Source organism: Rhizobium sp. P28RR-XV, from assembly GCF_012641385.1.
Classification (GTDB): Bacteria; Pseudomonadota; Alphaproteobacteria; order Rhizobiales; family Rhizobiaceae; genus Rhizobium.
On sequence record NZ_JABAIG010000013.1, the window covers coordinates 1 to 57,671 of the forward strand.

Here is a 57,671-nt window from a genome sequence, read left to right on the forward strand (position 1 = left end):
ATCGGCGACCTGTTACCGTTCAACTTCTCCGGCACCTCCGCGGCCTAATAGAGCTGCATACCGCTCCCGATACGAGGGCGATTTAGCCGTGACGAAGCCGCCAATGCGCATGGAAAATAGCGCTTACTTCTAAAGTTATAAGCCGAAGCATTAACTTATTGATCTTTTAAGAGTTTAGCAACATCCTGAGAAAAAATCCCCTCGTCCGTAGGCGGAATTTTAGCGATCATCGCTTCCACATCGAAAGACCGTCCCAAGGTATCCAATACCATACCGCAGGAATTATGACCGCATGTTGGTGCTTGGCCCTGGTCGAGCAGCATGCGGTTGCCATTCCGGTCAATTGCATCTGCCCTGAGCGGATTGTTAGGCGCTCCTACGCCTCCCGCTACAAACTCCCCTGTTTGCGGATTCAGTTCAAGATTATTGACGGCGGAACGCACGCTGCTATCAGCAGCGTCACTGACCCGGAAGCGGATGGCAACTGCCTCGCCACCAGCGGTAACCAGGCTCGCTGCAACGAGACCGAGATCGATCGCGGCCTGGATCTTTTGCGCTTCTTCGTCGGAATAGTTCTGCTTCTTAAAGGCCGAGACCAGAAGTGAATCGGCTTCCTTGCCCGTTATTAGCGTCTCCGTATAGCCATGCAAATGGTTGGCGCTATTCATTGCGGTGGCGATCGCGGCAATGCAGGCTGAGGTGCCAACATTGCATAGAGAGGCAACGCCTACGGTTCCCGCGATTTCTAGGATTGCAGCCGTTCCTGCATTGGTTCGGGCGATCTGTGCAAGAGCGCCGTCGATCGCGGCGGGTATCGAGCCGCCCTTGTCGACTGCGTCGGCTATATATCTGGCTAGGATCACATCGAGATAAACGGCCCCTTTACCTGGTTGGGTTCGCGGTTTTATCCGAAGAATCGTCATCAGGCAGAGGGCCGTATGCTCCCTTTAGACCCTTGTGGGCCTTGATGTTGGCTAGGATGACTTATAACCCGCGAAACAGTCATACTTCTCCAGGTCCAATTTAAACCCATATCGTTGAAAAAGCTTTTCGTTAGCTTCTGCGTTAATTTGATACTCTCCATATAGGAACGGATCCTCATCAGGTACGTTTAACGTTTCCCGAAGAAATTGAAGATCACTGTGTTCGAGCTGTAACATGTTCATGAGTTTAGCGCCCTCTCTTTGGAACATGTTAATGACGAAATAAATTCCCATCGCGCACCTCACGTTTTTGTACTTCGACCAGGTTTCGGGGGCTTTGTTTGCTTTCCAGTTTTAGGATCGTATTCACCTAAATGTTTCTTCCCAGTTTTATCATATTTCTCTAACGCTCCATGCGTATGCGCCGTCCACGACCCATTGATTTATCAGTTGCAGCAGCTTGATAGTCTTGCGGGAGGGCCGGATGTGAGCTCACCCGATAGTATCTGACGAGCTCATTGTGAGGCCTTGATGCGTGCGGCATAGGCCCAGGGCATGAGGGCATCGATGTCTTTTGCCAGGTGGCCGTTTGCGAGGCGGGTGAAGAGGTCGCACAGATAGGCGTAAGGCTCAACGCCGTTCATTTTACAAGTGCCGATCAGGCTGGCAAACCGGGCCCAATTGCGGCCCCCTTCATCGTGGCCCGCAAAGAGCGCATTGCGGCGATTCATGGCGGGTCGGCGGATCGCGTTTTCCACCAGGTTGGAGTCGATATCGACGTGGCCGTCGTCCAGGAACAGCCGGAAGCCGTCCTGCCGCGTTAGCATATAGGCCAGGGCTTTTCCGAGATCGGACTTGCGTGAGACGCGCTTGGCTTGCGCTGCCAGCCAGGTGAAGAACTCGTCCACCAGCGGGAGGGATAGGTCCTGTCGAACTGCCCGGCGATGTTCGGGATCTGAGCCCCGGATACTGGCTTCGATCTTGTAGAGCGCGGCGATCCGCACCAGCGCCGCGTCGACGATGGGCGATCCACTCTTTGGCGTGGCCTTGATCAGCTTTCTGCGCCCGTGCGCCCAACAGAAAGCCAGCTTCAAGGGGTCGCCACCCATCCGGTCCGACGAGGCCAGATGAGAATAGCCTCCGTATGCATCGACCTGGATCGTGCCGTTGAACCCGTCGAGGATTTCAGCGGCATATTCGCCTTTACGCCCAGGTCGATAATGGAACACCACGCCCGGCGGTGCAGAACCGTTCCAGCCGCGGTCGTCACGCAACACGGCCCAGAGATAACCGGTCTTCGTCTTGCCTCGCCCCGGATCAAGAACCGGAGCTGTTGTCTCGTCGACATAGAGCCGCGTGCTTTCAAACAGCAGCCGTTCAGCCATGTGGTCTACCACCGGTGCGATTTCGCTGCCCGTGCGCCCCATCCAATCGGAAAGGACCGTGCGGTCTATCGGCACCCCATGTCGCGCCATGACTTCGGCCTGCCGGTTGAGCGGCATGTGTTCGGAATGCTTGGAGACGGCAATCTGAGCCAGAAGGGCTTCCGTCGGCCAGCTCCCTTCCAAGAGATGCGCCGGCGCTCTGGCCTGGACGACGCCCGTTCGACCCTTGGGGCATGCGTATTTCGGGCGGATCGTGACGATCACCTCGTAGCGCGCCGGAACCCGGTCGAGCCGTTCCGTCCGATCCTCGCCGATCCGGACCATGTTGCCGCAACCGCAGGGACAAACGATGCTCTCGGGCTCGATCACCTTCTCGACCCGCGGCAGGTGTTCGGGCAGCGCACGGGCCTTACGCTCCTTGCGAGGAACGACCTTTTCCGGATCGGATGCGCTGGCTTCGATCTTTTTCTCGACGGCGGCGATCCGCGCCTGTGTTTCGGCAATCGCCGTTTCAAGGTCTTCCAGCGCCAGTTCCATCTGCGCCGGATCGAGCTTTTCCGATTTCGGCCCGAACTTCGTGCGCCGATAGTCGTGAACCTGCCCCTCAAGCTTCTCGATCAGTTCCTTCAACTCGGCGATGAACGCGTCCTTTTCGGCCACCACAGCCTGCTCATGCTGACGTGCAGCACGCTCGACCGACAGTTCGAACTGCATCGCCGCAAAGGCTTTGACCACCTCGGGTGGAAGGTCCGGGAACTGGCTAGGATCGATCGGCTGCGACATGCAGCTTCATAGCAAATCGAAGCAGAAAAACCCAATAAAACAATACAAAAACAGGACGGCTGAGTCATCCTGCCGCAGTCGGCGCTGTTACCCGTTGCGCCATAACCCGTCGCCAATCCAGCCCTTCGAACAAGGCTTCGTATTGAGCCCTGGAAAGACGCATCGTTCCATCCTGAACCTTGGGCCAGGCAAAGTTTCCATGTTCAAGAATCTTGTAGGTTAGCACCATTCCGGTGCCATCCCACACCAGGATCTTCAGGCGATCCCCGCGCTTCGACCGGAAGATCACCGTCACCCCCGAATGCGGATCAAGCTTCAACTCGGTCTGCACCATCAGAGCCAGCGCCTGATGCCCACAGCGGAAGTCCACCGGCCGCGTTGCAATCAGGATAGGCAGGCGTTGGCCCGCGACGATCATACCGTCCCTCGCATGGCTCGCACCAGAGCCGCCACACGTTCAACCGGCACATCGCCGGGAACCCGCATCACAAGGTCTGAGCCGATTTCCAACGTAATGATCCCCGACGGGGCTGCCGCCGGCTCCTGGATTGGCAAAGCATCGCCAGCCTCCTGCGGCTCCCTCTTGATCGCGAGTGGCACAAAAGCTGGCCCGAGTAAGCGGCTATCATCGGGCCGGCATCAGTTCCGCAGGCAGCGCCAGAAGACCCTGACGCGCCTGCCGTCGCCAATCGGAAAGCTGGTTTGCGATAACGCCGTGACGACGCGCGACATCCACCACGCGCACACCAGGCTCAAGGCTCTCCGCTACAATGCGAGACTTCACATCATCCGGCCAACGCCGGTTACCGCGGCGCGGCTCCACAACTTCGTAGCGGCCAATAAATCCATCTTCCATCATTCAGCTTCCAGATACGACTGGAAGACTTCTCGCATGCGCAGCTATGCTCAAAAAGCAGCAGACCCAATGGGACAGAGACGGCGCTTACGGATGTTCTGCAGGTCCGGCAGGCTAGGCAGCGAAGTATTGGTGTTCTCGGTATCGCGACGGATCGTGCCGATGTCCTGCATCTGATGCGCCGGATCGGTAATCGTGATGCCGATATTCTCGCCGATGGCGGAATACGCTTTGCCTGTATCGTTTTGGCCAGCCTTGACGGGCGGAGCGATCGTGAGCCCGCCAGTGCCGATCCCACCCCCATAGGTTTCGGCCTTCCAGGTCGAATGCGTGTCGATATCGGCTACCGTTAAGGTTTCCAGCCTGAGTATTAATGTGCGCGCTCTTTATGGCACACCAATCGATCGAATTTTAAAATCCTGTAAGGAATGAGAAGTACTTCGCTGTGAAAGTATATAAAAAATAATCGAAGAGATAATTAACCGAACCTACTCAATATTTCTCAGTATTTTCAAAAGCTCATTAGGAGTGAAACTGAAGTTATTTTTCCAATCCTTGTCACTCATGTGAAGATATCCAAGTATATTGTTAAGACAGCCGATAACAGCCATCTCAACATCCTGGCTCTCTGAATCTACAGCAGGCCACTCCTTTGAAACTGCGCTGAATCGCTCTCGTGAAATTCCAAATAGCGTTTCAAATTCCCACCCGGGAAATACGCGTTCATCTTCCGAAAAGATCAAGCAATCCTTGATAATTTCAAGATCGTTCTTGGATAGGTTATTTAATTTCATCGCGCACCCACTATTTCAGCCCGCTTATGTAGTCTGCGCGTTGTCTTCTGTGGGAATCGATATTCGCTGATGTGACCCAAGTCAGGCCCACTCCTCAAAGCCATCATCTCCTATCCGCACCACTCCAGCAGCGCGCTCTGCGCGAAAAACCCTAAGCTTTCTTCAGCAATTTTTGCCTCCTCTGCCATTTGATTGAAAACTTCGATCTGCGCCGGCAGAGATGAGTTAGCCGACGCACGCCCGAACACCATTTCGCGGCGATCAACAGGTAAAACATTCTCCAAAAGCGAAATTTGCTCAATCACCGAACTTTCAAAGTAACACTCCGTTCTTGGAAAGCTTTATCCTACCATGCCCTGCCGCGCCATTGTCCGCCAGGTGGAAAGGTGGTTCGGCTTCAAACCGTGTCGCTCCGCGACCTCATTCACCATCGCGCCTGGCCGCAGGCTTTCCGAAACGATCTGTGATTTGATGTCGTCTGGCCAATGCCGATGAACCTCACGCCCAGTCTTCCTGGTCGTGAGAAGCTCCAATGTACTCTCCATGGCGAAACTCCCGTTGCTCGGCCATGGAAAGCCGATCACAGATTAGTCCAGACAGGGCAACGTGGGAGCGGAACACCGGTTACGCTGCGGCTTGCGGCAAGCGGAACCAGCTCGCGTGAGATTGCCGTCGTGTTAGGAATTGCGCGTAGCACAGTGCAGGATAATCTGCAGCGCGCAGCGGCGGTCAAAAGGCGGTCAGTCAGGCGTTGGCACGGTTCTCGTGCACTGGAGCAGATCATTATTGAACAGTTCAGATCAAATCCCATTACATTGCACAACGACCGTTTGAACCAAGTGACAGACCGATCTTGTGCAGCCGTGAGTCGAGATCTGCTCCAGCGAAAGGCAATTTACTGGCAGAAATCAGCTCAGCGCAGGCCTCGCGCAACAGCGCAAATTTTTGATCGCCAATTTCGCGGTCGGCCATTGTCTCAAGCAAGAGAGCCAGATTAGCGTGAAGGGAGGAGTCCTCCGGCACATTCTTGATCGCCGTCTTGTAGTTCTCAACAGCATCATTCAACCTGCCCAACTGCAGCAACAAATCAGATAGTTCGACGTAAGGTCTCGGCGACATTGGTGCGAGAAGGATGACCTCGCGCAATTCCTTGATCGCTTCGTCCACATTACCATGGTCGCGCAGGGCAATTGCGAGATCTTCGTGATAACTAGAGAAGGTTGGCTGTAGCCTCACGGTTTCTCGAAACGCAGCGATAGCATCTTCAAGCTTACCCTGCTGCAAATAAGCTTTGGCAAGCGTGTCATGGTTGTCAGCACTGTCGGGGCTGCGAGCAATGTCGGCTTTGATACGAACGATATCCTCAGCGTTTGCGGCATCTGCCTCGGCAATGCGCCCTGTCGCGCGCAATGCCTTCTGTAATCCGTCTTTGGCCGACGTATCGGCGGGATCCTGCGCAACCGCGAGCCGATATTCATCAATAGCTTCGCTGGATCTGCCCTGAGCCTGGTAGATATCGGCCACGCTTCGGTGATAGGCATGATGCTTCGGATGCAGCCTCGTCGCGGCCTCGTATTGAACTAGCGCCTCATTCCATTTTTTCTCACCCTCATAGAGACTGGCGAGGAAAAAGTGCGGCTCATAGGCGTTCGGAAACGCTGATATCGCGTCAAAGTAAGCTCGTGCAGCGTCCTCATATTTTCTGGCGGATTTGAGTTTAACACCCAGCCGAATTCGGGCATCCAGATCTCCAGGAGCGAGGCGAATTGCTTCGCGGTAATGTGCGATGGCCTCAGCGTCCGCGCTGGGTGATCCCCTCGAGTTATCGGCGATGCCGAGATGGGCGATGACGTTGTTGCCATCAAGGCGAAGTGCTTCGCGATATTCTGCCAGCGTTTCCTTTGTGGCATCGGAAACGCTCAGCGACAAATGGCGGGCCAGTGTGAGATGTGCCGCCACATTCTCCGGATCAACGCGAACCCATTCACGATAGGCGATATCCTCATAATCGATATGACCTGGGAGCCCAAGGCGAGCGTTCCGGAGCGCTGGATTTTGCACGATCGCGTGCGTCGGATCGGTATCGATGGCGGTCTTCAATTCGGAGACGGCGTCCTCCGTCTTGCCTAGGGTCGCCAGTATTAACCAAAGATACCAATGGGCCTGCGAGGCCTTCGGATCGAGTTGGACCGCTTGATTCATCTCGGCCTCGGCCTTTTTGAAATCGACCTGAAGCATGTAAACGGACCCTAGCCAAATATGCGGCTGGGCCGATTTAGGCATCAGCAACATCGCTTGTTGAGCCTGGGCGATGGCGTCTTCATATTTTTTCTGAATGAGCAGGACGGAGAATATCTTTTCCCGCAGAGCGACCGATGACGGATCTTCCCGCAGCGCAGCCCGGTAAGTGGCGAGCGCGTCGTCCCATTTGTGTTGATGCGCCTGCTGATCGCCTAAGGTGAGGAGCTGCGTGTTCTTGTTCGAGGGTGCAAGGGGCAATGGCTCCGCACCTCGCTTGGCCTCACCTCCAGTCGTCTCGCTGAATTGCACTTCCATGAAAAGCGAAGCGGCCGCGATATTCAAATTGGCAGAGGGAGCTGCAATGGACGCCGAAGCGACGCCAACGAAAAACAATGACAACGAGATTTTCTGGAGAGGGTGCATAATTGTAGCCATGACGAAACGCTTAACGTCCTGAAAGTGCTGACAGGCCTGGGATCACACTACACCAAACCTCGAATGGCTTTGGATCGTGTGAGTGCCGCGACGTCCTTGTTTCGGGTGAGGGTACGCGTTCTTCAAGCTCGTCATAAGGTCCCAGAATAAGTGATGGCGGGATCAACGCGTGATATCGAGGCGCTCGATGTCGGCGGCGGCGATTCCATATTTGGATTCGCCGTCTGTGCGCAAATAATAGCGAAGCTCCTCAATGTATGATTTTGCCCCGACGAGCCCCTCCAATCTGAAGGCAGTATGTCGTTGAGTGCTCGGGACCACACGAACCAAAAATAGCCGATTCAGGCTTGGTAGTCCTCGAACTCCCAAAACATGTAGCGGGCTAATTTCTTCGCAATCTCTTCCCATGAATTACCGGTCGTGTTTTCGACCAATTTCCTAACTGTGGATTTCAACACATCTTCATCATATTCATCCATCAAAATTGTATGACGAATAAAGCATGGCTTCCCCCCTGCACTGTGTGCAAGCCAACGAGGAGTGCAGACCTGAAAGCTGAAGATGTCCCCCCCGGGGACACCTTCTGGGCCAACCGTTACATCAGCTCCTATACAAAAGTCCGTTACATCATCTGGCCAGTAGCTGGAGAACTCACCTCCAACCATCGAGTACTGCTTTACCTCAGCCTTCATGGGATAACATCCACATGACCGTTAGCCCCCCATTTCGTCTGCCCAGGAAGTCGTTGTTCAAAATTCGCTTGCGTTTTACCAAGCTGAGGTTTGAAGCTCGGCGGTCTAAATTGCCTGAGGCCGTCGGCACTCTCATAGTACCCGCTGGAAGTAGTGCGATATCCCGGCCCCACCCAAGCCTCACCCATAACCATCGTCTGCTCGCTATTAAACGAACCAATTCCATAATTGATCTTGCCTTTTCCAGCCAAAGCAGCACTAGCAGCATTAGAGGCCTCACGCAAACTACCACTAAGTTCAGGCCAGTCTGTCCTAATTATGGTCACGGCCGCCAGCTGGGCGGCGGCAATATCGCGATAGATTTCGCCATTTGGACCAACGATGACGACGTTGCCCGCATTATCGATGACACGAACATATTTTTCAGGCAGGCCAGCGACGCTGTCCGGCAACGGGCCCGCAACGTCTCCAATAGTGGTCTTGGCATTGCCCCAGCCACCCCATGCAATGGCGCCGAGCATGATTGGGTCGCGGATGATGCTGGCAATTTGAGTTTTCGAACCTGTCAGCAGGGCTTTGGCTGCATCGCTCTTCAGAGTGGATTCTATATCACCGAAGTCCTGACCGTTTTGCGCATCATTGCTGTCTGCGTATTTCCAGGCGTCCAGGAACACCATGTGTCGATCGAGAAGCGACATCTCATCGGACTCGCCATTTCCTGCGAGGGCGGCGTCGAGATACTCGGCCGCAGCTATCCGCAGATTGGTACGGGCCTCGACGCAGGCTGCCGAAGAATTTCCGACGCAATCCGACAGCTTCTTATCACGATTAAGCGACAGAGTCTGAAGCTCTTCCTTGTGCTTACAGGCTGGGGAGTCAGAGTCACCAGAGGCTTCACAAGCGGCCAGCGTTCGAGCGAACTCCTCACGCTCTTTATGCGTGAGATAATTATACTGGTACTGCGCGGCGCCGTAGGAGGCACCTTCGCCACCACCGACAGCGCCGGCAGCCAGAGCAGACAGGCTCTCGCCAAGCAGGGCGGCGAGCGTCTGTTTGTCCTGATCGGACAGGGTGCTGTCCTTCAGCATGCCATCGACGAGATCGGCAATGGCTGGTGTCACCAGTGCAGAGGTCGCAGCACCGGCAGCACCTTTGAGCGCACCCTCCCAACCATTGACACCGCCGAGAATACCGGCGCCGATCGTGTGCAGAAGAACGCGGCCGACCCCACCCTCTTTCCAATAGTCCATTCCCGTCTGGTCTTGGTTCAGAGCGGCCTGCTTGTAGAACTCACTGGCAATATCGCCAACAAGCCCAGCCATAGTCGCCTGCGCCGCCTGCAGATCAGCCTGGGTCTTGTACTGCTCGCGCAGGATGTTCTGCAGGTCCGGCAAGCCGGGCAGCGAGGTATTGGTGTTGTTCGTATCGCGGCGGATCGTGCCGATGTCCTGCACCTGATGCGCGGGATCGGTGATCGTGATGCCGATATTACCGCCGATGGCAGAATAGGCCTTGCCGGTCTCGTTTTCGCCGGCCTTGACGGGCGGAGCGATGGTCAGTCCGCCAGTCCCGATTCCGCCGCCATAGGTTTCGGCCTTCCAGGTCGAATGCGTGTCGATATCCGCAACCGTCAGGGTGCCGGTGGAGAAGGAGTTTTTGTCCGCCGTCGCCTGGCTGGTAATCAGCCCGCCGACAAGCGACGTCTGGCTGCTGACATCAATGTTGAGGCCGCCGGTGCCGGCATGAATGCCCGATTGTTCGGAAACGAGCACCGCATCGCCTCTGGCCTTCTGCACGGTGCCGGAAACGCCGGTGTTTCCGAAGCCGATCTGGCCGGAGACATTGAACTGATCAGCCTTGGCCTTCTGCGTATCCAGTTGGCTTTCGATCGTCAGGTTCTTGACATCGACCGCAACCGAATTGCCGCCGACCGTCGCCCCCCTAAGCGCGAGATCGTTGGTGACGATGGTGACATCGCCGGTGCCGCTCACATGCGTGTTCGTATGGCTGGTGCCGGAGGTTTCGGAACCGCCCTTGCCATAGGAGGCGTTGACCCCGACGCCGGTCTCTTGACAGCCGCCCTTGCTGGTGCAACCAAAGTTGACGCCGACGCCGGCGCTCCAGGATTTGTTCGAACTGGTCGAATCCGACGTGCCCGCGGCAGCGTTGAGGTTGATGTCGCCATTCGCTGCTGACAGGAAGATGTCGCCGGTCAGCGCATCTCCTGGAATCGTGGGTATGCCGTTCTTGTCGTAACCGGCTAGGATCTGCGCGCCGTCGCTGGTAATCGAGCCCTTCTCGGCCTCCATGGTAATGGAGCGGCCGGCACGAATATCCGTCACAACCGGGGTCGAGGATGACGAGGACCAGCTGTTTTCCTGGTGGCTGACGCCGGCATTGATGCCGATGCTGAAGGAAAGACCGGTTGCAACCTTAGGGTCTGTGCTGGTCAGCGCCTCATAGGCGCCCTTCAGCCCCTTGTAGCCCTCATAGAAACCGAGGCTGGCAATGGCCGTATTAGTCACCGCATTGACGCCACCGCTGTCGGAAAGACGCTCGGCCGAGTTCATGATGCTATCGGCCGCCTTGCCAATCTGGCTGGTCACCGAGATGGTCACACCGGCAAAGGTTTTCTCATGTACCTCCTCGTAATTGGTGACGTCATTGGCCGAGAGCAGATTAATGTCCTTGCCGGCGAAGAGAGTGACGTCGCGCTCGGCCGAAGCGCTGGTTGCCTGCAGGTTGACATTGTTGCCTGCCGAGATGTTGAGATCACGACCCGCCGCCAATGTCGATACTGCATTGGTATCGGACTGCTGCGCTTTGCTGTCCTTCGTCGACTGCGCGCCGATACCGACCGAGAAGCCGCCATTGCCGGCGGAAAGTGCCAAGCCGAACCCGGATTTCTTCTGCTGTTCGGATTGTGACGAGCTCTCGGCGCCCGGGGTCACGTTGACGTCGCGAGCGGCCGACACATTGATGTCGCGATCGGCATTGACAGACGAGCCCATGATGTTGAGATCGGTTGCCCTCGCCGCTAGGTTGACGTCGTTCCCGGCCGTAAGCTCTGAGCCGACGTTATCCGTGGAAGATTGCTGGCCCTGCTTCTCGTTCTTGCCGTAAAGTGAGATGAAGCCGCCGCCGGACCCGACGAAGAGACCGGAATCCTTGCGCTTGCTGTCGGACTGATGCTTCTCCTGGGCACCGATGATGGAGACACTCTCACCGGAGATATTTAGGGAGCCATCGGCATTGACCTTCGAGCCGACAATGGCCGCCGCCTTGCCGGCGTCGAGAGTGACGTCGCCGGAAGCCGAAAGCTGTGACCCGACCGTCGCTTCATTATAGCCGTCATAGCTGTAGCTCCCACTGCGCAGGAATCCTTTGCGCTTGGCGCTGTCGTGTTCAGTTTCAGTATCCTTGCCAGCGCTGACGATCAGATTGCCACCGGTCAGAATGTTCAAATCGGAGGTGTGCGTGTCGTCGCCTGCCGTGATCTTGGAGGCGGAGACTGTCGTATCGCCACCGGAGATAATCGCGGCGCCGCCTTTCCCCGAAACCGAAGACCCAATCGCCGTCGTGGTCTCCAGATGTCCGGAAACATTCTCCTTCGTCGAACCGAAGAAGCCGCTCTTCTTGCTGGAGCTCTTGACGTCGAGGGTGGCGCTATCGATCGCTTCAGCGATCGTGACGCTCTTACCGGCCTGCAAGCCAAGTTTTCCGTCGGCCGCCATCGTCGAGCCGATGACATTGATATCATTGGTCGACTTGGCGACGAGATTGCCACCGGCCGTAATGGTCGAACCATTGTGCGTCAGCTCGGACGACGAATTTTTGCCGAAGGTCGAGTTTGACTGGTTCTGCGACGTCGTGACATTGATGTCACCGTTTGAGGTCAGGCCAACGTCACCCTTGGCCGTCAGGTCAGAACCAGAGATCAGGACACCCGTGTTGGCATTGACCTGCAGGTTGCCGCCAGCCGAGAGCTGCGAGGCTTGCTGATCGGTACTCGTGGTCTTGCTGTAGCCATCGTTTGTTTTGCGGGCGACATCGGTCGAGACGATGTTGACCGCTCCATCCGTGGCCTTAAGTTTGAGATCGCCACCGGCCTTGGCAGAGGAACCTATGACATTGATGTCGTTGTTGGCCGCAATGATGAGATTACCACCGGCGTTGACGCGTGCCCCTGTCGCATTCTGCTGACCGCCGTTGTCGACCTTGACAGTGGTAAGATTGACATTGTTGCCGGATAGCTGGGCTGCACCACCCGCGGCGATCTTGCTGCCCTCTAAGCTCAGCGTACCGCCCGCGGCGACCTGCAGGTTGCCGCCGACCGACACGCCGGCATTGGTGTTGACGACATTCTGGCCGCCGATGGTCATCGTCTGTGCGGCAAGGGTAATGCCATTTGTGGCATTGAGGTTCATGTTGCCGCCGGTCAGGAAGGTGCCGCCATTGGCCTTGATCTCGGTGGCATTGATGGTCATGCCATCCGCTGCGGCAATCGCACCGGAATTGTTGACGGAGCCGGCATCGATGTTAACGCTGTTGCCGGCGATGACGGCGCCGCCGCCGTTGACCTTCGCCTTATCGGCGGCCGAGAGATAGACGACCGGCACCAGCACCTGCGCGCCGTCGACGATCTCAGTCTGATAGATCACCATCGACTGGGTCAGCGATGCCGCCTGCTGCGGCGTCAGTGCTTGCCCGAGAGCAAGCCCGTTCGCCTCGGCATAAGCGACGCCGTTGTCGAGCAGCGTCTTCATCTGGTCGGTGGCATTGTTGCCGGGGATGAAGGACCCCGCGCCAAGACCATCGCCCACCAGTTGCCGCATCTGTTCGTCTACGAGCTGATTGTCGAAATAGGCGTCGCCGAGGAAGGGAACCTTGGTCTCGGGCGTATAGCCGACGCGGTCGATGAAATAACTCGAGCCGTAGAACTTCGACACATCGAGGAAAGCCGCCCGTGTCTCGAACAGGAAGACCTGGCCCGGCCCGGTGCCGCCAACGCCGCCTGATTGCGGCTTGGCAAGCGAGGCGAGTTCCGCGCCATTGACCTGCAGTACCTGGGCAAGGTTGCCGCTGTTGCCGAGAGCAGCGGTGAGCTTGCCCATCAGGCTGTTCGGATTGATCGCAGCGCCGCCGGTCGTCAGGGTGCCCGAGCTGATCGAAGGGCCGCTCGCAAGCGTCACACCGTTGCTGCTCACCGAAGCACCGACGGCTGCCGTCAGGCCGCTGCCGTTGACCGTCGGGCCACCGGCGATCGTCGCGCTGCCACCTGCCAGCGATGGGCCACTACCGACGCTGGCGCCGCCATTTGAGGCGACACTGCTTAGTGCGGCATTGACATTGAACAAGGCACCACCGGCCGTCATACCGTTAAGCGCGGACAGAGGATCGCTTGATGTCGAAGGCGCGCTGACGGCTGCGCCGCCGCCCGTCGAACCGAGCGACGTATTGTTGATCGTACCAAAATTGAGGCTCAGGGCGCCGGCCGCCTTGAGCGTGCCGGCCGCGCCGCCGATAATCTGCGATCCCGAGACGATCGACGTGCCGTTGGCGATATTGCGGGAAGGATCGGCCGTGCCATCGGCGTTGTAGGCCGAACAGGCGCTTTGAGCGCTACAGGTCAGCGTCGTGGTGCGATTGAGAACGACGCCTTCGTTGGTAAGCGTCGATCCCTTGAGCGTCGCACCACCGCCCGCCTCGATCCGGCTGTAGGAGTTGGTGAGGTTGGTGGCATCGACTGTGAGATTGCCGCCGGCGCGGATCACGGCCTCGGGGCTCAACGGTGCCGTAAACCGATCCTCATAAACCGACTGGTTGATATTGGCGCTGCCATCCCAAGTGTAGGTCGTACTGGTGTCCGAGCCATTGCGAACGACCTCATCGACAATGAAATAACGCGACGGATTGTTGGGATCGAGGATCGGATTGCCGTTGGCATCCTTGGGAACGCGAGCCTTGATCCAGTCGAAGATCGGCCGCACTTCCGTCGGGCCACTGCCGCTGACCCAGGTCCAGGCGTGATAGGAGGTGCCGTCGGCAAGCGTTGCGACCGAATACAACAGCGGCTGATAGTCAGAAAACTGCCCCGGATCGACCCCCGCATAAAGCTGGAACATGTTCTGGTCGGTCGATTCCAGATAGGCGAAGGGTTGGCCCGCGACCGCTGGATTAAGCACGAAGGTGCCGACGGCAGCACCAGAGGAGACCAACTGACCCGTCACCCAGGTCGGCGTCGTCGATCGCCTGTTGGTGAGATTGTTGGTCAGGATCGACATGTCACCATCGGACTGAATAAGACCGGACACATTGGTGACTGCCGCATTGCGCTGACCGGCGGTCGTTCCCCGGATGGTCAACCCGCCATCTGCGAGGATAGCGCCCTGGTCGTTGGTGAGCGTGCCGCCGACGAAGAGGTTGGCGTTGTTGCCCGCAAAGACGAGGCCTGACGGGCTGTTGTAGAAGTCGCCAGCGACGTTGAACGTCAGATTGTTGCCGGCAGCAAGCTGACCGATGTTGCCCAACGATGGCAGGTTCAGCGTCAGGTCATGCGCGGCAAGCAGCGAAGTGCCCGCGGTGGTGGCAAGGCCTGCAGCGGAGATGGTGATGTCGCCAGAACCGCCAGCATTGGTAACGGTGCTGACTTGCGCATTGGAAAGATCGGCACCGCCGGAGAGATTGAGGGTAAGGCCGCCGAAGACGAGATTGCTTCCCGAGAGATTGGCGGATGAAGCGTTGACGATTAGCGAGCCACCGGCGGCAATCCGGCTGCCCCTGCTGCCGGAGAGATCCAGCGTTCCGGTATTGAGGGTTAGGTTGCCTCCAACGCGGGTGGTGCTGGTATAAGCAATGGCGCCAGGGCCTGTAAGCGCAGCGTCGCCTAAGCTCTGCAGGCTATTGTAACCGATGTTCTGCGCCGCCGTAGCGGCAAGATTGCCGCCCGAAAGTAGCGAATTGGCGCTGATACTACCGCTCGAGGCTGACAGCGTCATTGCACCAGTACGCTGCAGCATCAGACTGCCGCCGGCCGCAGCATTGGTGGCGGCGAAATCGACACCTGAGACCAGCGTGTCGATCGTTATCGATCGGGCGGACAGATTGGCGTTGCGGCTTGCAAGCGATTGGCCGGTGAGCGTGATGGCGTTGCGCGCTGTGAGCGACAGATCACCATGGGCGACGGCATTAGCGCTGATATTGTTCGCAGCGTTGGCCGTAATCGTCCCGGCAGCAAGCAGGCTGTTGAAAGAGATGTCGCCTGTGGTGGCTGCGAGCGCGAGATTGCCGCCCTGGCCTAGAATGACGTTACCGGCGCCCGATTGGTCCATTGCCGCAAAATCGACCCCGGCCGCGATGACGTTGCCGCTGACGGCAGATCCGGTTATCGAAACGTTGTTGGCACCCAGGAGCTGCCCGTTGATCCTGACCACGCCAGGACTGGTGGCCGAACCGATCGAGACCGCGCCGTGGCCCGTGATGTTGCCGCCTGTAAAGGCGCTTGCCGCCACATTGAGGTTGCCTGCGACGATCAGCGTGCCGGCCGATGCACTTCCAGCGTTAATGGTGAGATCGCCGCTTGATCCGAGAGCGATGGCGCCGTTTGACGATCGCGCAGTGGCAGCGAAATCGACGCCGGTAACTGCCTGACCGAGTTGGACGGTCGAACCGGAGAGCAAGACGTTGCCGGCGCCGAGGAGCTGGCCCGAGACATTGACGCTGTTGCTTCCAGCAAGGGTAATGTCGCCATGCCCGGTCATGGTATTGGCCACAATCGCAGACCCACTGGCATTGATAGCGCCGGCAGACAGCATGGTCTGCGCAGTGATGCCCGCAGACGCGGTCAGATTCATATCGCCGGCAGTTCCGAGCACTATACCGCCGCCACGGGCATTGGTGGCAGCGAAGTCGATGCCGGAGATCAACGTCGGCGCGTTGATGTGGCCGCCGCTAACCGTGAGATTGCCGGCAGCAATGATCTGGTTGCTGATATCGACACTGCCGACAATGTCTGCGTTGCCATGAGCTGTGATGCTGTCGGCGATGAGATCCGCCGCTTTCGCCGTGAAGCCACCTGCCGAAAGGATGGTGCCAGCCGAGATATTGCCGGAGGCCGTAAGATTGGTGCTGCCAGACGATGCCAGTACGATGTTGCCGCCGGCGCGGTTGGTGGCGGCAAAGTCGATGCCCGAGATCAGGGTTGGCGCGCTGATGCTGCCACCATTGATGGTGAGGTCGCCCGCGGCCAGGATTTGGTTGCTGACATCGACGTTACCGATGATGCCGACATTGCCGTGGCTTGTGACGCTACCCGCCTGGAGGTCGGCCGTCTTTGCCGTGATATCACCCGCCGACAGGATCGTGCCGGCCGTGGCATTGCCGGAGACGGTGAGGTCCGTCTTACCGGCCCCTCCAAGCACGATGTTGCCGCCGTTGGCTGCGGTCGCCGCAAAATCCACGCCGGAGACCAGAAGTCCGGCGTTGAGGCTGGCGCCATCGATCGAGAGATTGCCGGCCGATAGGACCTGGCCACTGACGTCGAGGCGACCGCTGGTCGCCAGATCGGTTGCGCCGTGGCTTGTGATGCTGCTCGCGCTCAGATCGCTCGCTTGCGCAGTCAAATTGCCTGCCGACGACAGCGTGCCGATAGTGACACTGCCCGGGGAACTCAGGGATATATCACCACTCGAAGTCTGAACGATGTTGCCGTTGGCGGCAGCCGTTCCGTCGAAATCGACACCGGAGACGATTGCCCCGGCTGCGATGCTCGGACCTGAGAGGCTGATGCTTCCACCGGCAAGGACTTGTCCGTTGACGGTCGTCGTACCGGCAAGCGCGATATCCTTGTGGCCGGTGACGGTATCGGCCGCCACAGTAGCGGCGTTGACGTTGATGGCACCGCCGGCCTGCATTGTCGATGCAGACAATCCGCCATTGAGCCGGGCGGTCAGATCGCCGGCTTGACTAAGGACGATATTGCCGCCTGCCCTATTGGTCGCGTCGAAGTCGATACCGGCGACGACAGATTGGGCCGAAAGGCTCTGGCCCGTGATCAGGATGTTGCCGGTGCCGAGAACCTGGCCGGTAACGTTGGTCGCGCCACTAAGCGTGATATCGCCATGCGCTGTGACTGCGTCCGCAGTCACAGTCGTGCCGCTGGCGGAAAAACTACCGGCCGACAGCAATGTCCCGGTATTGATCGCACCGGTCGAAGCGAGCGTCAGGTTGCCGCTTGTCGTCTGGACGATATTCCCATTGGCGGCAGCCGTCGCTGCGAAATCGACGCCGGAGACGATAGCCCCAGTTTGAATGCTCGAGCCGGAGATGCCGATGTTGCCGCCACCCAAGATCTGCTGATTGACGGTCGTTGTCCCGGAAAGGGTAATGTCATGATGACCAGTGACGGTATCGGCCGTCACGGTCGCGGCATTGACGTTGATGGCACCGGCGGCTTGCATCGTCGATGCCGAGAACCCGCCACTCAACTGAGCCGTCAGGTCCCCGAGCTGTCCAACAACGATATTGCCGCCCGCGGCATTGGTTGCACTGAAGTCGATGCCCGCAATGACGGTCTGCGCTGCCAGACTTTGACCAGTGATCAGCACGTTACCGGCGCTCAGGATCTGGCCGGCAACGCTGGTAGCACCCCGAAGCGTCACATCGCCATGCGCCGTGACGGTCCCGGCCGTGACGGTCGAGCCGGTAGCATTGAGTTTGCCGGCCGAGAGCAGCGTGCCAGTGCTGATGATGCCGGCTGAGGCAAGCGTTAGATCGCCGCTTGTCGTCTGGACGATGTTCCCGTTAGCGGCTGCCGTTGCCGCGAAATCAATACCCGAGACCGCAGTACCAACCTTAATGCTCGAGCCGGAGATGCCAACATTACCGCCTCCGAGCAGCTGGCTGGTGACAGCGACACCACCGGCTGACCCGCCGGAAAGGCTAATATCCTTTTGGCCGGTGATTGAAGCTGCGGAGACCGATGCACCGCTGATGCCGATGGCACCCGCGGCCTGTATGGTCGATGCCGCAACGGCGCCATTGACGTTCACGGCCAAATCGCCGGTCTGACCAAGGACGATATTGCCACCGGCGGCATTGGTGGCATTGAAGTCAATACCAGCGACAAGCGTCTGTGCCGACAAACTTTGACCTGAGATCAGCACGTTGCCGGCGCCGAGAATCTGGCCACTGACGCTGACGATGCCGCCAAGCGTCATGTTGTGATGCGCGGAGATATTGCCGGCGGATATCGATGAGCCGTTCGCGATGAGATCGCCCGCAGACAACAGCGTTCCGGCGCTGATCGCGCCTGCGGTCGTCAATGTCAGATTGCCAGCTCCCGTGGCCGTTGGACCAAGGGTGATGCGCCCGCCCGCCGCATTGGTGGCGGCGATATCGACGCCTGAGACAATGGCATCGGCGGCAATGCTCGAGCCGGTAATGCCGACATCGCCGCCGCCAAGCACCTGGCCACTAATCTTCACGCTGCCGCTTCCGGCGGTCGCACTGGTGGCGCCGGTCAGTATGATGTTCTTGCTGCCGGTGATCGCGTCAGCAGTGATGGTCTGACCGGTGGCGTTGATCGCGCCTGCCGCCAGCACGGTTCCTGCCTGGATGGCGCCAGCGCTGTCGTTGATCGTCAGATCACCGCTACCTGCCAGCACGATATTGCCGCCGGCGGCTTTGGTCGCGGCAAAATTGACCCCAGACGCAAGCAAACCAGCGCTGACACCATTGGCGTTGCCATTGATGGTGATATCGCTGGCTCCGAGCAATTGGTTGGTGACGCGCATGCCGCCGTCAATAGCGACGTTGCCGTGACTGGTGAGGTTGCTAGACTGCAGCAAGGAAGCCTGGGCGATCAGATTGCCGGCCGACAGCAACGTGCCAACGGTGATGGTTCCGGCGGCAGCTTTCAGATCGAGTGCGCCGGCCGCACCTAGGACGATGTTGCCACCAGCCGCGTTAGTTGAGGCAAAGTCGACGCCGGACGCGATAGCGGTCGCCTGAATGCCAGCCCCGGAGATCAGGATATTGCCCGCTCCAAGAATCTGACCGCTCGCGTTCATCGCAGCGTTAACGGTGAGCCCGCCATGCGAGGTAACGTTAGCGGCCGTGAGCGAGGTCGCGGTCGCGGTAAGATTGCCGGCTGATTGAATATTTCCCGCCGCGATATTGCCGGTCGCACTGGTGTTGAGGCTTCCGCCCGACTGCAGATTGCCAGTGGCGATATTGCCGCCGGTTGCCGTCAGGCTCAAGTTGCCTGCGGAGCCAAGAACGACACTCCCGCTAGGATCGGCACTGGTGGCAGCAACGTTAATGCCGGAAACAACCATGCCGGTGGAGATTGACCGCGCAGTGGCGCTGACATTGCCCTGCGCCAGGACATTGCCGGAAACGGCAAGACTATTACCAGCGGTAAGAGCGAGATTGTTGTAGCTCAACAGCGAGGCGGCCGAGATCGAGCCGGCCGTGGCAGTCAGGGTGAGGTCGCCGGTGCTGTTGGCAGCGCCGGCAATCGCGATATCGCCGGAGCTGGCGACAAGCGTCGCTGCACCATTGCCAGCGGTAACGCCGCCGGCAGCAATCCCGCCGCCCGAACTCATCAGCACGGTCGTGCCGCTGTTGACGTCGCCGGAGACGCTGAGCAGGCCGGCGCCGTTTGCAAGCACGATATCGCTATCCGCTGCAACCGATTGCAGGGTAATGCCTTGATCGGCCCGGATCGCGACCTTCTGCCTCGATGTGACCTTGGCAGCGGTGACCTTCTGTTTCGAGGTGATGGTGACGCCGTCGCGTGCGGACGCATTGCCAATCGAAATCTTGCCGTCGGCCGACAGCGACAGTTCGCCGGCATTGGCGGCCATATCGGCGCTCATCTTGACGCCGGCGCCCTTTTCCGTGACGACGACCTTGATGCGGTCGGCCTGCATGGCGCCGAGCGCCGAACCGTCGATCGCATATTCCGGGGTGCCCGAGGTGGCGGTCAGCGCCGTCGCCTCTCCGGTGGCATAATTGTATTGGCTGGCGCCACCCGTCAGGCGCATGGACTTGCCATAGATCGGCGCGTTGACATGGATCTGGCGGGAGACGACATCGAATAGATCGACAGCGCCCGGAGCGGCCACGAAATTGCCGCCTGCCCCTTCGAAGGTGACATCGCCGCTATTGACGGTGAAACCCGTCAGGCTTCCATCAGCACCGATATTGGGAATGCCCGTCGTCAGCGTGGCGCGTGGCGTATTGATGAAGCCGCAGCCCGAGCAAGTGATCCCGTTTGGGTTAGCTATCACCACGTCTGCCCGACCACCGAACACTTCGGTCGGGCCGTTGAGCGCCGAACGGTTACCTGAGGTAACCTCGTTGAGGATCACGCTCGCCGGACCGCTTGTCTTCAGGTTCGGATTGCCTGGCGTCGCACCGCCGAGATTCGATGTGCCGACCTCCCCATTGAAGTTGTTGAGGATCAGGCCAGGCGTGCCGACACTGAAGTTGTCGTATTTGTTATGTGACAGGCCTGTGCTGTTGGGCGTGACGATATCGACGAGCGGCACACCGTTGGGCGCAGCCCCAACACTCGGTTGATTGGCGGCCGGCGCTGTCGTGCTTGCCGAAACCGATTGCGCATTGGCCAGCATTGGCTGGAAGACCAGAAGGCCACTAAGCGCGAGGGCGACCGATTGCCGGGCGAGACGATGTACCTGTCTCAAAGCAGCGCTCGAAAACACTGATTTCGCCGACATGCCGATGTGATTGCTCATGATCACCACCTCACTGATGTACTGACAAACAGAAGCCCGGAGTCTCGCCGGCTGACTGTGCCGCCGAGAACGTCCGAATAGCCCATATCGAAATTGACATTGCCGCCGGCGAGCTTGGCGCCGACCGTCCAGCCAAGCATGTCGCCGCCTGAAATCTGGTAGCTGGCTTGGCGGGCGATCCGCCCGTAGTCGAGACCGACATAAGGCCTGAACTCTCCGAGGATCTTCGCAAGCTGGGCATTCTCGGCAAATGGCTGCGTTCGCCAGATGAGATCGTTGCGGATGAAGAAGCCGTTATTGCCGAACAGCATCGTCTCGCGCGTACCGCGCACCGAGGAGTAGCCGCCGACCGAGATCTGCTCGGCCCCGAACAGGTTGTCGGGCGAATATTGCCCGGTGACGATCGAATTGATCTCGAAATGCTGCTCCGCCACCTGGAGAGGTCGCGTCAGGGTGATCGTGCCCGTGAACTTCGAGAAGCGGGGATCTGCGTTGCCTGCCCCGGCATCGCCAGGTGCGACGGCGTCAAAGAGATTGAGCCCCTGGCTGTAGGAGAGATCGAAGACCCAGAGGCCACCCAGCATGCGGCGCGAATGCGAGAGGCCGAGATCGCCGACCGTGTATTTGCGGCTGCCGACCTCGATCCTGTTGCCGAGCAGGAAATTGTTGGTTTCCTTATAGGTCAATCCGCTGTTGAAGGTGGTGATCGAATCCTTATCGCGGAAAATCACCCGATCGGCGCCGATACCGACCTGCTTGCTGTCGCCTGACGTATTGAGCGGCCCGAAATTGCCCGGAACGGAACTGTCATACTCGTACCAGGAGCCATTGGCGGAAAAGGTCCAGTAGCCATAGGGCACGCTGACATTGCCGGAATAGCTATTGCTCTTGCCATGGCCATCGTCGCGCCAGGGATAATCCGGGCCGGTATGTTCGTAGCCGAAATTCCACTGATCGTTGATGCCGAAAAGATTGTCGTAGCCGATCGAGGCCGAGCTCTTGGAGTATCCCGTCTGCTCTTGACCGAGATTGCTGTTGCCGAAGGAAAGATGCCAGGGGTGGTTGGGCTTGTTCTCGATATTGAGGATCGAGGTGCCGTCGGTCTTGCCGGGCAGCATCGCCGTCTTGGCATTGTTGGAGGTCAGGCGGTTGATCTGGTCGAGACCCTGCTCGATGTCGCGCAGATTGGTGATCTTGCCCTTCATGCCGGGAAAGGCCGTGGCGATCATACCCGAACCCATCGCACCGGAATCTGGCGCCGGTTTACCGTTGATGTAGATGTCTGCAAGCGTGCCTTCGACGGCAACGAGGCGCAGCACCTTGGTCTTGGCGATATCCTGCGCCGGCACATAGACACGGGAGCTGACAAACCCCTTGTCGAGATAGAGATGGGTCAGGTCGCGCAGCAGTGCATTAATCTCGCCGACGCCCACACAGCGGTTCGCGTAAGGAGCCGTGACCTTGTCGATCGCGCCGGCCGAAAACTGCTTGACGCCCTCGACCTCGATATGGGTGATGGCAAAGCACGGGCCGGACTTGCCGCCGCCAGCAGCCGCAGGCTGCTGAACTTCGGCCGGAGAAGGCTTCGGCGTCATCTGGCCCAAGCTCTGCAGCCGCTGCTGCTCAGCTTCCTGTGCCTGCCGGCGCGCAAAGTCGTCGCTCGGCGTCTGCGCGACGGCGGCCGAAGCCGCGAGAACCGCTGCCAAAAGCCCGCCTATCGCGGTCGCCGCGCGCGAGATTGACGTCATAAGTCTGCCCCGGTCAGTTCGAAGCGGCCTTCTGCAGCGCATCGAGCGCCGCCGACAATCCCTTCAGCGAGAACTTGATGTTGACCTTCTGGCCATTCATCATCTGCACATGGCCGGTGCCATCCGTCGCCTCGGCGAGAGCGGCTACTATCTTCCCGTCCAGTTTCTGCTGCGCCCAGCAGCCGGCCTGATTGCAGTTGCGGTAGGCCAACTGGACGACGGGTTTGTCCGCCACATCGATGCCAAGCCCGGCGGGAATGTACATGTTGAGCGGTACGAGCGTCGTCAGCACCAGATCGGCTGGTGACTGCTTTGCCGTCTTTTTGTCCGTTGCGGCCGGAGCAGGCACCTTGGCAACCGCCAGCGTCAATATGTTCACATCCTGGTCGCCCTGCTTGACCGTTGCGATCTGAGCAACTTCGCAGTTCGTCAATGCCGAACCGTCCGCCGCCTTTCCGTCGATGCAGCGATAGTACCAATCATCAAATTTCTGAACGCGCGCCTGAGGTGCTTGCTTTTGTTCTTCTGTTTGAGGGGCCGCGCTCGGAGCAGAACCGGCGCCGGACGACATACTGGCAGCCGCCGGAGCGGGCTGTTCCTGCGCGGTCGCGGAAAATGCAACCAGCGCCGAAGAAAGGAGCGCGACAGAGGTGAAGGTCTTAAAGGAGAAAGACCTAATTGCGGGGGACATCCAAACTACCAAGTCAAAGCCATCCGCTTGCGCAAGGCGCGCCTTGCTCAATCAGCATGTCGGTCAAAATTCATGAAGATTCACCTGAACACGGTGTAGCCGATCATGGGCCTGATGCGATCAATAGCAGATCCCTGAGAAAGTACAGCGAAAAGTAGCGGCGTCACGCCACGCCACACGCTCGTTTTCAGATAGTCGTGTAAAATCTGCAACACAAGCGTTCAGCAATTGAATAAAATGTCTCGCTTTTGGTTCCCGCGACCCTGCCAGCTCCACACCACTCTATGGCGCGCGGACTGAACGCCATGCATTACTCGCATGCTGTCTCACATGGCGTCGTCTGAAATTGCATGCATCATCTCTCGGCCTTGAAAGTGCGTCCGAGGTCCGGCCCGGTGCCGAAATAATGTCGAAACACGTAAAACAGCGGGCTCCATCTCCTGGTATCGATGTGATTGGTTCCGGCGATGACGATATTCTTGTGTGCGTGGACGCGAAGAACCTTCGCTTCGATGATGGAGAAGGCTTCGGCACGCTCCGAAGGCCATTCGGCGCCGGGAGGATGCGCCGCCACCACCTCCGCCTCGAACTGGATCGGACATTCAGCGATGCGCAGAGGCCGCACGAGATCGGCAGGGTGTGGCGTCAAACCGGCGACCTCGAACTTGTCGGCCTCGAAACGATAGCCGATCTTTCCCTTGTGCGGGGGAACGGGATCGCGGCCTGTGGTGGGCGCGATCGCTTCGACCTTGGGCCACAACTCCGGCGACGGAAAATTCAGCACCAGCTGACGCTCGCGCAGGAGATTTTCCTGGCCCTTGCTGGTTGATGTCAGTCCCAGAACGACTCGATCATATAGAGCCCAAAACGAGGACATCGGCGAGATATTTGTCGTGCCGTCAGGGTTGAGGCTCGTAATCAGCACGACGGGAGTGCCGACATAAAGCACGCTGGGCTTGATTTCGATATGCTCGCGATCGCTCTCGGTTGCGTTGAATTCGGCTGCGTTTGTCAACATTGCAAACTCTCCTTTGAGAGTTCCAGTGTAGCCGACATGACGCCTGCAATAGTTCGGCCGTGACCGAACTATTGCTCCAGGGCCGGTACGCCAGCCTTCATTCACTCAGGCAATCCTCTGACAACGCCGATTTCACTTTTTCTCGGCGTTTCTGCGCCGAATGCCCGGTCGCCGAGTAAACTCCACTAAAGGGCAGGCAAAAACTTTGACGGCTAACTTATTCACGCTCACCGGCGGCGAGCGGCGGCAACACGATCACGGTATCCTCCGCCATAAGCATCCGCCCATCCTGTGCCCGCAATTCCAGCCGCCGCACCGGCAGCTTTGTCGCTCTGTCGACCAGCGTCACATGCGGCTCATTGGGCTCGAAGAAGAAATCCTCGCCCCATTGGCGAAGCGCGACCAGCAGCGGAAACAAGCCCTGCCCCTTCCGTGTCAGTACATATTCCTGATAGGGGCCGCCATCGGAGGCTGGCACGGTTTCCATGATGCCGTGAGCGACGAGATTGCGCAGCCGGGCCGAGAGAATGTTCTTGGCAAGGCCGAGGCTCTTCTGAAACTCCCCGAAACGCCGCAGGCCATCAAAGGCATCGCGGATGATCAGCAGCGACCACCAGTCGCCGATCGCATCCAGCGGCCGCGCCACCCCGCACATTGAATCCTTGTGGCTTATTCTCTTGGCCATGCTGCCCTGCTTTCGCCTGTTTACGCATATTCGTCCGTGTCGCTCCAGGAACGCGAATGAGCGCCCGCAGCATCAGCCCAACATATCGGTTGCAAACTAAAACCACAAGAGATACTGGAATCATAGTTTCAAACTAAAACCACATTAGGAGAGCAACCGTGATTCCCTCTGATGCGACCTTCGCCGGCACATTTCCCTTCGCACCACAGTTCACCGACGCACCGGGCTTTCGGATGCATTACGTCGATGAAGGCCCGCGCGATGGCGAGATCATTCTCTGCCTGCATGGCGAGCCGACCTGGGGCTACCTGTTTCGCCATCTCATCTCGACGCTGAGCCCCACGCACCGCGTCGTCGTTCCCGACCATATGGGGTTCGGCAAGAGCGAAACACCGGCCGGCCGCAGCTATTGGCTGCAGGATCACGTCGCTAATCTGGAAGCCTTCATCATAGCTCTCGGCCTCACCGACATCACCCTCGTCATGCATGATTTCGGCGGCCCGGTCGGCATGGGCTTTGCCGCGCGTCATCCCAATCGCATCCACCGCATCATCTCGGCAAACGGGCCGACGCTCTTCGGTCAACCAGATCTTCTCGATCGGCTGACAGCCAATACAGCTGTATCGCCCTGGTTCCAATGGATCGCCAAGGCCGAGGCCGACGGGACGCTGGGGCCGGTGCTTAACAATCTCGGCTTCAATATCCTCAGCACACTCAAGCTCAATGGCTTCGAAAACAACGCCGTCATCACCGATCTCTGGCTCGATGCCTATGGCTCGCCCTTTGCAAACGAGGCCGAGTGCCGTGGCGCGCTCGGCTGGGCCAAGGGCTTTGCAACCGGCACACATCAATTCGAAACGCCCGATCCGGCGGCTGGGTCTATCATCCGCAGTAAACCGGCGCTCGCCATCTGGGGAGAGGCGGACCGGACGCTGCATGCAGAACATTTCCTGCCGCTCTTCTCCGCCATCTTTCCGTCTGCCTCCATAGAACGCCTCCCAGGCGTCGGTCATTATTGCTTCGAAGATGCGCCGGAGGCCATATCAAGCCTGATATCGGATTTCGTTCGTCGGACCTGAGCATCGCGTTTCAGGACCAACTTCGAGGCAAGGAGCAGGAGCGAGAATGCCTTCCCGCTTCTGTTAACCACAGCATGGCTTGACCCCTGCCGCCCCGCCTCATAGCGTCTTGGGAAAACTATCGAAAGCCGGCGAACGGCAGCCGATTTCAACGGATAGAATGCCCATCCAATTGACATTCTCCAGGGTTGCGACACCGTCTCGCATGGTTGCTGACCCAACGTTTTGAGGCAAAATGACCAAGCGATCGCAAGCCGTTATCACCACAGCCGAAGAGCGACCGCGCGACGGATGGAACGACCCCGTCCACGGCTCCATATCCTGGCACACGCTCTTGAGCAGCGACATCACCCCCACCGACAGCATGAGCGCCGGCATCGCCGAACTCGCGCCCGGCGGCGAGCTCAAGCCGCATCGCCATGACCCATCGGAAATCTATTTCATCTTCGAAGGAACCGGCATCGTCCGGATCGATGGACAGGAAACGGCGGTCAAGCCCGGCACCACCGTCTTCATCCCCGGCAACGCCGAACACGGCATCCGCAACGAATCATCCGCCAACCTGAAATTCTTCTACGTCTTCCCGACTGGATCGTTTGGGGAGGTGGTTTATCGGTTTCCGGAGGGTTGAGGAATTTTCGGCGATTTCTTGGTGGATCAGCTCGCTTGATAATGGCCTGCAACAAAAGCCAATATGGCGGGAGAGGCAGGGCTCGAAGGCTAGGCAACGAACCTCTCATGCAAACGTCCGGTTGGGGGCGAAAATGTTCGCACAGCCGCGGGATAAGCGACCTTCCTGAAATGAGCATGAAACGCCCTTTCAATGTCTGCCACTCGTATAGCTCTGGTTCGCAAGATCGAGAGGTGCCGTGAAGAACGGCATCGAAGCTACGAGCTTATGAACGCCAACGAACCGGGAAGCCATGGAAGCCGCAATCTTCTCCGCAGACGGGACGCTGGATGCCTGCCGCTTCTCGCCCGGCGCAAGGTTGCCACGGTTCTTTCGATACGGCAGGACAATGAATTTCTCGGCGGTACTGAAGCCGTAGGGCACCCTTACGCGATCAATGAAACAATGTTTCGGTGGGCCGCACAAAAGGAAAGCCGTCGCACGCTAACGCCGACGAGCTCTCTTGATGGAGCGCTCACCAGGTCGGCCGTTAGATAGACTTTCCCGTTGCATTGCTCTCATCGGAACTGTCGTGCGATTCGTCGACCCCAAATGTTCCCGCATTGCTCTTTCTGCCTTGATCGGTAAGGCAGTAATGGACGCCGGGTGGCTCGACACATTAGGACCCAGTGCGGCATGAGCAATCTATTGAAGACGTCGGTTCCATATCAGCCGGCGTCGATCCGAGCAGGGCAGCTCCGCCCATATAAATCTCACATGATTTCTTACCCGCACTGACCGATCCGTCGTTGCAAATGAAGGTCAAGCCCTGGCAGTGATCGATGCTGCCTTTGTGGCCGCTACAGGGAGTGTTGGTCGCTTCAGCTCGCGTCGAAACTCCAAGAGCTACGGTTAAAGCAATAAGAACGGTGATCTGCAGAATCGGCTTGGACATTACATCCTCCCGATGAACCGAGCATTCATCGAAATCGCGTGAAAGTCGCCTCGCCGCGATCGGAAGCTCCTACAGCTTCACGTCCTTCCAAACCGGCTTGCGAATAATCCTGATCTGAACGAGCCGTCGCACGTTCATACCGACGAGCTCTTTCGATGGAGGGCTAACCAAGTCGGCGGTCAGGTAATCCTTCTTATTGCATTGCTCGCAGCGGAACTGCCGTGCGATGCGCCGAACCGAAATATTTCCGCATAGCTGCACCAAATCGACCGGGTCGTAGAAGCGCTTGATGCGACAGTGCGCGCAGGCGATTTTGACGTAGTACGAGCCGTTGGCATAGGACGATAGCGTGGACGCCGAAATGACATCCATTCGGCTTGCGGCTTTCTCTGGCATTTACTGGGTGGAAGGTTCGTTACTGCCGTAGGTTTCGGTCCAAGGAACCACGAACTCTTCGCACCACTGATCTATCGCTTCATCCGGCGTTGTTCCATCGAACCATTGCACCCTAGAAGGGATACCTTCGCCATTATAAAGAATGGCTGCAGTGCCGGCGGCCTCACACCAGGCGATTTCGAGCCAGTTTTTTGACGGGCCGGTGTTAACGACGCCGTTGAACGTCTCTTCTCCCTTGAAAAAATATTCAAACTTGTTGGCGGACTGCAGCCGGAAGATTTCTTGTCGCAGAAGGGGATGTGCTTCCTCATCTGTTTGTGGGCACAGGATGGTAAAATAGCCGTCGCGCAGATCGACAGTCGGCCACATTCCGATTTCCCGGAAATATCTCTCTCGCAGATACATATTCTCATCCTCCAAATGCCGTGGGCATGACGGCCCGCAGGTTTATCAGCTTCGGATTGGTTCGAGATGAGGCGCCGGCTCGTAAACCGGCGTGAAGCCTCTTGTAAAGCCGTGACACATGGCCGCTTCCGTCAATGCCAACTGCCCGCGAACGAATTGCAGCATGCCCAGGGCCGCGGCAATCGTTGCGCGCGCGTCACCGCCATATAGGGCAAGCGCCGCTTCAACCGGATCAAGTTCAGGTTCTTCAGTGGCGATCGGTTCGGCAGTCATAGTCACACGTCCTCATTCCGCCACATCGCTGCGGTGGTTCAAATTCAAATTTTCGGTCAATCTCAGGCGGCGTTCAGGTCGGCGATTTCGCCATGCTTTGCCAGCAGGCGCGGCGACGACATGTCGCCGGTCTCGTCCTCGACCATGACCGCATAAGCGGCAACGCCAACAAATCGGGAAGCCATGGAAGCCGCGATCTTCTCCGCGGACGGCCCGCTCGATGCCTGACGCATCTCGCCTGGTATTAGGTTGCCGCGGTTCTTTCGATACGGCAGGACAATAAATTTCTCGGCGGTACTCATGGCGTCTTCCTCAATTTGTTCTATAAATGTTCTCATTTGGGGGAAGAGTCAAGCTTAACAGGGAGCGACTAGAAGGTTTCCTTGATAGTGCAACTAAGGGTGTGCGAGAATTAGTCCGTAAAGCACTGGCGAGATCGATTTCATGAACGGCAAAGCAGAAACGAGGTCAGGTCACTGGTTTACTGGATACGATGCTTCTTCACAGGCAAGAATGACACTGCTTTGTCTGCCAGCTTTTCGAGCTTTTCCCATTCTGGCAGATCTTCCTCGGTCAAACGCTCCTGGATTGCCGCCAACATCCATCCCATTGCGGCAAAATCTTCCGTAGCCTTAAGGGCGTCGAATTTTTTGAGACACGCCTCGACAGCCGGTCGAGCTCTGGATTCAGCGCTATAGTCCGTGGCGATCAGCTGCTTCGCATCCAGAAAACCTTGGGCAATCCGCCGCTGATGTTCCTTATTGTGAAGGATCATTTTGAACGTGAACAGTAACGTCTCCAGCAAATGTCTGGCTTCATCGTCAGGGCCGTACATGCATGTCTCCCGTCCGTTTGCTCTTTGTAAGTGTATCTCCCTATAGGCTAAACGAGAATCCTCGAAAATTGAGGGGACGAGTGAAATGCCCCGGTATGCTATGGAAACGAGATGAGAATCATCCCTATTCCGGTTGCCGCCTTCACGTTTGCGAGCCCGGTCTATGCGGGACAGCTCGTCGAGGCGAAAATGATCATCTGCTTCACGCCGGCCGAACAGCGCGAGGGCAGGATCATCGACGCGATCGACCATGCGCGGTCATCTATCCGCGTCCAGACTTATGGGTACACGTCGCTTCCGATCATCCATGCGCTGCAATGGGCCGCGGGCTGGTGTGTTGAAGTCCTAGCCATCCTCGACAAAGCTAATGAACGCAAATATTCGGGCGCGACACTGCGAGCGCCTTGAAAACCTCGATGGTTTCTAACTCGTGAAGCGATGTCAGATTGGGAAGCCGGTAAGACGGGTTTAACATGTGCGACTTGATAAGTTAAAAAACTCGATTTGTTTAACATGTCCGTCGCAACGTGTTAAATCCGCATCCATGGTTGCTTGCCTGCGGCAATCCAAGATCTGAGTTAAATTCCAAGAAGCAGATTTGCTGGGTAGCGCCTTTAGCATGGCCCTATGATCATTTGTCATCGCAGTCAATCTGAGCCGACGACGTTTGCTGCGAGCATAAACATCATAACTATATGATAACACACATGTTTATGGCGGAGAGGGTGGGATTTGAACCCACGATGCCCTTGCAGGCATGCCGCATTTCGAGCGCGGTGCATTCGACCACTCTGCCACCTCTCCGGTTATGCTGGTCGGCGCGTTTCTCGGCGCGGGCTGTCTCATAGCGAGAGAAGGATAGGATGGCATACAATTTTGCGTCTGGGTCCGAGAAGTTCCTAGTGCCATGTGCCGACACTGTGGCTACTCCCGGACAATCTGTAACAGTGGCTCGAAACTGTAGAGAGCGGGGCGCCTGCCCGCGGCAGGTTCTAGTGTGCGAATAAGGCCGCGCTCCGCAAGGATGCGTGTAAAACGGTGCGCAGACGTCTCCGGAATCCCAGACTTCTTGGTGAACACATTATTCCTGAAGACTGGTCGCGAGAACAAGAAGTCCAATGCAGCTGTGCTCCATTGCGACGTTAGGATCTGCGGGAATTCGCGTTTCAAATCTTCATAGAGGTCTCGAATACGCTCAGCAGTTGCCAAGTTCTTCTGCGCTTGTTCTTCAAGGGCTTCCAAGAAAAAGACGATCCAATCTGTCCATGCTCCCGATTTCGAAACTTCCCGCATGCGGTCGATATATTCGTCTCTGCGATCCTCAAAGTAGCTACTGATATAGAAGTGCGGAGCCGAGATTGCTCTATATTTCCACAGCATGAGAGTAATGAGCATTCGGCCAATTCTGCCATTGCCATCCTTAAAGGGATGTAGTGCTTCAAATTCGAGATGCGCCACTGCCGTCTTAATCAAAATCTGCCAGTCATCAGATTCAATAAAAGCAAAGAGACGGTCCATCCCGTCTTGAAGCTGCTCCGGTCGCATCGGAACGAAATGCACCTTCCGGCGCAGGCGATCTGCTAGATAATTCTGTTCAGTTTTGAACTCTCCAGGCGAAAGATGCGCTCCTCTACCAAAGCCAAGCAGCACACGATGCGCGCTCTTGATTAGAAAACTGGAAAGCGGCGCTCCCTGCTCAATGCTGCGCTGGGCCGCGCCAAGCGCTCGGCTGTAAAGGAATACCTCAATAGCCTCATTACGATAATGGCCTCCGGCCTCATCACCGCTTTCCTCTTGGTCGGCTTCATATCGTAACACTTCGTCCAATGTGCTGACAGTGCCTTCCATACGAGACGACACCACCGCTTCCTGGTTCCGCAGCGGAGCAAGCAATATCTCGCTGTTGTGCATACCCTTCAGCATCTGATCGTAACGCGCCAAAGCCGCCGATGCAGATGCGATCGGCATTATCAGGCGATTGGCGTCAATCTTATTAGGCGGAAACTCATCATAGTGATATTCCACTGCTTCTGACAAATCTAAGCCGGAACGCTCAACCATTTGATTTCCAATTTCCCTATTTTTTGACATACAAATGTGGTTGCCTGTCTCATGCAGGAAGCAACCAAGCTTGTCCACCAAAAAATGCGATTTTTGGAAGTCTACCCCTCTTGGCTCTCACCGATAAGAGTCCAAAGACATTGAATTCCAAAAATCAGCTTTTTTGAAAGTCAACGCGATTTGAGTGCCACGGAGGAGATACAAACAGCTTTCTCTTCCATTTTTGCTCAATTCCGGAATTCAACTGACGAAAAATCCCATGGTTTTGGCAACTGCGCAGCTCTCCACCACAGCGGTTACGCGAATCTCCGCGCAGCGAACTGCCAATCGGTTCGGCCCACGATCCTACAAAATATCGCTGGTTAGCATGATGAATCGCAACAAGCGAACGTAACGCGGTTGCCGGCTCAACGATCATTTATCCCGGTAGATACGCGACTTGGACGCATACGCCATAATGAGAAAGCTTGGAGGAGTTCTAGGCATCAAGGCCCAAAATGGCGGAGAGGGTGGGATTTGAACCCACGATGCCCTTGCAGGCATGCCGCATTTCGAGTGCGGTGCATTCGACCACTCTGCCACCTCTCCGGTTATGCTGGTCGGCGCGTTTGAGCGCGGAGGGCTACATAGCGACAGTCGGGGGGGATGGCAAGGGCGAATATGAAAGCTTTTCATCCTTTTGCCTTGACAGATTAGGGGCGCTTATATATCCCGTGCGGCGCAATAGGTGTGGATAAGTCCGCGCCTTGGCAGCCCCGCTTTGCGCGGGGTTTCACCGGCAGATCTTTTCGAGGACCTCAAGCCTTTGGAATCCCTGCTAAGTTTCGACTGATAAAAAGACGGCCGCTCGTCCTTAATGGCGAGAGAGCCGGAACGAACATGAAAGGATAAAAAATGTTCGCAGTCATCAAGACCGGCGGTAAGCAGTACCGTGTGGCAGCCAACGACGTGCTGACCATCGAGAAGCTCGAAGTCACCGCCGGCGGCACCGTAGAATTCACCGAAGTCCTCGTTATCGGCGAAGGCGCCGACGCTGCGATTGGTGCTCCCTTCGTCAAGGGCGCTTCCGTCAAGGCCGAAGTGGTCGAGCACAACCGCGGCAAGAAGGTCATCGCCTTCAAGAAGCGCCGTCGTCAGAACTCGAAGCGTTCGCGCGGCCATCGCCAGCATCACACGGTCGTCCGCATCACGGACATCGTGGCTGCCAAGTAAGTAACGGGATCAAGGTTTAAAGGAGAACTCCAATGGCACACAAAAAAGCTGGCGGTTCCTCGCGCAACGGTCGCGATTCCGAATCCAAGCGCCTTGGCGTGAAGAAGTTCGGCGGCGAAGCCGTCATCGCAGGCAACATTATCGTGCGTCAGCGCGGCACGCAGTGGCACCCGGGTTCCAACGTTGGCCTCGGCAAGGATCACACGATTTTTGCGCTTACGGCGGGCAACGTGAACTATCGTACGAAGGCCAATGGCCGCGTGTACGTGTCTGTAATGCCGAAAGCGGAAGCAGCGGAATAAGCCGGTAGCGCTCTAAAACAGCCGGCGTCTCATCGACCCGGCTGACGCTACAAGGTTCAGTCAAGAAAAAAGGGGAGATGGGGCGCCATCTCCCCTTTTTCTTTACCCTCAACCAAGGAGGACTGAACCATGCAAGGCGAATTGTTAAGGGAAGACCAATCAAGGTCTCCCGAAGAACGGCTGAGGCCGGATAGGTTAAGGACCGATTGCCCCGTCTTACTGTCGGAAAGGCTCGTTCTACGCGCGCCCCACGAAGAAGACATCGACGCCCTTGCCCATCTCGCCAACAACGCCAACGTCGCCACTATGGTATCGCGTATGCCGCACCCGTATACGACCAATGATGCCGCCGATTTCGTGCGACGCACGAAGCTTGGCGAGATTGGCAAGTGCGTCTATGCGATTACCAAAGCCGACAACGGCGCCTTTCTCGGTTGCTGCGGGGTCGAGCCCACGGGCGATCCCAACACCGTCGAGATCGGCTACTGGCTGGGCGAACCCTACTGGAACCAGGGCTATACGACCGAAGCCGCCCATGCCCTCGTCGACATGGTCTTCCGCACCCGCGAAAACGTCGCCCAAATCGACGCCCGTTGCCGGGTCATGAACGTCGCATCCAGGCGCGTCGTCCAGAAGTGCGGCTTCCAGTTCCAGGGATCCGGCCTTGCCGCTTCGCTGGCGCTCGGCAGCACCGTGCCGGTCGAATGGTACAGGCTCGACCGCAAGACCTGGATGTCGTTGCGCAGCTGGGGAGGCATGAGATGAACGCTCTCGCCCTCACCCGCCGCGATGCCAGAATGCTGATGCCCGGCCCGGCGCCGGTCATCCAGACCGGCCGACTGACGCTGCGCCCGCACCGGCTCAGCGACGCCGATATGATCGCGGAATCGCTTTCCGATTTCGCCGTTACCCGCATGCTGGCCCGCGTGCCCGCGCCCTATGACCGGCAGGATGCGCTCGACTGGTTGGTCCAGCACACCTCCGGCCTCGGCCTTGACTGGCAGCTGGCCATCACTGAGCGGGATGATGCCCATATCGGCTGCGTCGGTATCGAGCTCCGCCACGGCCGCTGGCACCTCGGTTACTGGCTGAACCGCTACTACTGGCGGCAAGGCATCATGACCGAAGCGGTCAAGGCTGCGCTCGAACGCTTTGCCCGCCGCATGCCCGAAGTCGCCGTCCATTCCGGCGCCTTCGCCGACAATCCGGCGTCGCTCAAGCTGCAGCAGAAGCTCGGCTTCGAGATCACCGGATGCTCGGAGATCTACAGCTTTGCCCGCAACACCATGGTTCCGCATATCGAAACCGTGCTGATGCCGGGCGCGCTGCGGCTCTCGCAGGCAGCGTGAAGCCTTGAAAACCCGCTATCGCCGGCCCGGCCGGCGGTAGCGTTACACCAATCGCGTTGTTCTTGATGTTATGACACGTCGGCTGCACGATATTCTTTGACCTCAGCCCGAAGCGCCTATATCGAAGGCGACATGACGGGTAAATGGCCAGCCGATGCGTCCCCATGAATGCGCAAAGGGCGGCTGAAATCGATAAAGAGCGCATAGGCTTTTCCGAATCCATTCGATCCGAAGGGATATGCGCCGACACCGGGTGACGGACGTAAGATGAAATTTCTCGATGAAGCAAAAGTCTATATTCGCTCAGGCGACGGCGGCGCGGGCAGCGTCTCTTTCCGACGCGAGAAATTCATCGAGTTCGGCGGACCGGACGGCGGCGATGGCGGTCGCGGCGGCGATGTGTGGGTTGAGGCCGTCAACGGCCTCAACACGCTGATCGACTTCCGCTATCAGCAGCATTTCAAGGCCACCATCGGCACGCATGGCATGGGCCGGAACCGCGCCGGCGCCAAGGGCGAAGACGTGACGCTGAAGGTGCCCGTCGGCACGCAGATCTTCGAGGAAGACGGCGAAACCCTGATCTGCGACATCACCCGGGAAGGCCAACGCTTCCGTCTCGCCGCCGGCGGCAATGGCGGCTTCGGCAACGCCTATTTCAAATCGTCAGTCAACCAGGCACCGGACTGGGCCAATCCCGGCCTGCCGGGCGAGGAAAAGACCGTATGGCTGCGGTTGAAACTGATTGCCGATGCCGGTCTCGTCGGCCTGCCGAATGCCGGCAAGTCGACGTTCCTCGCCGCCGTCAGCCGTGCGCGGCCGAAGATTGCCAACTATCCGTTCACAACACTGCATCCCAATCTCGGTGTTGCCACCATCGACGGCCAGGAATTCATCCTGGCCGACATTCCCGGCCTGATCGAAGGCGCGCATGAAGGTGTGGGCATCGGCGACCGCTTCCTCGGCCATGTCGAGCGCACCCGCGTGCTGCTGCATCTGGTCTCCGCTCAGGAAGAGAAGGTCGGCAAGGCCTACAAGACTGTGAAGCACGAGCTTGAGGCTTACGGCAACAGCATTCCCGACAAGCCTGAAATCGTCGCTCTCTCGCAAATCGACGTGGTGGACGAAGAGACGCTGAAGAAGAAGACGCGTGAGCTGGCGCGCGCCTGCGGCAAGACGCCCTTCCAGATCTCCGCCGTCACCGGCCGTGGCATGACGGAAGTGCTGCGTGCGCTGCGCGACGTTATCGTCGAAGCCAACATGGGCGAGGCCGACAGGCCGGCGAAAGCACCAAAGGTACGCCATCGCGACCTGCAGAGCTCCGACGATGCGGACGAGGACCAGCAGGGATGACTGCCCGCAAGCCGCTCGACCGCTATCGTCGCATCGTCATCAAGATCGGCTCCGCCCTCCTGGTCGATCGCAAGACCGGCTTGAAGAAATCCTGGCTCGACGGCATGTGCGCGGATATCGCTGCATTGAAGGCCAAGGGCATCGATGTTCTGGTCGTCTCCTCGGGCGCGATTGCGCTTGGCCGCTCCGTGCTCGATCTGCCCTCCGGTGCGCTGAAGCTGGAGGAAAGCCAGGCGGCGGCGGCCGTGGGCCAGATTGCGCTTTCCCGCGCCTGGTCGGAGAGCCTGTCGCATGACGATATCGTTGCCGGCCAGATCCTGCTGACACTCGGCGACACGGAAGAGCGCCGCCGTTACCTCAACGCGCGCGCCACCATCAACCAGCTTCTGAAGATCGGCGCTGTGCCGATCATCAACGAGAACGACACGGTCGCCACAAGCGAAATCCGCTATGGCGACAATGATCGCCTCGCCGCCCGCGTCGCCACCATGACCGGCGCCGATCTCCTGGTACTACTGTCAGACATCGACGGGCTCTATACCGCTCCGCCGCATCTGGATCCGCAGGCGAAATTCCTCGATACGATCGCGGATATCACGCCCGAGATCGAAGCCATGGCCGGCGGCGCCGCTTCCGAACTGTCGCGCGGCGGCATGCGCACCAAGATCGATGCCGGCAAGATTGCGACCGGCGCCGGCTGCGCCATGATCATCGCCTCCGGCAAGACCGACCGCCCGTTGAACGCGATCGAGAACGGCGCGCGCTCGTCCTGGTTCGCGCCCTCGGGCACGCCCGTGACAGCCCGCAAGACCTGGATCGCCGGACAGCTGCAGCCGGCTGGCGAACTGCATGTCGACGATGGCGCCGTCACGGCGCTTGGCGCCGGCAAGAGCCTGCTACCGGCCGGCGTCCGCAAGGTTATCGGCCATTTCGGCCGCGGCGATACGGTTGCCGTCATCGGACCTTCGGGCCGCGAGATCGCGCGTGGCCTTGCCGGCTATGACGCCGAAGAGGCCCGCCAGATCACCGGCCGCAAATCGGCTGAGATCGCGGCGATCCTCGGCTATGCCGGCCGCGCCGCCATGGTGCATCGCGACGACCTCGTCATGACCGCGTCCGTCAAGACGAAGGCCGAGAAGTTGAAGAAGGATGAAGCTCATGCTTGATAGCGTCGCACAAAGCCCCGACATCGATGCGCTGATGAACGATATCGGTCGCAAGGCCCGGGCTGCGTCGCGACCGTTGGCCTTCGCTGCCACGGAGAGCAAGAATAAGGCGTTGAACGCAATGGCGGACGCCATTCTGGCCCGCAAGGATCATATCCTATCTGAAAACGCTAGGGATCTGAAGGACGTCGAGGGCACGGACATGCTCGCCTCCTTCGTCGATCGCCTGACATTGAACGACAAACGCGTTGCCGAGATGGCCGAAGGCATTCGCGCCATCGCTGCCCTCGCCGATCCGGTGGGTGAAGTCATCGCCGCCTGGGATCGCCCGAACGGCCTCAAAATCGAGCGCGTTCGCACGCCACTCGGCGTCATCGGCGTCATCTTCGAAAGCCGGCCGAACGTAACGGCCGATGCCGGCGCGCTGTGCCTGAAGGCCGGCAATGCCGTTATCCTTCGCTGCGGCAGCGATTCGCGCCGCTCGTCACAGGCCATTCATGATTGCCTGGTCGAAGGGTTGAAGGCGGCTGGCCTGCCGGAATATGCCATCCAGCTCGTGCCCGTCAGCGATCGCGCCGCGGTCGGCGCCATGCTGCGCGGCCTCGAAGGCAATATCGACGTCATAGTGCCGCGCGGCGGCAAGAGCCTCGTCGCCCGCGTCCAGACCGAGGCACGCGTGCCGGTCTTTGCCCATCTCGAAGGTCTCTGCCATATCTACGTCGATGCCTCGGCCGATCTCGACATGGCGAAATCCATCGTCGTCAACGCCAAGATGCGCCGCACGGGCATCTGCGGTGCCGCCGAAACGCTGCTGGTTGATTCGAAGGTCGCTTCCACCCATCTGAAGCCGCTGCTCGACGGGCTGTCAGCGGCGGGCTGCGAAATCCGTGGCTCCGCCGATGTGCTCAAGCTTGAGCCCGGCCTGAAGGCGGCAACTGAAGAGGATTGGACGACGGAATATCTGGCCGCGATCATCTCGGTCGCGCTGGTCGACGGCATTTCCGGTGCAATTGACCATATCGGCAGATATTCGTCGAACCATACCGAAGCCGTGATCGCCGAGGATGCTGCGGTCGTCGAACGCTTCTTCACCGAGATCGACTCGGCGATCCTGCTACACAATGCCTCGACACAATTTGCCGATGGCGGCGAGTTCGGCATGGGCGCAGAAATCGGTATCGCCACCGGCAAGATGCACGCGCGCGGGCCAGTGGGCGTCGAGCAGCTCACCTCCTTCAAATATCGCGTACGCGGCACCGGACAGATACGGCCCTGACGTGCTGAAGGAAGAGATCGATCAACACTATCTGCGCATGCCTCATGCCGAGCGCGGCATGGTGGTCGGTCTTTTCGGTGGCTCCTTCAATCCACCGCATGAAGGCCACGCACTCGTGGCCGAGATCGCTATCCGCCGGCTCGGCCTGGATCAGCTCTGGTGGATGGTGACGCCGGGCAACCCGCTGAAGAGCCGCAATCATCTGGCGCCGCTCGCCGAGCGCATCTCGCTCAGCGAGATGATCGCCCACGATCCGCGCATTAAGGTGACCGCCTTCGAGCAGACGCTGGGCATGAGCTATACGGCCAATACGCTTGCGCGCGTGAAGGCACGCAACAGTCATGTCCATTTTATCTGGATCATGGGTGCCGACAGCTTGAATACATTCCATCGCTGGCAGAAATGGCAGGAAATCGCCCGGACATTTCCGATCGCCGTTATCGACCGGCCGGGATCGACGCTATCCTATCTCTCGGCCAAAATGGCCAAGACGTTCCATTATGCACGCGTCGACGAGGATGACGCCCGCGTGCTCTGGAAGAAGCGGGCGCCGGCCTGGACCTTCATCCACGGACCACGCTCGGCGCTCAGCTCGACAGCCTTGCGCGCCGCACAGTAATTCCACCAATTTTTTTGGGAAAATCTGGAAAATAAAAAGCCCGACGCGGGAGGAGGATGCGTCGGGCTTTTGAACCTGATCAGCAACTGGGAGGAGGAGAGTTGCTGATCCATATCGAACGGCATTGGGAGGAGGAGATCGCCGTTTCGATGCTTATGTTCTAGCAGATTTCACCGATTGATAAATGGCTGATTGCGCAATGCAGCAATGCACCGGCAGCATAGCTATGAAAATTTTCTGCCCAAAAAACGCTTCTTTTGCGAATTCCCCGCCGTTTGATTTTCATCATCGAAATGAACTCGGCGAAAGAATGGCACAGGATCCCACGATTCGTAACGTTACGTCTTGTTTCGTGAGCGTTCGCCAATTCGCTGGGCGAATACAGACATGCATTTTTGCAATGCTCCAAGCCGCTCCTATGCGCTGCGCCACTGAAAATCCATAGAATTCGTAGCGTTACACCGCAATATCGCGATATATTTTTATAAATACATCCCTAGCCAAGCTTCGCGCGTCGTTATATCAGTCAAAATATGTCGATACCTTTGGAGAGAATAAAATGGCCACCAGCCGACGCCGATGGATCAAGCTTGCAACCGCCGCCCTTTCCGCTGCATGGCTGAGTCTTTCGACCGCACCAGCGCCGGCATTCGCCGCCGACAAGATCGTGGTTTTTGCCGCCGCCAGCATGAAAAACGCGCTTGATAATGTCGATGCAGCCTTTACCGCGGAAACCGGCAAGGAAGTTACCGTCTCCTATGCCGCAAGCGGTCCGCTCGCCAAGCAGCTTGAAAATGGCGCACCGGCCGATGTCTTCATCTCCGCCGACACCAACTGGATGGATTACGTCGCAGGCAAGAAGTTGATTAAGGATGACAGCCGCGTCAACCTCCTCGGCAACAAGCTCGTTCTCGTTGCCGCCAAGGACAAGGCAAAGCCGGTAGAGATCAAGCAGGGCATGGATCTAGCCGGCCTGCTCGGCGATGGCCGCCTGGCGATCGGCCAGCCGGAATCGGTCCCTGCCGGCAAATACGGCAAGAGCGCGCTGGAAAAGCTCGGCGTCTGGGCATCAGTGGAAAAGAAGGTCGCTGGCGCCGAAAGCGTGCGCGCCGCGCTCGCCCTCGTTTCACGCGGCGAAGCGCCCTATGGCATCGTCTACCAGACCGATGTCTCGGCCGATCCGGGCGTTGCCGTCGTCGGCACTTTCCCGGCAGACAGCCACCCGCTGATCGTCTACCCCTTCGCCATCACCAGCAGCAGCAAGAACTCGGATGTACTGGCCTATTTCGACTACCTGAAATCGGCTAAGGCTGTTCCGTTCTTCGAGCATGAGGGCTTCACGATCCTGAAGCGGTGAGCATTGTCACTGCAATCGGGCACGAACGTTCAGCCATCGGGCTCGCCGACCCGTGGCGAGCCTGAGACGTTTTAAGGGGCAGGTATTTGGAAGCGTTGGGTTTGAGCGGCGACGAATGGACGGCGATAGCGCTGAGCCTGCGCGTTTCCATCGTCGCCATGCTGGTGAGCCTCCCCTTCGGCATCGGAGCTGCCCTGCTGCTTGCGCGCGGTCGCTTCTGGGGCAAATCGATCCTCAACGGCCTCATCCATATGCCGCTGATCCTGCCGCCTGTCGTCACCGGCTTCATTCTTCTCATCCTCTTCGGCCGCAAGGGGCCGATCGGGTCTTTGCTCGATCAATATCTCGGTATCGTCTTCTCGTTTCGCTGGACGGGTGCGGCACTTGCCTGCGGCGTCATGGGCTTCCCGCTGATGGTCAGAAGCATCCGACTGTCGGTCGAAGCCGTCGACCGCAAGCTCGAAGAGGCGGCTGGCACGCTGGGCGCCAGCCCCGTCTGGACCTTTCTGACGGTCACCCTGCCGCTGATCCTGCCCGGGATCATCGCCGGCATGATCCTTTCTTTTGCCAAGGCCATGGGCGAGTTCGGCGCCACCATCACCTTCGTTTCCAACATTCCCGGCGAGACCCAGACCCTGTCTTCGGCCATCTACACCTTCACCCAGGTTCCCGGCGGCGATGCCGGCGCCCTGCGGTTGACCATCGTCGCCATCGTCATTTCCATGGCGGCCCTGCTCGCTTCGGAATTCCTTGCCTACCTCGCCGGTCGAAGGGTGGATTTCGAATGACGCTCTCGGTCGATATCCGCCACCGCCTCGGCGCCTTTTCGCTGGAGGCCGCATTCACCTCCGATGGCGGCGTGACCGCCCTTTTCGGCCGATCCGGATCCGGTAAGACTTCGATCGTCCGCATTATTGCCGGCCTCATCCGGCCCGATCACGGCCGCATCAGCCTCGACGATACGGTACTTGCCGATACCGGCAGGCAGATCTTCGTGCCGCGCCACCGCCGCCGCTTCGGCTATGTCTTCCAGGAAGCGCGCCTATTTCCGCATCTTTCGGTGCGGCAGAACCTCAATTACGGCCGCTGGTTCGCGCCTCGGAACGAGCGCGGCGAAAGCTTTGACGGCGTCGTCGACCTCCTCGACATCGGCGCGCTGCTCGACCGTAGGCCAGCCAAGCTTTCCGGCGGCGAGAAGCAGCGCGTCGCGATCGGCCGCGCCCTGCTCTCCTCCCCGCGGCTCCTCTTGATGGATGAGCCGCTTGCCGCGCTCGACGAAGCCCGCAAGGCCGAAATCCTGCCCTATCTCGAGCGGCTGCGTGACGAGACCAAGATACCCATTATCTATGTCAGCCACTCGATCGCCGAAGTGGCGCGGCTCGCCAACCGCGTCGTCGTCATGCGCGACGGCAAGGTAGAGACGATAGGTGCCGCCGTCGATATTTTCAGCCAGCTATCCGGCCCGCTGGCGGCCGACCGCCGCGAAGCCGGTGTGCTCCTGGAAGGCCGCGTGGAATTGATGGACGATCGACATCATCTGACCATTGTTGCCCTGAAGACGGCAAAACTGGTCGTGCCGGGCCAGGCAGCCGCTCTCGGCAAGGCCGTGCGCGTCCATATTCCCGCCCGCGACGTCATGCTGGCAACGACACGGCCCGAGGGCCTCAGCGCCCTAAATATTCTCGATGGAGAAGTGTTGGAGATTGGTACGGCTGCCGACGGAACGGCGGAAGTCAGGGTCGATTGCGGCGGCGACATCGTAACCGCCCGCATCACGCAATTCTCAGCCGAGCGGCTGGGATTGCGCATTGGCTTGCCGATCCATGCGGTCATCAAGACGGTGGCGCTCGAGTACTAGAGCCGGATGATTTTAGGTCTATTCGACCTAAAATCTGAATCCGCTCTAGAATCAAAGAAGGAGGGCGTGATGTCGTCCGAAAACCGCCTACACTTTTCGGCATCACGCTCTAGATTGATCAGGATTTATCGGCCGTGCTGCGGTTGGCTTCCAGCCAGCTCAGATCGTCGGCTATTGCCGCGCGCAACGTCGTTTCCATGCCGCGAAAGCGGCGCAGCAACTCCTCGCCGAATGGAGTCAAGACAGCCCCTCCGCCCTTCTGCCCGCCGCGTTGAGATTCCACCACCGGCTCGCGGAACATATGGTTCAGTTCGCTGATGAGCAGCCAGGCCCGACGGTAAGACATATCCATGGCACGGCCGGCAGCCGAGATCGAACCGGTCTCCTGAATATGTTCGAGAAGCTCCATCTTGCCGTGCCCAAGTCGGTCCTGCTCCGAAAAGCTGATACGGAGAACGGGCTTCAGCGATGGCTGCGGAGCGTCTGTCATGGCACCTGTAACCGTTTGGTCTGCCGAGCATGATGCCGAAAAGTGCGATCGGTTTTCGGACGACATCGTGCTCTATCATTTAATGCTAGCGCGGATTCAGATTTCAGGCCAATTCGAGCTGAAATCTCGATCCGCGCTGGTGTATACGCGGCCTTCGCCTGCCTGTACATGCCGGCAGGAATGGACAAGCGGCGGCATCGGCCTATCTGATCTTCAATGTAAAAGGCGCGCCTGCATCCGAACTCCGCGCGCGAATGGGGATCGTGCGGGAATTCGACTTTCGCGGGAAAGGGAAAACCTATGCCGGCCTATATCATCTCCGACGTCACGGCGAAGGATGCCGAAGCCTTCCAGATCTACCGGACCCGCGCTGCCGCCTCCATAGCCCATTATGGCGGGCGCTACCTGGTCCGCGGCGGCCCGATCGAACAACTGGAGGGCGATTGGTCGCCGCAAGCCCTCGTGATCGTGGAGTTTCCCGACATTGAGCGGGCCAAAGCCTGGTATGGTTCGTCGGAATACGCAACTGCCCTCGACATTCGCGACAAGGCCCTCGGCCGCAACCTCATTCTTGTCGAAGGAGTGAGCCGGGCGACCTGATTTTTGGCCCTCAGTGCGAATATTCACCCATATTTGGTGCGAAAGAGCCCTATCCAGGCACAAATCCTTGTCTTGAACGCCTCAAGATGGCCGTTGGCGTCTTGAAACCTTAATGCTTTGATGCCTATCTTTATGACGTGGTCGACTCAGATCACATCCGTGCATGTTCTGTTACTCAAGGAAGGAAGAGCACTGACAACAGTACACGCCAAGGGAAGAACGCCTGTCGTTATCCCGAAGAGCTCGGAACGTGGCGCCGATGCCGCTGCCCGCGCCCTGCAAGCCGTCCTCGTGAGCCTCGAGGATTCCAAGGCCGAAAATATCGTTACCATCGACATTGCTGGCAAGTCTGCGCTTGGAGACCACATGGTCGTCGTCTCCGGCCGATCGAACCGTCATGTCGTGGCGATTGCCGACCATCTCATGACCGATCTCAAGGGCGAGGGCTTCGGCAATGCCCGCGTCGAGGGTCTCGATGGCGGCGACTGGGTGTTGATCGACACCGGCGACATCATCGTTCATGTCTTCCGACCCGAGATCCGCGAGTTCTACAACATCGAAAAGATGTGGGCCGCACCCGATCTCGACGAAGGCACGCTGCACTAGCCGAGCCAAGGCATTTCCAGGAAAAGCGCGCAGCGCTTTTCCGTCCGGAATGCGAAAATGCTTTAAGGGCGCTTTCCCGGCTCCCGTTGGCAGCTTTACCATCGCCGGACATGAGCTTCCGGCAAGAGTTTCGTTTTGTGCCGCCATGACGGCGGATATGCTTGGGAGCGGGAATGCGGATAGGTCTTTTTGCGGTGGGACGGTTGAAGGCCGGCCCGGAAAAGGATCTTGCGGCCCGCTATCTCGACCGTTTCGCCAAGGCCGGGCCGGCGATCGGCTTGGAAATGGCGCGCATGACCGAGGTTGCCGAAAGCCGCGCCTCCAATAGCGAGACGCGCAAGCGCGAAGAGGCGGGCCTGCTGCAGAAGGCGCATCCCGAAGGCGGCGTCCTCATCCTTCTCGACGAACGCGGCAAGGCGCTCGATAGCGAAGCCTTTGCCGCCATGCTCGGGACATACCGTGATCATGGCAAACGCGACCTGACGATCGCCATCGGAGGCGCCGATGGCCTCGACCCATCCCTTTACGACAAGGCCGACATGACCATATGCTTGGGCAAGCTGACCTGGCCGCACCAGCTCGTGCGCATCCTGATTGCCGAGCAGCTCTACCGCGCCGTCACCATCCTCTCCGGTCATCCCTATCACAGGGTGTGAACGTCCCATTCCATTTCGAAAACAGTTTGGCTTTCGGTCATTTTGCGTTAACGAAACGCTCACATAGGCGTGTTTTGATTCACGCCCTGAAAATGACGATGCTTCCTAGAGCAATTTCAGGAAAAGTGCTGAGCACTTTTCCTGAAATTGCGAGACAACAAAAAGATGGAGCGGTTCAGAGATTTTCTGAAGAGCTGAACCGCTCTAGCCGATCGCGGCAAATCAGCCTATTTTCACGCGATCCGAAGGGACCAGGCCCGAACCGACTGGATGAGAAAAGCCCAGCCCATGCTTTCCCGTCTTCTGCTGCCACCCCTGGCGGCATGTCTCGGTGTGGCCGCCTATGTGGCCGGTTCTTTCCCTTTGCTGGCTGTGGCCGTAGCGCAGGAGGCCGAGACCACCGCACCGCAGGCGCCCGACGATCGTGCCGCAACATCGGCACCGGTGCCGTCGGCGCAGCAGGCGCCCGACCCAGCAGCGGATCTCGCGCGCAAACGAGACGAAACCCGCGCCCAGCTCGACGAACTGTCGAAGACGATCAATCTCTCCTCCGACAAGACGAAAGAGCTGGAAGACAGCATCGCCTCCCTCGACAAGAGCACCGACAGCCTGCGCCAGGCGCTGATCGACAGCGCCGCCCGCCGCAAGGAGCTGGACCGTAAGATCCAGCGGAGCGAGAAGACGCTGACGGATCTTGCCGTCAAGGAAGGCAAGATTCGCGCTTCCCTGCATGGTCGCCGCGCCCTGCTGGCCGAAGTGCTGGGCGCTCTCGAGCGCATGGGCCGCAACCCGCCGCCGGCGCTGCTGGTGACGCCGGACGATGCACTCGCCTCGGTACGCAGCGCCATTCTTCTCGGCGCCGTCGTGCCCGGTATGCGCCAGGAGACCGACAAGCTCATCGCCGATCTCACCGATCTCAGCAAGCTGCATGCCGACGCGGCCGCCGAAAAGGCGAGCTTCACCACCACCATGACCAACAGTCTGGAGGAGGAGCGGCGCATGGATCTGCTGATTGCCGAGAACGATAAGCACAGCAAGGAGAATGCCGCCCAGCTCGAGAGCGAACGCAAGCGCGCAGAGGAACTGGCGGGCAAGGCAACCAGCCTGGAAGGCCTCGTGTCCTCTCTCGAAAGCCAGATCGGCTCGGTGCGCGATGCCGCGGCCGCGGCCCGCGCGGAAGAGGCGCGCCGGGCGCAGATGACCGAACAGCAGCGCGAGCAAGCGAAAGCCCTGGCCGAGAACGGTGTGCCCGATAAAAACCGCATTACGCCCGCATATCCCTTCTCGGACCTTAAACAGAAGTTGGAGCTGCCCGTGGCGGGCGATACCCTCCGCCAGTTCGGCGACGACGACGGCACCGGTCATACGGCGATGGGGTTGACCATTGCGACGGGTCCGGAAGCGCTCGTCACGGCTCCCGCCGACGGCACGGTTGTCTACGCCGGCGCGTTTCGCAGCTACGGTCAGATGATCATTCTGGATACGGGCGACGGTTACCACATGGTGCTGTCGGGAATGGACGCGATCAAGACGCGTCCGGGTAGATTTGTCTTCGCTGGCGAACCGCTTGCCACGATGGGCCTAAAAAGAGTCGCGAGTGCGACCGCTTTGGCGCTGGAAACGGATCGGCCAACGCTTTACATTGAATTCAGAAAAGATGGAAAACCGGTCGATTCTCGACCTTGGTGGACCTCCAAAGACACTGGAAAGGCACGCAATGATACGTAGGGCTTCTCTTGTTCTCGTCGGCGCATTGATGGGTGCGACCGCGATGGGCGTTATCTACTCGGCGGTAGCGCCGGCGGAAGCCGCTGGCACTTCCACCTACAAGGAATTGTCGATTTTCGGCGACGTCTTTGAGCGCGTTCGCGCGCAGTACGTGACACCGCCGCAGGAAGACAAGCTTGTCGAAGCCGCCATCAATGGCATGCTGACCTCTCTGGACCCGCATTCGAGCTACATGAATGCCAAGGACGCCGAAGACATGCGCACCCAGACCAAGGGTGAATTCGGCGGTCTCGGCATCGAAGTGACGATGGACAACGACCTCGTCAAGGTCATTACCCCGATCGACGATACCCCTGCCGCCAAGGCCGGCGTTCTCGCCGGCGACTACATCACCGCGATCGACGGCCAGTCCGTTCGCGGCCTGAAGCTGGAAGACGCCGTCGAGAAGATGCGCGGCCCGGTCAAGACGCCGATCAAGCTCACCCTGATGCGCAAAGGCGCCGACAAGCCGATCGAACTCACCGTTATTCGCGACGTGATCGCGGTTGCCGCCGTCAAGTCGCGCGAGGAAGGCGGCGATGTCGGCTATATCCGCATCATCTCCTTTACGGAAAAGACGACGCCGGACCTCGAAGCCGCGATCGCGAAGATCAAGAAGGATATTCCGGCGGACAAGCTGAAGGGCTATGTCCTCGACCTGCGCCTCAACCCCGGCGGCCTGCTCGACCAGGCAATCAATGTCGCCGACGATGTGCTCCAACGTGGCGAGATCGTTTCCACGCGCGGCCGCAATCCGGACGAGACCCGGCGCTTCAACGCCACGCCCGGCGATCTGACTGACGGTAAGCCGATCATCGTGCTCACCAACGGCGGCTCGGCTTCCGCTTCTGAAATCGTCGCCGGCGCCCTGCAGGACCTGCGTCGCGCCACCGTCCTCGGCACGCAGTCCTTCGGCAAGGGCTCCGTCCAGACGATCATCCCGCTGGGCGATGGCAACGGCGCGCTTCGCCTGACGACGGCGCTCTACTATACGCCCTCGGGCCGCTCGATTCAGGGCACCGGCATCACGCCTGACATTAAGGTCGACCAGCCGCTGCCCGATGATCTGAAGGGCAAGCTGACGACGGAAGGCGAGTCCAGCCTGCCGGGTCACATCAAGGGCCAGAGCGAAACCGACAAGGGCTCAGGCTCTTCGGCCTATGTGCCGCCGGATCCGAAGGACGATATCCAGCTCAACTACGCGCTCGACCTGCTGCGCGGCGCCAAGACGGATCCATCCTTCCCGCCGAACCCGGAAAAGGCAGTTTCCTCCAAGTAAGGAGATGGCGCCGGGCTGGAAACAGACCCGGCGCTTTCATAAGCGGCGAGCGGGATTGCGTACCGTTCCGCTCTCCTCGACCGAATGAAATCGGCCTTGTTCAAAAGCAGCTTTGTTCATGTTCCAACGCATGTCGCGCAAAAGCGTGCGGCGGTTTTGCGATAGCGACATGCACAAAATCAAGAGCTTAAGCGCAAGGAGCGAATCTGAAAGATCGCGACGCGCTTTAGCACTTTGATGCGGGCATTTTGCCGCTCGGCGGCGAAGGACATGCTCGAGGCCGATACAGTTTTCCGCTTGGAGTGGATAGGACCTTTGGGAACGGATCTGCATGCACCGTTGGGACAGAATCGCCGCCCCGGCCGCCAGCGGCGTCTTCCACCCTTTGGGCGCATTCTCGGCGGCCTCTGTCTGATCTCGATTGCCTGCTTCTCCCTCTATTCGGCACTGCAACGAGACGAGCTTCAGAAAACCCGGCCGGTCGAAACCGCGAAGAAGGAAGAGCCCGCGCCGCCAGCCGAAGCCAAGCCGGCGCCGAACGGCCAGTCGGCGCTGACCCAGGTTGATCCGCAATCCGGCGCCAATACGACGAGAGTCGTCACCGATGACGGTTCTATCGTCACCATGTTCAGCCCCAGCAATCGCGACGGCAGCGGCCCCGTATTGATCAATGCCAATCAGGTGGGCCAGGACCCGCGCATGGCGGCGACGCCGAACGAGAGCCTCCTCGAGGATTCGCCCTTCGGCAAGCTGCCGATCATTTCATCGAGCGGCCTGCGGCCGATGGATCAATATGCGCGGCCCTGGTCCGGCGCCCGCGGCACGCGCATCGCCATCGTCGTTAGCGGCCTCGGCCTTAGCCAGACCGGCACCCAGCGCGCCATCGAGAAGCTGCCGGAGGAAATCACGCTCGCCTTTGCCGCCAGCGGCAACAGCTTGCAGCGCTGGATGCAGGACGCAAGGCGCGGCGGCCACGAAATCCTCATCCAGGTGCCCTTCGAGCCTTTCGACTATCCCAGCAACAATCCCGGACCGGACACGCTGCTGACCTCATTGTCATCGGCGAAGAATATCGACAACCTGCACCAGGCGATGGGCAAGATCACCAATTATACCGGTATCATGAACTATCTCGGCGGCCGCTTCCTTGCCAATCCCAATGCCCTGGAGCCGGTTCTGCGCGATGTCGGCAAACGCGGCCTGCTGTTCCTGGACGATGGCTCTTCGGCGCAATCGAAATCCGGAACGCTGTCGAAGACGCTGGAAGTACCGCATGCCTTTGCCGATATCCAGCTCGACGGAGAGCTGCAGCAGGAGGCGATCCGGAAAAAGCTCGATGAGCTGGAGCGCATTGCCCGCCGCAATGGTTCGGCGATTGGTGTTGCCTCCGCTTTCGACGAGAGCGTCGACGCCATCAGCAAATGGAGTGAGGAAGCCGCCATGCGCGGCATAGAAATCGTTGCTGTCTCGGCGCTTGCCGAAGACCCGAAACATCCCTGATCCTTGGAGAGAAAGATGAGCACGCCCCACGCCCCCGTGAGAGCCGAAGACCTGCCTTACCGTCCCTGTGTCGGCATCATGATCCTGAACCGGGATGGGATGGTCTGGGCCGGACGTCGCATTCCAGTCGGCAATTCGGAATATGACGGCTCGCCGCAGCTCTGGCAGATGCCGCAAGGCGGCATAGACGAAGGCGAAGATCCATTGAAAGCCGCCTATCGCGAGCTCTACGAGGAAACGGGTATGAAAACCGTGACCCTGCTTGCGGAAGCGAAGGACTGGATCAACTACGATTTGCCGCCGCAGCTGATCGGTGTCGGCCTCAAAGGGAAGTTTCGCGGCCAGACGCAGCGCTGGTTTGCCTTCCGCTTCGATGGCGACGAAAGCGAGATCGCCATCAACCCGCCGCCGGGCGGCCATGAGCCGGAATTCGATGCCTGGGAGTGGAAGCCGATGGCAACGCTGCCCGAACTGATCGTCACCTTCAAGCGATCGGTCTACGAACAGGTCATTTCAGAGTTCACCCATCTCGCCGGCCTGAAGGCTGAAGACTGAACCGGAAAGACCGGCCGCAAATGCGGCCGGTTCTGCAAGGCGTGGGTTATTCCGCGGAATCGGCGGAGTCGGCGTTGAGCTGGCCGTATTTGGCTTCACCGATCTTCCCAAGCAGATCGAGCTGCGTTTCCAGGAAGTCGATATGGCCTTCCTCGTCTGCCAAGAGCTCTTCGAACAGCTTCATCGAAACATAGTCGCCGGCATCGTGACAGATATCGCGTGATTTCTTGTAGGCCGTGCGGGCGTCGTATTCGCCGGCGAGATCGGCTTCCAGCACTTCCTTGACATTCTGGCCGATACGCAGCGGCGCCAGCGTCTGCAGGTTCGGATGACCTTCGAGAAAGATGATGCGGGCAACGAGACGATCGGCGTGCTGCATTTCCTCGATGGATTCAGCGCGCTCCTTTTTGGCAAGCTTGGTATAGCCCCAGTCTTCGAGGAGTCGATAGTGAACCCAATACTGATTGACTGCGCCAAGCTCGAGAAACAGCGCCTCGTTAAGCCGCTCGATGACTTTTTTGTCGCCTTTCAATGTCCGCTCTCCTGTTGTCTTCATGAAATTTTTTCAGGCGGGACATGAAATCAAATATTTCAGTTTCCGTCGAGTGGCGACGGGCATGATAATCTTCGGTTGTCTGTATAATGATATCAACGACATTCGGGAAACAGCCGCAGCAGCGGCCGCGCTTTTCCATCGCGTGATAAACCTTAGCAGGAACGATAAGCTGCCAACAGTCCTGGTCCAGGAACTCGTTGATGACGTCCCTGATTTCCTTGTCGGTGATATAATTACAGCTACAAACCAGCATTCTTCGCTCAGCCCGTCAAACATGACATCCGCTGTCTTGTTATCTGCTAAAGAAGACGCCCTTTGTCAAGAAAGAAACGATCGGAATTCATCCGCCGATTGGCTCGCTCACCTTTTGCCTGGATGCGAAGTCCGGAATTTCAATGGAAATTGCGTCCCCGCGGCATAACTCTAGCCGTTTCCCCGCCATTGCTGCGGCCTTCCGCCGCTACCCCGGCCCCGGCTTCGCGGGGCAATAGAGGGGGCTTTTCCTTCTGTCTGACATCCATGGTTGGCCGCAGCGCCTCATCCGCCCGATCACTGACGCCGAAACGCCGTGCCTCGCGCTGTAGGATGCCGAGCGCAGGCGTCATGTCCTCGATATGATCGACCACCACATGGATGACGCCGCTCTCGCTTTGCAGCCGGCCACGGATCTTCACCAGCCGCGCGCCCATGACGATGGCGCGATATTTCTCGAATTTTTTCGGCCAGACGATCGCATTGGCGACACCGGTCTCGTCCTCCAGCGTCATGAAGATCACCCCCTTGGCAGAGCCCGGCCGCTGGCGCACCAACACCAGCCCGGCGATCATCACTATCCGTCCATTGGCCACCTTGGACAAATCACGGCTTTGCACGATGCCCTGCCGCGCCAAATCGGCGCGCAGGAAGGAAACCGGGTGCGCCTTCAGCGATAGCGACAGATAGCGATAATCTTCGATGACCTGCTCGCCGGGCAGCATTTCCGGCAGCGCAACCGCCGGCTCGGCCTGCAGCTCCGCATGATCGCCGAGATCGAAGAGGGGAAGCTTTTCGGCAGCACTGCTGGCATCGAGCGCCCGCACGGCCCATAGCGCCTCCCGTCGGCTCAAGCCGATAGAACCGAACGCATCCGCATCCGCCAGGCGTTCGATCTGCGCCTTGGCAAGCCCGGAGCGCAGCCAGAGATCGCGCACCGACCGATAGCCATCGCCACGCCGCCCGACGAGCTGCTCCATTTCCTCATCGGACAGACCCTTGACCTGCCGAAAACCGAGACGGACGGCATATTGCGTCCTGATGATCTTGCGCATCGAGGCATGGCGCGGCTCGACCGCATCCTTATCGAAACATCCCTGCTCGAGCAGGCAATCCCAGCTGGAACGATTGACATCCACGGGCCGAACCTCGACGCCATGCTCGCGCGCGTCACGAACGAGCTGCGCTGGCGCATAGAAGCCCATGGGCTGGGCATTGAGGATCGCCGCGCAGAAGACGTCTGGATAATAGGCCTTGAGCCAGGAGGAGGCGTAGACAAGAAGAGCGAAGGACGCCGCATGGCTCTCGGGAAAGCCATATTCGCCGAAGCCTTCAATCTGGCTGAAACAACGCTCGGCAAAATCTTGAGGATAGCCGTTCGCGACCATGCCCGAAACCAGGTCCTTCTTGAATTCGTCGACCTTTCCCGTCCGCTTGAACGTTGCCATGGACCGGCGCAGCCGATCGGCCTTGGCGGCCGAAAATCCGGCCGCCGTAATGGCAATCTGCATCGCCTGTTCCTGAAACAGAGGCACTCCCAACGTTCTTTCCAAGACCGCCTTCAATTCGGGACGATGATACTCGATCGGTCGATTGTGAAGAACGTCATCCCGCCGCTTGAGGTAGGGGTGAACCATGTTGCCTTGGATGGGACCGGGCCGGACGATCGCCACCTCGATGACCAGATCATAGAATTTGCGAGGACGCAGGCGCGGCAGCATGCTCATCTGCGCCCGGCTTTCGATCTGGAAAACGCCGATCGTATCGGCGCGGCAGATCATGTCGTACACCGGGAATCGATCAGGATATTCGCCGCTGCCAAGATCGGCGAGCTCCTTCTTCACGTCGTAATGCAGCAGCAGCAGGTCGAAAGCCTTGGCAAGGCAGGTCAGCATACCGAGCGCAAGCACGTCGATCTTCAATATGTTGAGATTGTCGAGGTCGTCCTTGTTCCATTCGATCATGAAACGATCGTCCATCGCCGTATGCATGATCGGCACCACTTCGTCCAATCGATCCCGGGTGATGACGAAGCCTCCGACATGCTGGGTCAGATGCCGCGGAAACCCCATCAGCGTCGAGGCATAGGAAAGGACGTTCCGTGTCGTCTTATCCTTGAGATCGAGGCCGGCAATCTTCGCCTCGCGCTCGGACAGGTCTTCTGTCGACCAACCCCAGACGCCGCTCGCAAGAGCCGATTGCACATCCTCCGACAAGCCGAAGGCTTTCGCCACTTCGCGTCCGGCCGAGCGGGCCCGATAACTGGTGACCGCGGCCGTCAGCCCGGCATGCTCCTTTTTGTAATGCCTGTAGATGAACTGGATGACCTCTTCACGCTTCTCGTGCTCGAAATCGACATCGATGTCAGGTGGCTCCTCCCGTTCCGTCGATATGAAGCGCTCGAAGAGCAGGGTCGTTATTTCCGGATTGACCTCGGTAATTCTGAGGCAATAGCAAACCGTCGAATTGGCGGCCGACCCTCGTCCCTGGCACAGGATATTCTGACTACGGGCAAACATCATGATGCGGTGCACCGTCAGGAAGTAAGGCTCATATCGCCGTTCGCGAATGAGCTTGAGCTCATGATCGATCTGTTTAGCAACTTTTTCGGGGATTCCGTTGGGAAAGCGCCATTTCGCGCCTTCTCGCGTCAATCGCTCCAGCGTTTCCGAAACAGTTTCGCCATCAATGCTTTCGTCGGGATAATTATGTTTCAGCTCATCCAGCGAAAAAGACAGCCGGCTAAAGAACTTCTGCGTATTCGCGATGGCCTTCGGATAATCCCTGAAGAGGCGCGCCATCTCGGCAGCATCCTTCAGATAGCGTTCGGCATTAGCCGCGAGCCTGAAGCCGGCTTCCGCGATCGGCACATGCTCACGGATCGAAACGACGATATCGGCAAGCGGCTTGCGCTCGGTTGCGTGATAGAGCGGCTGATTGCTGGCGATCAGCCGCACGCCATTGCGCTGCGCGATGATAGAGAGCGTGGCAAAGACCAACCGATCCCGTCCGTCATAGGCTGGCGACAAGACCATATGGAACTTTCGGCCGAAGCGCATCCATAGCCGCTTCAGGCACTCCTCAAGCTTTGCCTGCCCCTCCGGCGTCTCGATGCTATCAGCATCGGGAATGAGCGCCAGCATCATCTCGTCCCCCCATTCCATAAGGTCGGCTTCTTCGAGCTGACAGGAACCTTTCTCGGCCCTGAGGTTACCGACACTCAACAGCCGGCAGAGATGTGCCCAGCCCTTGCGATTTTCCGGATAAGCAAGAATGTCAGGCGTGCCGTCGGCAAAGACCAGGCGTGCGCCGGGCTGGAAAGGGACCGGTTTCAGGAGCGGCTTTTCCGGCTGTCCCTTGGCTCGAAGCTCCAGGTTTTCCTCGATGACCCTCTTATGCTCCGCCCGGAGAACCTTAGTATGCGCATGCGCCTTGACCACGCCGGCAACCGAATTGCGGTCGGCAATTCCAAATCCGGAAAGTTTCAGGAGCGCGGCCTGTATCACCATTTCCTCCGGATGCGAGGCGCCTTCGAGAAAGGAGAAGTTCGTTCGGACCCCGATCTCGAAGAAGGGCACCGGTTCGTGAAAGCCCGGGCGCGCGTTCATGCGAAGACCCCGTGCATGTACCAGTCCGGTGCCGTTCCGCCGCGGTCATAAAGTCCCCTGCGGAACAGCCAGAAGCGATGGCCTTCCTCGTCCTCTACCTGGAAATAATCGCGTGCGGGTTCTTCCTTTTCCTCGACCCACCATTCCGCCGAAAGCCGTTCCGGTCCATCGGCCCGGCTGACCCGATGCATGACCCGCCGCCAGCGGAACTGCCGGGGAGGGCCATCAGGTACTTCGGCGGCAATAGCTTCGATCGGCTCCGGCATGCGAAACAGCCGCAGCGGTCGCTCACCGCGGAAGAAGCCATGCCCGGCATCTTCTCTGCCGATCCGGCGCTTCGAGGCGAGGATTGCCATGGCCGGCATCGGTCGTACGGCTCGTTCGGGGATATGGCTCTGCCGCAATTCGAACCCCTGCAGGCAGTCCGGTCCCAATCGCGCAGTCACCCGATCGACAAAGGCCGCGAGCGAACCGTCCTGGCGGCTGTCTCCGACGAAATCGCCTTGCATCGCGTCGAAGGGTGCGTGCTGAAGGACATTGAGGCGGACGATCTCGAAGCCATAGCCGACATCGAGATCGTCATGAATAGCGCCAAAACGCTCCGTGAACAGGCTGGCGATCCGGCTTGGCTCCCGCAGCGGCTGCGATGCGCCGGCAGCGATGCGGAAGACCGCCCCATCCACCCTGAACAACAGGAGTTCGAAGGAGCGGCCGCCGACACCGCGGGCCTCGAGCTCCGGTTTCAGCGTTTCGGCAAGCTGGCGGGCAAGCTGCAGAATATCGTCTTCCGTCTGCACCGGTTCGGCCAGCCGTCGCTCGGCCGACAATTGCGCGACCGGCCGACGCGGCGAGATCGGCTCCTCGACGAGGCCGACGGCCTGATCGAGCCGCAGGAGCAGTTGCGCGCCAAAGCGGCGGGTAAGCGGCGCGCGTGGCGCGGCCAGAAGGTCACCCACTTGCTTCAATCCCAGCTTCTGCAACGCGGCAATGGTCTCTTCACCGAGCCTCAGCGAAGCCACGGGCAGGGGCGCCAGGGCCTCTTCCATGGCTTCGGGGAGAACGATACGGCTTTCCTCAAAATGGGCGACCGCCCAGGACAGGCCGGGCGCGGAGGAAATGGCGCCGCGCACATCGAGGCCCAGCCGGGAAATCCGGATCAATATATCCTCCAGCAGCGCCTCTTCGCCGCCGAAGAGATGGGCACAGCCGGTAATATCGAGGAATAGCCCGTCCTTGCCGTCGATCGCCACCAGCGGCGTATAGCGGTCGCACCAGTCGGCGATCGCTTCTAAAAGCTTGCGATCCGCGGCGGGATCCTCCTCGACGACATCGAGGTCGGGACAGATCGCCTTCGCCTCGGCCACGCCCTGCCCCTGCTTCAGGCCGATCATCTCCGCACGCTCGTTGAGCGCGGTGAGCCGCATGGCATTGTTGAGCTTGCCGGCACAGGCGAGCGGCGGCGCTTCAAGCCTGCCTGTCGAACGCCAGGACAGGCCCCAGCGCTTGCGGGCGATCCGGTCGGTTGGCAGATGCGGGAAGGTCAGCGCCAGAATTCGCTGCGTATTCGCCGGGAAAGGCAGGGCGTTGAGTGTCGAGGACAGGGGCAAAGCGGCGGTCATGGGCATTCCACTCCAGGGTTATGGAAAGAGGCGCCGGGTTTCGGCTTTTTTCCAAGGTCAGACGAAAGGCCGGGTGACCGATGCTGCCGCCAAGCACCGATCCATCCGGCAGGGGCCGCGCCAGCGCCGGCGCGGGTTCGACGGAAAAGCGGAAGAGAGCGCTGCTTGCTTCCTCCTCGCCTCCCTGTCGCAACAGAAACAAAGGCCGCCCTGCCGCCTTGGCTCTCAGCGCCAGCCGCCGGCTTTCGGTCAGGCCGAAACGGGCCGGATTGCCGCGCACTTCCAGAATGACAACCGCAAGAGCAGCACTCCCAAGCGCTGCCTCCGCCACCCAGAGCGCGTCTTCCAGCTTGCGCGGCGACGCCTGCAGGAAAGCCTCGGGCTCCAGCCCGAAATTCCGGATGCCGATGGCATAGGGCAGGCCCGCCTCCATCGTAGCGACCGTATCGCCGATCCACAGGATCGGAGACGTGGCCGCGTCCGTACCCGAAGCTTGCGCATGCAGCCGCGCGGCAAGCGCAAGGGTAAAGCCGCTTGCCGCTCCCGCATCGCGCAGGCCGAGCGAGCGGATTTCCGTCAGCGCATCGAGCGGCACGCCACCTTGCAGGGCAGCGTCGAGATCGTCGACGCCGGTCGCAAGAAGCGCCTGCGCAGACCTAGGCTGAACGGGCGCCGGTTGGGCAGGTAGAGGCTTCGCAATGCCTGCCGATCCCATGGTCGGCTTGGCTGCTGGCATCTCATGCGCCACTGCCGCCAGTGCCGGGATCGGCCTGCCTTCCAGTCGGGCGATGGTTTCACGCAGGGCAAAAAGCGTTTCCCGCGCCACGGCAGCCTCGGCCATGACGTTCACTCCAGATTGATAATGTTCCTGTTATGTTCTTATGGATTCCAGAGCTTGATAAAAGAGTCAACACCATTTCATAAGAAAATATTCCTTTACCTAAAGTCGGATGATTTTAGGCTTCTTCGGCCTCAAATCTGAATCCGCTCTAAAATCAAAGAAGTAGAACATGATGTCGCCCGAAAACCGCTCAAGCACTTTTCGGCATCGCAGCCTAATCCGCTCTCGTAAAAGCTGCGCAAAGTCTCTATATGACCAGCTAAGGAAGGAAGCATTCATGGCTCGCATTGACCAGAGCGAGGATTGGCGGGACCGCCACGCGCCCTCAATCAGCACATTCGAATCTCTGGCGATGGAGGCGTATAGCCATCTGCCGGAGGAATTCCGCTCGCTCACCGGCAACCTCATCATTCTCATCGAGGATTTTCCCGATGATGAGGTATTCGACGATATGGCGCTGGAGACCCCCTTCGATCTGCTCGGCCTCTTCGAGGGACGCGGCATCTCTGAGCGCTTTACCGCCCAGACCGGCGACATGCCCAACAAGATCCGCCTCTACCGCCGGCCGATCATCGATTACTGGGCTGAAAACGAGGAAACCCTCGGCGATATCATCACCCATGTCCTAATCCACGAGATCGGCCATCATTTCGGCCTGAGCGACGAGGATATGGAGCGCGTCGAGGCAAGCGCCGAGGAAGCGACGGATCGCTGATACCAGCCCGACCGCAAGACGGCTGGGTGAAGAACTTCAGTCGCTTACTGCTCGGAGAGCTTCATCTCCGGATCGTAATCCTTGCCGGCCACGTTCTTGACGACGGCCTGGCCGCACTGCATCTGGCCGCTCGCGGCATTGAAGGCGTAGGTCGGCGAGCCCGACAGCTCCCAGCCCTTGTTCAGCGCCGCGGTCACCTTGTGGCAGAAGGAAGCGTCGTCGGGGCCGGTGAGGAAGCGGTAGAGTTTCATCAAAGGATCTTTCGTAACGTATCAGTCCTTGCCCTGAGCCTGTCGAAGGGCAATGGAGCGCTGCTCGATCAGGCGAGCTTTATGGACCAGTCTTTCCGCCTGGACAAGGTGCAGCCGCTCCACCATTCGCCCGTTAAGGTTCACGACATTAAGGGCGTCGGCACCCGGTTCGGCAAAGGCTGATATGATGGCTTCGGCCTCGGCGATGGCTGTTACATCGGGGCTGAAATGCCGGTTGGCCGGCTCGATCTGGCTCGGATG

General features: G+C 59.0%; 50 protein-coding genes, 2 tRNA genes and 3 pseudogenes (1 of these 55 running past the window's edge). 22 read left to right on the top strand and 33 right to left on the bottom strand.

Annotated features, from left to right (window positions below):
• Positions 1–155 precede the first annotated feature (155 nt).
• From HGP12_RS25580 to HGP12_RS25650, 16 genes and pseudogenes are all read right to left on the bottom strand, one after another.
• Complete coding sequence (locus tag HGP12_RS25580) at positions 156–923, bottom strand: hypothetical protein (RefSeq protein WP_168841980.1); 768 nt, start codon at positions 921–923, stop codon at positions 156–158.
• A gap of 302 nt (positions 924–1,225) precedes the next feature.
• Positions 1,226–1,366 (bottom strand): colicin E3/pyocin S6 family cytotoxin, encoded by a 141-nt coding sequence (locus tag HGP12_RS34855; protein WP_168842025.1) that lies wholly within the window; start codon positions 1,364–1,366, stop codon positions 1,226–1,228.
• Between the two features lie 72 nt (positions 1,367–1,438).
• The gene (gene tnpC, locus HGP12_RS25590) at positions 1,439–3,091 is read right to left on the bottom strand and encodes an IS66 family transposase (RefSeq protein WP_168841979.1); all 1,653 of its coding nucleotides are present in this window, start codon (positions 3,089–3,091) and stop codon (positions 1,439–1,441) included.
• A gap of 64 nt (positions 3,092–3,155) precedes the next feature.
• Positions 3,156–3,509, bottom strand: a complete 354-nt coding sequence (gene tnpB / locus HGP12_RS25595; protein ID WP_168841978.1) for an IS66 family insertion sequence element accessory protein TnpB — start codon at positions 3,507–3,509, stop codon at positions 3,156–3,158.
• Positions 3,506–3,950, bottom strand: a pseudogene (tnpA, locus tag HGP12_RS34860) (IS66-like element accessory protein TnpA). The gene tnpB and the pseudogene tnpA overlap by 4 nt, the downstream one beginning before the upstream one ends.
• An 89-nt stretch (positions 3,951–4,039) precedes the next feature.
• Positions 4,040–4,303, bottom strand: a pseudogene (locus HGP12_RS34865) (hypothetical protein); the annotation flags it as partial.
• A 132-nt stretch (positions 4,304–4,435) separates the two neighbouring features.
• A complete protein-coding gene (locus HGP12_RS25605) occupies positions 4,436–4,741 on the bottom strand; it encodes a hypothetical protein (RefSeq protein ID WP_168879640.1) in 306 nt (101 codons plus the stop codon).
• Positions 4,742–4,851: 110 nt separating this feature from the next.
• Positions 4,852–5,046 carry a hypothetical protein gene (locus tag HGP12_RS25610; protein ID WP_168841976.1) on the bottom strand — a complete coding sequence of 65 codons (195 nt, stop codon included), beginning with the start codon at positions 5,044–5,046 and terminating at the stop codon, positions 4,852–4,854.
• 36 nt (positions 5,047–5,082) lie between these two features.
• Positions 5,083–5,286, bottom strand: coding sequence for a transposase (locus HGP12_RS25615; RefSeq protein ID WP_168841975.1), 204 nt, complete (start codon positions 5,284–5,286; stop codon positions 5,083–5,085).
• A 265-nt stretch (positions 5,287–5,551) separates the two neighbouring features.
• Positions 5,552–7,381: a tetratricopeptide repeat protein gene (locus tag HGP12_RS25620; protein WP_168879641.1), complete on the bottom strand. Its 1,830-nt coding sequence runs from the start codon at positions 7,379–7,381 to the stop codon at positions 5,552–5,554.
• Between the two features lie 377 nt (positions 7,382–7,758).
• Positions 7,759–8,109, bottom strand: a complete 351-nt coding sequence (locus HGP12_RS25625) for an immunity 8 family protein (RefSeq protein WP_168841973.1) — start codon at positions 8,107–8,109, stop codon at positions 7,759–7,761.
• Positions 8,106–20,852, bottom strand: a complete 12,747-nt coding sequence (locus tag HGP12_RS34195; RefSeq protein ID WP_409527229.1) for a hemagglutinin repeat-containing protein — start codon at positions 20,850–20,852, stop codon at positions 8,106–8,108. The genes HGP12_RS25625 and HGP12_RS34195 overlap by 4 nt, the downstream gene beginning before the upstream one ends.
• A gap of 20 nt (positions 20,853–20,872) precedes the next feature.
• The gene (locus HGP12_RS25635; protein ID WP_168841972.1) at positions 20,873–22,618 is read right to left on the bottom strand and encodes a ShlB/FhaC/HecB family hemolysin secretion/activation protein; all 1,746 of its coding nucleotides are present in this window, start codon (positions 22,616–22,618) and stop codon (positions 20,873–20,875) included.
• A 13-nt stretch (positions 22,619–22,631) separates the two neighbouring features.
• Positions 22,632–23,309 carry an invasion associated locus B family protein gene (locus tag HGP12_RS25640; RefSeq protein WP_168841971.1) on the bottom strand — a complete coding sequence of 226 codons (678 nt, stop codon included), beginning with the start codon at positions 23,307–23,309 and terminating at the stop codon, positions 22,632–22,634.
• A 355-nt stretch (positions 23,310–23,664) separates the two neighbouring features.
• Positions 23,665–24,327 (bottom strand): flavin reductase family protein, encoded by a 663-nt coding sequence (locus HGP12_RS25645; RefSeq protein WP_168841970.1) that lies wholly within the window; start codon positions 24,325–24,327, stop codon positions 23,665–23,667.
• A gap of 217 nt (positions 24,328–24,544) precedes the next feature.
• Positions 24,545–25,012, bottom strand: a complete 468-nt coding sequence (locus HGP12_RS25650; RefSeq protein WP_168841969.1) for a winged helix-turn-helix transcriptional regulator — start codon at positions 25,010–25,012, stop codon at positions 24,545–24,547.
• 158 nt (positions 25,013–25,170) lie between these two features.
• On the opposite strand from HGP12_RS25650, the gene HGP12_RS25655 reads away from it, so the two are divergent.
• Positions 25,171–26,091, top strand: a complete 921-nt coding sequence (locus HGP12_RS25655) for an alpha/beta fold hydrolase (protein ID WP_168841968.1) — start codon at positions 25,171–25,173, stop codon at positions 26,089–26,091.
• A gap of 235 nt (positions 26,092–26,326) precedes the next feature.
• Positions 26,327–26,722, top strand: a complete 396-nt coding sequence (locus tag HGP12_RS25660) for a cupin domain-containing protein (RefSeq protein ID WP_168841967.1) — start codon at positions 26,327–26,329, stop codon at positions 26,720–26,722.
• Positions 26,723–26,911: 189 nt separating this feature from the next.
• Here the strand turns inward: HGP12_RS25660 and HGP12_RS34870 are convergent, their stop codons facing one another.
• The 6 genes from HGP12_RS34870 to HGP12_RS25685 form a co-directional block, all read right to left on the bottom strand.
• A complete protein-coding gene (locus HGP12_RS34870) occupies positions 26,912–27,145 on the bottom strand; it encodes a hypothetical protein (protein ID WP_409526854.1) in 234 nt (77 codons plus the stop codon).
• A 580-nt stretch (positions 27,146–27,725) separates the two neighbouring features.
• Positions 27,726–28,028 carry a hypothetical protein gene (locus tag HGP12_RS25665; protein ID WP_168841966.1) on the bottom strand — a complete coding sequence of 101 codons (303 nt, stop codon included), beginning with the start codon at positions 28,026–28,028 and terminating at the stop codon, positions 27,726–27,728.
• Positions 28,029–28,052: 24 nt separating this feature from the next.
• Positions 28,053–28,421 (bottom strand): hypothetical protein, encoded by a 369-nt coding sequence (locus HGP12_RS25670; protein WP_168841965.1) that lies wholly within the window; start codon positions 28,419–28,421, stop codon positions 28,053–28,055.
• Between the two features lie 81 nt (positions 28,422–28,502).
• Positions 28,503–28,730 (bottom strand): hypothetical protein, encoded by a 228-nt coding sequence (locus HGP12_RS25675; RefSeq protein ID WP_168841964.1) that lies wholly within the window; start codon positions 28,728–28,730, stop codon positions 28,503–28,505.
• 62 nt (positions 28,731–28,792) lie between these two features.
• Positions 28,793–29,032, bottom strand: coding sequence for a hypothetical protein (locus HGP12_RS25680; protein ID WP_168841963.1), 240 nt, complete (start codon positions 29,030–29,032; stop codon positions 28,793–28,795).
• 179 nt (positions 29,033–29,211) lie between these two features.
• Entirely contained in the window at positions 29,212–29,565 is a 354-nt protein-coding gene (locus HGP12_RS25685; protein WP_168841962.1) for a hypothetical protein, read from the bottom strand.
• Positions 29,566–29,676: 111 nt separating this feature from the next.
• Here HGP12_RS25685 and HGP12_RS25690 point away from each other — a divergent pair, with 111 nt between their 5' ends.
• Complete coding sequence (locus tag HGP12_RS25690) at positions 29,677–29,973, top strand: hypothetical protein (protein ID WP_168841961.1); 297 nt, start codon at positions 29,677–29,679, stop codon at positions 29,971–29,973.
• 306 nt (positions 29,974–30,279) lie between these two features.
• Here the strand turns inward: HGP12_RS25690 and HGP12_RS25695 are convergent.
• The 3 genes from HGP12_RS25695 to HGP12_RS25705 form a co-directional block, all read right to left on the bottom strand.
• Positions 30,280–30,369 (bottom strand) — tRNA-Ser (locus tag HGP12_RS25695).
• A gap of 120 nt (positions 30,370–30,489) precedes the next feature.
• Positions 30,490–31,626 carry a Fic family protein gene (locus tag HGP12_RS25700; protein ID WP_168841960.1) on the bottom strand — a complete coding sequence of 379 codons (1,137 nt, stop codon included), beginning with the start codon at positions 31,624–31,626 and terminating at the stop codon, positions 30,490–30,492.
• Positions 31,627–32,124: 498 nt separating this feature from the next.
• Positions 32,125–32,214 (bottom strand) — tRNA-Ser (locus HGP12_RS25705).
• A 306-nt stretch (positions 32,215–32,520) separates the two neighbouring features.
• On the opposite strand from HGP12_RS25705, the gene rplU reads away from it, so the two are divergent.
• The 11 genes from rplU (at position 32,521) to modC (ending at position 42,115) form a co-directional block, all read left to right on the top strand.
• Positions 32,521–32,838, top strand: a complete 318-nt coding sequence (gene rplU / locus HGP12_RS25710; protein ID WP_004127263.1) for a 50S ribosomal protein L21 — start codon at positions 32,521–32,523, stop codon at positions 32,836–32,838.
• 32 nt (positions 32,839–32,870) lie between these two features.
• Positions 32,871–33,140, top strand: coding sequence for a 50S ribosomal protein L27 (gene rpmA / locus HGP12_RS25715; RefSeq protein ID WP_004127267.1), 270 nt, complete (start codon positions 32,871–32,873; stop codon positions 33,138–33,140).
• A gap of 129 nt (positions 33,141–33,269) precedes the next feature.
• On the top strand, positions 33,270–33,905 hold the full coding sequence (locus HGP12_RS25720) for a GNAT family N-acetyltransferase (RefSeq protein ID WP_149637926.1): 636 nt from the start codon (positions 33,270–33,272) through the stop codon (positions 33,903–33,905).
• On the top strand, positions 33,902–34,489 hold the full coding sequence (locus HGP12_RS25725; RefSeq protein WP_168841959.1) for a GNAT family N-acetyltransferase: 588 nt from the start codon (positions 33,902–33,904) through the stop codon (positions 34,487–34,489). The genes HGP12_RS25720 and HGP12_RS25725 overlap by 4 nt, the downstream gene beginning before the upstream one ends.
• A 267-nt stretch (positions 34,490–34,756) precedes the next feature.
• Entirely contained in the window at positions 34,757–35,839 is a 1,083-nt protein-coding gene (obgE, locus tag HGP12_RS25730) for a GTPase ObgE (RefSeq protein WP_168879642.1), read from the top strand.
• A complete protein-coding gene (gene proB / locus HGP12_RS25735; protein WP_168879643.1) occupies positions 35,836–37,005 on the top strand; it encodes a glutamate 5-kinase in 1,170 nt (389 codons plus the stop codon). The genes obgE and proB overlap by 4 nt, the downstream gene beginning before the upstream one ends.
• Entirely contained in the window at positions 36,998–38,281 is a 1,284-nt protein-coding gene (locus tag HGP12_RS25740) for a glutamate-5-semialdehyde dehydrogenase (RefSeq protein WP_168879644.1), read from the top strand. The genes proB and HGP12_RS25740 overlap by 8 nt, the downstream gene beginning before the upstream one ends.
• A gap of 37 nt (positions 38,282–38,318) precedes the next feature.
• Positions 38,319–38,900 (top strand): nicotinate-nucleotide adenylyltransferase, encoded by a 582-nt coding sequence (locus HGP12_RS25745; RefSeq protein ID WP_246703535.1) that lies wholly within the window; start codon positions 38,319–38,321, stop codon positions 38,898–38,900.
• 559 nt (positions 38,901–39,459) lie between these two features.
• A complete protein-coding gene (gene modA / locus HGP12_RS25750) occupies positions 39,460–40,257 on the top strand; it encodes a molybdate ABC transporter substrate-binding protein (RefSeq protein WP_168841954.1) in 798 nt (265 codons plus the stop codon).
• An 86-nt stretch (positions 40,258–40,343) separates the two neighbouring features.
• Positions 40,344–41,045, top strand: coding sequence for a molybdate ABC transporter permease subunit (gene modB, locus HGP12_RS25755; protein ID WP_168841953.1), 702 nt, complete (start codon positions 40,344–40,346; stop codon positions 41,043–41,045).
• On the top strand, positions 41,042–42,115 hold the full coding sequence (gene modC / locus HGP12_RS25760) for a molybdenum ABC transporter ATP-binding protein (protein ID WP_168841952.1): 1,074 nt from the start codon (positions 41,042–41,044) through the stop codon (positions 42,113–42,115). Before modB ends, modC begins: the two co-directional genes overlap by 4 nt.
• Before the next feature lie 118 nt (positions 42,116–42,233).
• On the opposite strand, the gene HGP12_RS25765 is transcribed toward modC, so the two are convergent.
• Complete coding sequence (locus HGP12_RS25765) at positions 42,234–42,605, bottom strand: winged helix-turn-helix domain-containing protein (RefSeq protein ID WP_168841951.1); 372 nt, start codon at positions 42,603–42,605, stop codon at positions 42,234–42,236.
• 300 nt (positions 42,606–42,905) lie between these two features.
• On the opposite strand from HGP12_RS25765, the gene HGP12_RS25770 reads away from it, so the two are divergent.
• From HGP12_RS25770 to HGP12_RS25800, 7 genes and pseudogenes are all read left to right on the top strand, one after another.
• Positions 42,906–43,205 (top strand): DUF1330 domain-containing protein, encoded by a 300-nt coding sequence (locus HGP12_RS25770; RefSeq protein ID WP_168841950.1) that lies wholly within the window; start codon positions 42,906–42,908, stop codon positions 43,203–43,205.
• Positions 43,206–43,368: 163 nt separating this feature from the next.
• Positions 43,369–43,811 (top strand): annotated as a pseudogene (gene rsfS / locus HGP12_RS25775) (ribosome silencing factor).
• A gap of 173 nt (positions 43,812–43,984) precedes the next feature.
• Positions 43,985–44,467, top strand: a complete 483-nt coding sequence (rlmH, locus tag HGP12_RS25780) for a 23S rRNA (pseudouridine(1915)-N(3))-methyltransferase RlmH (protein ID WP_168841948.1) — start codon at positions 43,985–43,987, stop codon at positions 44,465–44,467.
• A gap of 288 nt (positions 44,468–44,755) precedes the next feature.
• Positions 44,756–46,195, top strand: coding sequence for a murein hydrolase activator EnvC (locus HGP12_RS25785; RefSeq protein ID WP_168841947.1), 1,440 nt, complete (start codon positions 44,756–44,758; stop codon positions 46,193–46,195).
• Positions 46,185–47,513, top strand: coding sequence for a S41 family peptidase (locus tag HGP12_RS25790; RefSeq protein WP_168841946.1), 1,329 nt, complete (start codon positions 46,185–46,187; stop codon positions 47,511–47,513). The genes HGP12_RS25785 and HGP12_RS25790 overlap by 11 nt, the downstream gene beginning before the upstream one ends.
• A 315-nt stretch (positions 47,514–47,828) precedes the next feature.
• Positions 47,829–49,013 (top strand): divergent polysaccharide deacetylase family protein, encoded by a 1,185-nt coding sequence (locus HGP12_RS25795; protein ID WP_168841945.1) that lies wholly within the window; start codon positions 47,829–47,831, stop codon positions 49,011–49,013.
• A 15-nt stretch (positions 49,014–49,028) separates the two neighbouring features.
• Positions 49,029–49,568: an RNA pyrophosphohydrolase gene (locus HGP12_RS25800; RefSeq protein ID WP_168841944.1), complete on the top strand. Its 540-nt coding sequence runs from the start codon at positions 49,029–49,031 to the stop codon at positions 49,566–49,568.
• 46 nt (positions 49,569–49,614) lie between these two features.
• Here HGP12_RS25800 and bfr read toward each other — a convergent pair whose 3' ends face one another.
• From bfr to HGP12_RS34205, 5 genes are all read right to left on the bottom strand, one after another.
• Positions 49,615–50,100 (bottom strand): bacterioferritin, encoded by a 486-nt coding sequence (bfr, locus tag HGP12_RS25805; RefSeq protein ID WP_149637944.1) that lies wholly within the window; start codon positions 50,098–50,100, stop codon positions 49,615–49,617.
• Entirely contained in the window at positions 50,066–50,377 is a 312-nt protein-coding gene (locus tag HGP12_RS25810; protein WP_168841943.1) for a (2Fe-2S)-binding protein, read from the bottom strand. The genes bfr and HGP12_RS25810 overlap by 35 nt, the downstream gene beginning before the upstream one ends.
• 139 nt (positions 50,378–50,516) lie before the next feature.
• A complete protein-coding gene (locus HGP12_RS25815) occupies positions 50,517–53,984 on the bottom strand; it encodes an error-prone DNA polymerase (RefSeq protein ID WP_168841942.1) in 3,468 nt (1,155 codons plus the stop codon).
• Positions 53,981–55,408: a Y-family DNA polymerase gene (locus HGP12_RS25820; protein WP_246703536.1), complete on the bottom strand. Its 1,428-nt coding sequence runs from the start codon at positions 55,406–55,408 to the stop codon at positions 53,981–53,983. Before HGP12_RS25820 ends, HGP12_RS25815 begins: the two co-directional genes overlap by 4 nt.
• 40 nt (positions 55,409–55,448) lie before the next feature.
• Entirely contained in the window at positions 55,449–56,444 is a 996-nt protein-coding gene (locus HGP12_RS34205; protein WP_246703532.1) for an ImuA family protein, read from the bottom strand.
• Positions 56,445–56,721: 277 nt separating this feature from the next.
• Between HGP12_RS34205 and HGP12_RS25830 the strand changes: the two genes are divergently transcribed.
• Positions 56,722–57,159 (top strand): metallopeptidase family protein, encoded by a 438-nt coding sequence (locus tag HGP12_RS25830; RefSeq protein ID WP_168841940.1) that lies wholly within the window; start codon positions 56,722–56,724, stop codon positions 57,157–57,159.
• A 44-nt stretch (positions 57,160–57,203) separates the two neighbouring features.
• Here the strand turns inward: HGP12_RS25830 and HGP12_RS25835 are convergent, their stop codons facing one another.
• Together HGP12_RS25835 and HGP12_RS25840 are read right to left on the bottom strand one after the other, a co-directional pair.
• Positions 57,204–57,410, bottom strand: a complete 207-nt coding sequence (locus tag HGP12_RS25835; protein ID WP_168841939.1) for a DUF1737 domain-containing protein — start codon at positions 57,408–57,410, stop codon at positions 57,204–57,206.
• A gap of 21 nt (positions 57,411–57,431) precedes the next feature.
• Positions 57,432–57,671: the final stretch of a CoA ester lyase gene (locus HGP12_RS25840; protein ID WP_168841938.1), read on the bottom strand. 702 nt of this gene lie beyond the right edge of the window; the window shows 240 of its 942 coding nt (coding positions 703–942); its start codon lies beyond the right edge, outside the window; its stop codon occupies positions 57,432–57,434.

Bases quoted from the DNA above. Each gene is read 5' to 3' on its own strand.
- HGP12_RS25580 (WP_168841980.1), bottom strand. From the start codon at position 923: ATGACGATTCTTCGGATAAAACCGCGAACCCAACCAGGTAAAGGGGCC.
- tnpC (WP_168841979.1), bottom strand. From the start codon at position 3,091: ATGTCGCAGCCGATCGATCCTAGCCAGTTCCCGGACCTTCCACCCGAG.
- tnpB (WP_168841978.1), bottom strand. From the start codon at position 3,509: ATGATCGTCGCGGGCCAACGCCTGCCTATCCTGATTGCAACGCGGCCG.
- HGP12_RS25605 (WP_168879640.1), bottom strand. From the start codon at position 4,741: ATGAAATTAAATAACCTATCCAAGAACGATCTTGAAATTATCAAGGAT.
- HGP12_RS25615 (WP_168841975.1), bottom strand. From the start codon at position 5,286: ATGGAGAGTACATTGGAGCTTCTCACGACCAGGAAGACTGGGCGTGAG.
- HGP12_RS25625 (WP_168841973.1), bottom strand. From the start codon at position 8,109: ATGAAGGCTGAGGTAAAGCAGTACTCGATGGTTGGAGGTGAGTTCTCC.
- HGP12_RS34195 (WP_409527229.1), bottom strand. From the start codon at position 20,852: ATGTCGGCGAAATCAGTGTTTTCGAGCGCTGCTTTGAGACAGGTACAT.
- HGP12_RS25635 (WP_168841972.1), bottom strand. From the start codon at position 22,618: ATGACGTCAATCTCGCGCGCGGCGACCGCGATAGGCGGGCTTTTGGCA.
- HGP12_RS25640 (WP_168841971.1), bottom strand. From the start codon at position 23,309: ATGTCCCCCGCAATTAGGTCTTTCTCCTTTAAGACCTTCACCTCTGTC.
- HGP12_RS25645 (WP_168841970.1), bottom strand. From the start codon at position 24,327: ATGTTGACAAACGCAGCCGAATTCAACGCAACCGAGAGCGATCGCGAG.
- HGP12_RS25650 (WP_168841969.1), bottom strand. From the start codon at position 25,012: ATGGCCAAGAGAATAAGCCACAAGGATTCAATGTGCGGGGTGGCGCGG.
- HGP12_RS25660 (WP_168841967.1), top strand. From the start codon at position 26,327: ATGACCAAGCGATCGCAAGCCGTTATCACCACAGCCGAAGAGCGACCG.
- HGP12_RS25665 (WP_168841966.1), bottom strand. From the start codon at position 28,028: ATGGATGTCATTTCGGCGTCCACGCTATCGTCCTATGCCAACGGCTCG.
- HGP12_RS25670 (WP_168841965.1), bottom strand. From the start codon at position 28,421: ATGTGGCCGACTGTCGATCTGCGCGACGGCTATTTTACCATCCTGTGC.
- HGP12_RS25675 (WP_168841964.1), bottom strand. From the start codon at position 28,730: ATGACTGCCGAACCGATCGCCACTGAAGAACCTGAACTTGATCCGGTT.
- HGP12_RS25680 (WP_168841963.1), bottom strand. From the start codon at position 29,032: ATGAGTACCGCCGAGAAATTTATTGTCCTGCCGTATCGAAAGAACCGC.
- HGP12_RS25685 (WP_168841962.1), bottom strand. From the start codon at position 29,565: ATGTACGGCCCTGACGATGAAGCCAGACATTTGCTGGAGACGTTACTG.
- HGP12_RS25690 (WP_168841961.1), top strand. From the start codon at position 29,677: ATGAGAATCATCCCTATTCCGGTTGCCGCCTTCACGTTTGCGAGCCCG.
- HGP12_RS25700 (WP_168841960.1), bottom strand. From the start codon at position 31,626: ATGGTTGAGCGTTCCGGCTTAGATTTGTCAGAAGCAGTGGAATATCAC.
- rplU (WP_004127263.1), top strand. From the start codon at position 32,521: ATGTTCGCAGTCATCAAGACCGGCGGTAAGCAGTACCGTGTGGCAGCC.
- rpmA (WP_004127267.1), top strand. From the start codon at position 32,871: ATGGCACACAAAAAAGCTGGCGGTTCCTCGCGCAACGGTCGCGATTCC.
- HGP12_RS25720 (WP_149637926.1), top strand. From the start codon at position 33,270: ATGCAAGGCGAATTGTTAAGGGAAGACCAATCAAGGTCTCCCGAAGAA.
- HGP12_RS25725 (WP_168841959.1), top strand. From the start codon at position 33,902: ATGAACGCTCTCGCCCTCACCCGCCGCGATGCCAGAATGCTGATGCCC.
- obgE (WP_168879642.1), top strand. From the start codon at position 34,757: ATGAAATTTCTCGATGAAGCAAAAGTCTATATTCGCTCAGGCGACGGC.
- proB (WP_168879643.1), top strand. From the start codon at position 35,836: ATGACTGCCCGCAAGCCGCTCGACCGCTATCGTCGCATCGTCATCAAG.
- HGP12_RS25740 (WP_168879644.1), top strand. From the start codon at position 36,998: ATGCTTGATAGCGTCGCACAAAGCCCCGACATCGATGCGCTGATGAAC.
- HGP12_RS25745 (WP_246703535.1), top strand. From the start codon at position 38,319: ATGCCTCATGCCGAGCGCGGCATGGTGGTCGGTCTTTTCGGTGGCTCC.
- modA (WP_168841954.1), top strand. From the start codon at position 39,460: ATGGCCACCAGCCGACGCCGATGGATCAAGCTTGCAACCGCCGCCCTT.
- modC (WP_168841952.1), top strand. From the start codon at position 41,042: ATGACGCTCTCGGTCGATATCCGCCACCGCCTCGGCGCCTTTTCGCTG.
- HGP12_RS25765 (WP_168841951.1), bottom strand. From the start codon at position 42,605: ATGACAGACGCTCCGCAGCCATCGCTGAAGCCCGTTCTCCGTATCAGC.
- HGP12_RS25770 (WP_168841950.1), top strand. From the start codon at position 42,906: ATGCCGGCCTATATCATCTCCGACGTCACGGCGAAGGATGCCGAAGCC.
- rlmH (WP_168841948.1), top strand. From the start codon at position 43,985: ATGCGGATAGGTCTTTTTGCGGTGGGACGGTTGAAGGCCGGCCCGGAA.
- HGP12_RS25785 (WP_168841947.1), top strand. From the start codon at position 44,756: ATGCTTTCCCGTCTTCTGCTGCCACCCCTGGCGGCATGTCTCGGTGTG.
- HGP12_RS25790 (WP_168841946.1), top strand. From the start codon at position 46,185: ATGATACGTAGGGCTTCTCTTGTTCTCGTCGGCGCATTGATGGGTGCG.
- HGP12_RS25800 (WP_168841944.1), top strand. From the start codon at position 49,029: ATGAGCACGCCCCACGCCCCCGTGAGAGCCGAAGACCTGCCTTACCGT.
- HGP12_RS25810 (WP_168841943.1), bottom strand. From the start codon at position 50,377: ATGCTGGTTTGTAGCTGTAATTATATCACCGACAAGGAAATCAGGGAC.
- HGP12_RS25815 (WP_168841942.1), bottom strand. From the start codon at position 53,984: ATGAACGCGCGCCCGGGCTTTCACGAACCGGTGCCCTTCTTCGAGATC.
- HGP12_RS25820 (WP_246703536.1), bottom strand. From the start codon at position 55,408: ATGCGGCTCACCGCGCTCAACGAGCGTGCGGAGATGATCGGCCTGAAG.
- HGP12_RS34205 (WP_246703532.1), bottom strand. From the start codon at position 56,444: ATGGCCGAGGCTGCCGTGGCGCGGGAAACGCTTTTTGCCCTGCGTGAA.
- HGP12_RS25830 (WP_168841940.1), top strand. From the start codon at position 56,722: ATGGCTCGCATTGACCAGAGCGAGGATTGGCGGGACCGCCACGCGCCC.
- HGP12_RS25835 (WP_168841939.1), bottom strand. From the start codon at position 57,410: ATGAAACTCTACCGCTTCCTCACCGGCCCCGACGACGCTTCCTTCTGC.